The following is a 57,671-nucleotide window of genomic DNA, read 5'->3' on the forward strand; positions in this document are numbered from 1 at the left end:
GAGAGGTTGGCCGCTGGCCGCAAGAAACCCAGTACAACGATTCACTGAGTGAACGAGATCGACGTCGTGCTGAGGACACCTACTGGACGCGAACTGCCGATGAGCGTGACCTAAGAAGTGATCGATGGCGCCAGGATCGGCTCGCATCGAACGATCGGGCAACCGACGGTGGGCGTTATCCATCGCCAGACAGATACGATTCAAAGCAGAATGACTGGCCCCAATACGATCAAGAGGATCTGGCCAATCGTCGTAATGATGCACGCTTTGTGAGAACCGGCGACAGTCGTGCTGATCGCGGGGCCGCCTGGGAAGAAGGCCCCACGCTGGCCGACCCGAACTTCGATTCCCGTAACTTAGATGCACGCAGTTCCGAATCTTGGAACTCGGATAGCAAGGTGCCGGAACTTCGGAAAGGGATGGGCGATGTGTTCGCATCCAACGAGCAACAGCGCGATCCCTTTTCTGTGCCGCGAGAATTCGCGAATCAACCAGGAACCGACTACCGTTCAGGGAACGAGAACAATCGGCAGTACGATCTGAGCCGCCAAAATCCTCAACTGACGAACGTCACCAATCGGACCGAGTCTGAGAAGCAAGACATGGTTTCTGCAATTCTTGCTTGGGTGCTTTTCAGTGGCTCTTTAGCAGGAAACTTCTACCTCTGGTGGTCATACCTCGACGTAAGAAGTAAATACAGCCACATCGTCCGCGAGTCCCGCTCGCTAGGCCGAAACTATTCCCCGGTCTAGCAGCTACTTCGCGTGAACTGAAAACTGACAACTGAACACTCATAAACGCATGGAGGCGTCGATGTCACAACCGCCGCTCCGTTTTTTACACGCCAGTGATTTCCACCTCGAACGCCCGCTCGGCGGCGTGTCTGAGTTGCCCTCGCACCTCCGCGAAGTGTTTCTCGAAGCGCCTTACGTTGCCGCGGAACAAGTCTTCGAGACGGCACTCGCTGAGAGTGTCGACGCGTTGATCCTCTCAGGCGACATGGTCGATCTCGACTTCGCTGGTCCGCGAGCGATTGTCTTCTTGAACGAGCAGTTCGAGCGACTCGACGCACACGGAATCAAAGTCTATTGGGCGGGGGGCGATATCGATCCGCCCGACGCTTGGCCACCCAACGCGTCACTGCCTGGCAATGTTCACGTTTTTCCCGTTGGGCGAGTGGAGACCGTCGACCATCTTCGCGATGGCTCAGTCGTCGCGCGGGTGCAAGGCATCAGTCGCAGTCAGGGCAAGGCAGTCGACGACAGCGGCTTCCATCGCGACGCCCACGGACAGTTCACTATTGGAGTCAGCTACGGCACTGCCGCCGCTCCAGGGGAAGAGGGGGACCGTGTTCACTACATGGCTCTCGGCGGCCAGCATCGACGGCAAACCGTGGATCAGTCCCCCGGTATCGCCCACTACTGTGGTACGACCCAGGGGCGTTCGCCTGAAGAAACTGGCGCCCATGGCTGCACGCTCGTGAACGTGGACGAAGCGGGGCACGTGAAAACAACATTCGTACCAACTGACGCGATTCGGTGGGTCGCTGAGACGATCGAAATCACCGCCGGCACCGACGAAGCGGCAATGATGTCGCAGATTCGCGAACGAATCAGCAAACTCAAGACGAAACACTCGGGACACGATTTGCTCGTCACTTGGAACATCGAAGGCCGCGGCGAACTGGTGAATTATCTCCGTCGCGGTGGCCTTAGCGACGAACTGCTCGCACGACTCCGCAAACGCCACGGTGATGATTCGCCAGTCGTCTGGAGCGTTGCCATCGAGTGCCACGAGGAGATCGACGTCCCCGGCGAATGGTACGACCAAGAAACCATCATGGGCGACCTGCTTCGCCAGTTTCGTTCGCTTCGCGCCGAACCAGATACCGATTTGCAGCTCGAAGGCTTCCTCCCTGAAAGCATGAGAGAAGGAGCCGTAGCAACACTGGCCGAAGTCGAGCCCGAAGACCGCGACAAGTTGCTACTCGCAGCTTCGAAACTGGGCATCGAAATGCTCACGTGGGACGAAGAGGAAGAGGATGACGAGGAATAGAGTTTTCAGTTGTCAGTGTTCAGTTTTCAGTTGAACTCTGGTTTAGCTTAACTGACGAAAAACTGAACACTGATAACTAAGCCAGAGTTCACAATGCGTTTAGACATTCCGCAGCGGCAAGAGTTTTTGTTATGAAAATCACCGACCTGGAAATCGACGGCTTCGGCGTTTGGCACGATCTGAAGCTGAACAACCTGTCGCGCCGCGTCACGGCTTTCTATGGCCCCAATGAAGCGGGCAAGACGACCGTGATGCACTTTGTGCGCTCGGTCCTCTACGGCGTTTCACCAAAGCGACGCAGTCGCTATTTGCCACCGATTGATGGTGGTCGTGCCGGCGGAACGCTGGGCATCGCCGATACGGATACTCAGTTCAGAGCCTCACGCTACGCCGACCGTAGCGACGACGATATCGGCCGCGTCATCTGCAAAACACCAGACGGCCACGAAAGCGGCGATCGCCTGCTTCGCGAAGCACTCGCTGACATTGACGAGAAGACCTACAACAACGTCTTTGCGATTGGCCTGCGCGAGATTCAAGAACTCGGCACCTTAACCGATACGCATGCGGCTCAGTGGCTCTACCGACTCACCTCAGGGCTCGACCAAGTTAGTCTGTATGACGTGATCCAAGAACTCCGTCAGACACGCCGTAGCCTGCTCTGGGCAGGCAAAAGCAAGAACCCTTCCAAGATTGCCAAGCTAACCGCAAAACGCGATAAACTCCGCGCGGAGATCTCTCGCCTGACCCAGCAAAACCGTCAGTGGTCACAGCTCGCGGTGAAGATTGCCGAACTTGATGGTCAGATTGATACCGCCCAGGCCAATGTTCGCGACTGCGAGCGACGTGCCCGCACAATTGAGATTGCCGTCGGGTTGAAAGAAAATTGGCGTCGTCGTGAGAAACTCAACGATGAGCTTTCGGCATACGCAGGTCGAGTTTCCCTGGCGGACGATGCGCTCGATCGTCTCGACTCGCTCACCCGAAAAACCGAACAACACCAACGTCAAGCCGACGTACTCCAAGGCCAGCGGCACCAATTGCGTGACGAATCGGGGCGGCTGGGCATCAACGAGGCGTTAGTCCGTAACTGTTGCCGGATTGACGCGCTCGGCGAGCAACGTGACTGGCTCGAGTCGCTGGGTCGGCAGATGGACGACCTCGAAAAGCAGGCCCAGCAATTTGAAGGCCGCTACAAGGCAGAGCAACAGCGTCTTAGCGAAGCGCTCGGCATGACCCGCGGCACCACGTTACGTGAGATCAGCGAAGGTGATATCGAAAGTCTTGAGCCACATGTCGAGTCGGTTCGTGTCTCGCAGAAAAAGTACGATGCGGCCAAGCGTCATCTCGAAAACCTTACGGCCAACGAGCAGTCGCTAAAGACGCAAATCGAATCCGCCATTGTCGGCGGTGAATCGCACGGGTTGCCGATGGACCTCCAGGAAGCCAGCGACTTAGTCGCGAAGCTTCGCAATCGTCTGCAAGTCGAGCAGCGCATCGAACAGTCGCGTCAGCACGAGCTTGAGCTGGAACAACAGAGTCACGATTTGCTCGACGACCAAGTGATGCCACTCTCGACCTTCAGTTGGCTGCTGGCCGCGTTCGTGATTGGTGCCCTAATGATCGGCATCAATTTCATCGTGCCGGGGTCGCCGTTCGGGCAATTTGGTTGGCTGGTGACGATCTTGGGTGTGGGTGGCGGCCTGTTCAGCCTGGCCTTCAAGTTCTTCACCGAAGATGCTGCAGCCGACAAGCTCGACGCCTGCCAACGTCAGATGGAAGTCCTCGCTCGCCAAATCGGGGAGACAGAGCGTGAGAAGGAAATGCTCGATGCCGAACTGCCAATGACCGATGGTTCGGTCCTGATCAGAATGCAGGCCGCTGAACGCCACTTGGCGGAGTTAGAGGACGTACTTCCCGTCGAAGCCCAGCGGAAAATGGCCGGCAACGAAGTCGCCGAAGCAGAAACTCGCGTCCGCCAAGCGAAACGAGAGTTGGATAATACCCTTGCCAACTGGAAGACCACGATCGTTGCCCTCGGGCTGCCTGAGTCGCTCGATCCGCTGCGTCTGATGAAGGTCACCGATCGCTACGGTCAACTGAGCGAACTGGAAACCCGTGCCAAGTACCGTCGCGAAGATGCTGCCGCGCGAGCACGTGAACATGCGGCATTGCTTCGTCGGATCGATGACATCCATGAAGAAGTCGGTCTTGAAGTTCCTGCTGAGGATGCCGATCCCATCAATCGGCTGGATTCACTGCTCAGCGCGCGGCGGAAACAGCTTGCTGATGTCGAACGTCGTGAAGAGCTTCGCGAGCGTGCCAAGGAACTGAAGGCCGAAGAGGGCAAGCACCGCCGAGCGATCGTTGGCCTGAAGCGTCGGAAGAACGCCCTTTTTCAAGCGGTCGATTGTGCCGACGAGCAAGCTTTCCGCCGTCTGGCCGCTGATCAGGAAAAAGCCGCGGAGTTGGCGAAAAAGCGAGAAGCGATTGCGCGTGAAATCACTGCCGCGATCGGTCGCCACGAGTCGGAAGAGACCTTTGCCACATTGCTGGCGCCCGAGTCGATTGGCCGCCTCGACACCGCTTGGGAGGAGCTCACCAGCGAACTCGACGAGTTGCAAGAAGCTTTGAAAGTTCTCTCAGAAGAACGGGGCGCACTCAATCGCGAGCAAGATGAACTGGCAGAAGACCATTCACTGGCCGAGTGCCAGCTCGATCTGAGCCTCATCGAAAACAAACTCGCCGAAGCCCGCCAAGCTTGGCGAGAACACGCCACGGTTAATCGCGTTCTCGAAAGGATCCGCACCGAGTACGAAGCCGATCGCCAACCGGAGACGCTCGCCGAAGCCAGCAAGTACATGGCCAAGCTGACCGCAGGCCAGTACACACGGATCTGGACACCGCTGGCCAACGATATTTTGCTAGTTGAGACGAAAGAGGGCGAGTCGCTGCCAGTCGATGTCTTAAGCCGTGGTACCCGCGAGCAGTTGTTCTTGAGTGTTCGCATGGCTTTGGTCGCTACCTTCGCTCGTCGCGGCGTAAACCTGCCGATGGTGCTCGATGACGTGTTAGTGAACTTCGACGCCGTCCGTGCCCAACGTGCCGCGGAAGTACTCTGCGAATTCGCGGCCGGCGGGCATCAGCTGCTGATCTTTACTTGCCACGAGCACATGTGGGAAATGTTTAAGGGGCTCGACGCCGACTGCCGCCGCTTGCCTGTCCGACGAGGTCAGCCGGCAATTCCCGAACCTGTCATTGAAGTTGCCAAGAAGCCAGAAGTAAAACCGACGAAGCCCAAGAAGAAACGCAAGCCGAAGCCTAAACCGGAACCGGTCGTTGAAGTCGTCGAAGAAGTCGAAGAGATCGTAGAGGAAATCATCGAAGAGCCTGTGCCAGTCGAAGAGGATCTCTACGAGTATCCCTTCGTCGAGCGGCTCGTCGAAGAAGTTGTCGAAGTCACCCGGGAGGACATCGAGACGGAAGTACTCCCGGAGGCTTCGGAATTCCACGAGTACTCGTTCGACATCGAACCCGTGGAAGAGCCTCGGGAAGCCGACAACGCGTTGGCTTACATCATCAACGATGAGCCGACGCGGGAGCGACGAGACCGGCGGGCATGAGGATAACTCGGATCGTACTGTTCCCGCTGTGAGTTTGACTTTATGTCGAATGTGACATAGACTTGTTGAAGTGAACGAATCTGCCGACAAGCCGGAGAGTAAGCCGCTTGTCTGGTTGGAAGGTGAGATCAAGACGCCTCCGTTCACACCAGCGGCAAGAATTGAGGCGGGGACTTTGTTGCGTAGGCTTCAGCGTGGCGAAATTCTTGGAATGCCTCATTCTCGACCAATGCCCTCGGTCGGTAAACGTTGTCATGAGCTAAGAATTCGTGACGAGAATCACAATTGGCGAATCCTCTACCGCACGGATAGAGACGCAATCGTAATTCTCGAAGTATTCGCCAAGAAGTCAGGGGCGACGCCCAAGAGAGTCATTGAAGTTTGCCAGCGTCGACTTACGGCCTACGACCGTATCATGCGGGAATGAAATATGAAGAAAAACAAACTTGATCGGCTTGAGCAGGCCGGTTGGAAGGTTAGTGGTGCCCAACAGTTGTTGGACTTGTCTGACGAAGAAGCCGCCTTAATCGAAATGAAACTTTCATTGGCGGACAGTCTCAGAAAACGAAGAACCGACGAAGGTTTGACACAAGAGGCACTCGCAAAACTGCTCGGGTCGAGTCAATCGCGAGTCGCGAAGATGGAAACGGCCGACGCCAGCGTATCCTTGGAATTGCTGGTGCGATCGCTCTTGGTACTAGGAGCAAGCCGCCAGGAGGTTGGCCGCGCGATTGGCAAAAAGTCGCCTGTATCCGCGGCGTAGCTACTTCTTCCGCCGCTTCCGCTTCCCCTTCGCAACCTTTTTCACGGTAGTATCCGGCACGTCTTTCGATTCGTCTTGCTTGCTCTCGGGAGTGCCGATCGACGACATCAGATCATCCTTCTCATAGGCGGCGGCTTCGGCCTGGGTGGCGATCTCGGGGTGGGCGGCTAGATACTCTGATTCTTGCTTACTGGTTCCATTGCTCATCAGCCGTAGTTCTTTGTTGAGCATGTTCAGCAACGCTTGGACGAACGCAACCAGCATCGGGCCGACGAGAATACCGATTGGCCCGAGAACTTGGACGCCGCCTAGCACGCTCAGCAACGCCAGCAGCGGATGTAGGTTGGACTGACCGTGTAACACGTACGGTTTCACAAGGTTGTCTGACGAAGAGACGATCGCCGCTCCGTAGACACCTAAGGCGATTGCCGCTCCGAGACGTTCATCAATAAAGTAGATCCACAGGCAAGTCGGCACCCAAACAGCCGCGGCGCCGACGAAAGGTACGATCGCAAACGCCATCGTCGCCGCGGTAAGCAGAAAGATTGGCGATCCCTCGTTGAGGGCAAAGTAATAGCCGATCCCCGCGAGGATGCCTTGCACAATTGCTGAGAGTAGCGAAGCCACCACCACGGCTCTGCTGACGTTGGCGAATTTGTTGAGCAATTCCCGCTCGTACTCATCATCCAAAGGTGATAGCCGCATGAGCGTCTCGATCATTGCTTCGCCATCGACGAGGAAGTAATAAAGGGCGAGAATCATAATCGCCATTCCAAACAGCAAGCCAAGCGCCAAGGAGAATCCACTTCGGACTGCTCCAAACGCCCAGCCCGCCGACTGCTCGTACAGGCCAGCGATATCAAACGACTTGCCAAAAGATTCTTCGTACCACTCTAGCGATAACTCGGCCCGTTTCTCGATGCGCTCGAATAGCTCCTTGCGTTGGTTCTCGGCCTTGGGAGTTTCCTGTTCGTGAGGAATGAGGAACCCCCACTGTTTGTTGAATTCACGATAGCTATTCAGCCCCAACCAACTTGCAGGACCTAAGACGGTGACAAGGATCGCAATCGTCGTCGCCATTGCCGAAATCCGCGGGCGGCCAGGAATCCGCTTCTGCATCCACTGATGCAACGGCTTGAACACAACCACCAGCACCGACGCAAGAAACAGCGGCACCACGAATTGCAGCATCACCTTGAAAAACATCGAGCCAATCAACAGCAAGATGGCCACCAGGACGATGAACGAAACAACTCTAGGCACGATGAGAACCCTTGAACAACGTGTCAAACTGTAGGGAACGCCCTCGGTGGCGTTCCGCTGGTACTGGGGGCACGGAATGCCGCGGAGGGCGTTCCCTACAGTAGGCGGAATAGAATGCGAAACCTTGCGGGCATTGTAATCGTCATAAGCGCACCCTCGTAGCCGTATTTCTCGGTGTCTTTGCAATCGGAGGGCCTCATTTCTGCTACAATAAAGGTCTCGCCTGAAGCTCCGTTCAAGACCCAACGTCTTGGACCTTTCCCACCTCTGGAGCCCGACTGATGACTGACCGACCAGACAACGATTCGCCGATGACTGATGCATCAGAGATTAAGCCCGTGGTGACGCCGATGCTCAGTATTGTCATTCCCGTGATGAACGAAGCGCCGACGCTCGAGAAACTTCATCGCGAGATCGAAGAAGTCTCCGCCAAGAACGGCTATCTGCTGCAGGTCATCTACATTGATGATGGTTCCACAGACGACTCTTGGAAAAAGATTGAGTCCATCGCGACAGCGGATCGTCGCGTCCTGGGAATTCGATTCAGGCGGAACTTTGGCAAAGCGGCTGCGTTGAGTGCGGGCTTTGATGCTGCCGAAGGGGAGATCATCGTCACCATGGATGCCGATCTTCAGGACATTCCCGCGGAGATTCCTCGTTTGCTTTCAAAGCTCGAAGGCGATCGAAAGCTAGACGTTGTCAGCGGTTGGAAAGCTGAGCGACACGACCCATGGCACAAACGCTGGCCCTCGAAAGTATTCAACTCGCTCGTCGGACGTTTGACCGGGGTGAAACTTCACGATCACAACTGTGGTTTCAAGGCATTCCGTCGCGATCTGATTCATGAAATCCGACTCTACGGCGAGTTGCATCGCTTTGTCCCTGTGTTAGCCGCCGCTCGCGGATTTAAGGTTGGCGAAACCCCCGTCGAGCATCGTCCCCGCACACATGGCGTCTCAAAGTACGGCATCGAGCGGATCCCGAAGGGCTTGCTCGACTTACTAACAGTGCAGTTCATCACCCGCTTTGGGCAACGTCCCCAGCATTGGCTTGGTTCGGTGGCTTTGCTTTCGCTGACCCTCGGAATGCTGGGCATGCTTTACCTGGCAATCGCCTGGTGTGTCTCAAGGCTTCCCGGCTACGAGCCGATTCACCTTCACGAGACCGCTGCGATGTATTACTCGCTGGTCGCTGTGTTGCTAGGTGGGCAGCTTCTGGCGATTGGCTTCGTCGCCGAAATGATCGCCTCGCTCGTTTCCCGTCAGCGGGATAGCTTCTCGATTGCCGAGCATACGAATCCGAATCGTGATGGGCAGTCGGTTTCGCACCGCGAGAGCTCACGCGTTGGCGAAGGCAAAATGGGCGACAGCCCCGCCGCTGGTGGTGAGAACGAATGAGCGGCGGCCCTCTTCAGCAAGAGATCGACACGAAGGAAGACCCCAATCGCAACTTACGTTGGGGCGTCTATTGGTTGCTCATTGCATTGGCGGTCGGCAACATGACGGGCCGCTTGCTCGCCGTTGATGCGGTCCATCGTGGTGATCTTCAGCGGCGTTTCGTCAATCAGCGTATCGGCTCCCTGGAAAAGAAGCTGCGCGTTGAAGGACTGGATGAGGCTGCCGTGAAGCAGCGCATCTCGGCAGAACGTCCCAAGATCGAGCAGGAAGAGGCTCGGACCCTTCCGTTCCTCAGCAGTAATGATCGTAGCCGTTGGTTGGCCATTCGAGCGCTCGTTGATCATGGAACCTACGAAATCGACGAAGTGGTCGACCGCCGCCGCTGGAACACCATCGACATGGTTCAGCACCGCAATCGGGAAGGGGAACGCAGGCTCTATTCGAGCAAGCCGCCACTTCTCTACACGATGCTCGCTGGCGAGTACTGGCTTTTGCAGAAGCTCACCGGTTGGACGCTCGAAGAACATCCCTATCGAGTCGGTCGGACCATGCTCTTCACGGTAAATGTCTTACCGTTCGCTCTGATGCTGTTCCTTGTGGCCAAGCTGGTCGACCGATTAGGCACGACGGACTGGGGACGCGTGTTTGTTATGGCCGCTGCCTCCTTGGGAACGATGCTGACCACCTTTGCCGTGGTTCTCAACAACCATCTCGTGGGGGCCGTGAGCGCAGCGCTGGCACTCTATGCAGTCGTCAAAATCCTCCACGACGACGACCACCGATCGCGTTGGTACGCGCTAGCCGGTTTCGCCGCTGCGTTTACCGCGGCGAACGAGTTACCTGCACTTTCGTTTTTCGCCCTACTGGCTGCCGTCTTATTTTTCTGCAATCGGGGTGCCTGGTTGAAAGGTTTTGTGCCTGCGGCAGCGGTCGTGGTGATTGCTTTCTTTGCCACTAACTACCTAGCACACAACAGCCTACGACCTCCCTACATGCATCGCAGCGAAACCGACCCTGAGGACAACTGGTACGCCTACACCTACACCGTTGAGGGCGAGCAACGCGAAAGCTATTGGCAGAACCGCAAGGGGGTCGATATCGGCGAACCGTCGAAGGCTGTCTATGCGTTTCATGTGCTCGTTGGTCATCACGGCATCTTCAGTCTCACACCCGTTTGGCTCTTCAGCATGGCCGGGTTGCTGATCTGGCTCGCACGCGGAGAAAGGCCGCAGAAGCAACTGGCAGTCGGCATCGGCGTTCTCACGTTGACATGCTTGGTCTTCTATCTTGGGTTACGTCCGCAAGAGGATCGCAACTACGGCGGCATGACCAGTGGCTTCCGCTGGATGTTCTGGTTTGCTCCTCTATGGCTTGTCGCGATGGTGCCCGCCGCCGACTGGCTCTCCCGGAAGAAGTGGGGCAGGGCAGGGGCGTATCTGTTGTTGGCCCTATCAGTTCTTTCTGCCAGCTACCCGACTTGGAACCCGTGGACACGACCTTGGATTGAAGTTTGGCTCGACAGTTAGCTTGCAGCCAGACTGTAGACTGCGCACCGGACTCAATTCATGCCAGCAGCTCGTCGTTGGCGATCGCGGAGAGCATGGCCGATGCCTTCCTTTGGAGCCATCTGGACATAGACGGTTGATACCTCATGGCGATCGGCTTCCCGAAGAAACTCGTAGAACGCTTCCGCATAGGCATCGACGTTTTCGAACACAGCAGCCAAGGTAAGTGACTCGGCGGCTTCGATCGGTAGCAATCCGCAGTACGCAACTCTTCGTCCGTCCGAGAGATCGACCTCTGTCGGCGAATCGATCAATTGCACACGAGCTTGCGGCTGATAGTGCGGATGCAAGGTGCCAGGCGAGCGAACAGCGTCGGTTGCTTGTCCCGCCGCGGCAGTAGTCATTTCGGCGGTGGTCACTTCGGCATTTGGCAGCACGTTGCGAATCTGCTCGATGGTTACAGCACCTGGGCGGAGTACCCGAGCGACCGAGCCAGTACAGTCGACGACCGTTGACTCAACGCCTAGCGACGGCCCGTCTTCGCGATAGACGGCGTCAATCCGACCCTCAAAATCCTCGAGCACCGACCGCCATCGTGTCCCGCTAGGGCGTCCCGAACGATTGGCTGAAGGGGCGGCGATCGGTCGGTCGGCGAGGCGTAGAATCTCGGCAGCAACCGGATGGTTGGGCACCCGCACACCGACCGTCTCAAGTCCACCCGTCACCAGCGTTGAAATCGTATCTCGTTTCGGTAGCACAACAGTCAACGGACCTGGTGCGAACGCATCAAGCAAAGATTCGGCCGTTGGAGTTAGCTCAGCAGCCGCGTCCGACCAACGACTAGGCTCCGCAACGTGTACGATCAGTGGGTTGTCGCTTGGTCGCCCTTTGGCCGCGAACAGATTCCGCACCGCCGCGTCGGAAGTGGCATCCACCCCCAGCCCGAAGACGGTCTCGGTCGGAAATGCGACTAATCCCCCACCGCAAATCAGTTCCACCGCTTTACGCGGCGAGTCGATTAAGGCGGTGCGCATAGATTCCAGTAATGGCTAAAGGTCAGAAAAGGCAGGCGTGACAGAAACAGTAGCCGGATGATTGATTTACTTCGCCGTGCAACGATCTTTGCAAAGGAACTTGCAGCGGCCAACTGAAGCAGAACGTTCAAAATCGCGAAAGCTATCTTCGTCTCTCACGCCGCACAAAAATGAGGATGACGGTGCTCAGTCCCAACAAGCCAGCGCTCGTCGGTTCGGGTACGGCAAATGTGGCTGCCGCTGCCCCGTAGTTGGTCTGCCAAGCACCCAAGTCAGCGGCACTCAACGGATCCGGCGATTCCCCCCGTTGCCAAGCAAGGAAGTCTTCGCCATCAACATTGCCATCAGCGATGAAGTCGCCGGGGTCGTTCGTCGGGAGGTCGACGATCACGCCGATGTACGTCAGGTCAGGATCGAATCCGTTGCTGTTGTAGGTGCCTCCATTTCCCTGGGGTCCAGTCAGCGGTGAGAAGCCGCTACCTCCTCCAACGATCACATTGCCTTGACCAACGACATCGTCCACGCGGTCGGCAGGCCGCATATTGGAAGCGATGATGGCGTCAATTGTCGAGCCACTAGGAAGGCCAAAATCAGACAGATCGAAGCCGGTCGATAACACTTGGGCTATATTCGTTCCGGCAGTGGGGAGCACTTGCACGACGTCGTCTGCGAACTCGTAACGGAATCCCGTAAAGGTTGCTGTACCTGTTTCCCGGACGGCGATCATGAATGCTTCAGGGCCGTTCGGCGATCCGTTTTCGTAGACGACAAAGTCGTCGCCTTCGTTGTTCGTCACCCCAGCGGCTCCGCCCCAGTTCAACTCAACTCCTCCGCGAAAGGTCGTATCGCCTAACTCGACCGAGGTGCCACCATTGTTCTGCCCAGGCTCAGAACCAATTAACTGAATGCCGACCGTCTTGTTGATGTCAAAATCGTTCCCCTCCAGCGACACCGGAATGAACTGAGCGCTAAACGCGAACGCCACATAGTCCCCTACGGTAGTTGGAGGAACCGGCAACGCCTGGGTTGGCCCCAGGGTATCGTCAAAGGTGAAGCCAGCCACTGTGAACGTGTCCGCCCTGGCTACTGAAGTCGAAAACAAGCAGACCAGGATGCAAAACAATACGGATGAATAACGAAGCATCGCAATCCTCTCGGAAGGCAAGAAGTTTTGGAGGGCCAGAATCCAATGCCACCTGCGGCAGTTCTAACCCTCAACGTATGCAGAATCAAGAGATTTCCCAACCAATGCACGAGACTACCACGTATCCCGAAGCTCAGGTCCCTTGCTTAGTGGTCAGAATTGGCACGAATCTGAGCCAGACGCTCTTGCATCGCTTCGACCCGCTCAGGAAATCGCTGCGCCAGATTGACCTTTTGCTCGAGGTCCTTACTCAAGTCATACAATTCGGTTTTCTGGTTGTCATCCTCCGGGTAACTGTGCCGTTGTTCCCACTCAGTATTCTTTCCTTTCGAGTATCCGTCCTTGTGATCAATCAACAACCACTGCCCGTAGCGCAAAGCATATTTCTTGGCATACGTGTTATGGACGTGTTCGGAACGCGCGCTCGCAGCCTTTCCCGTGAGGACTGAGAGAAAACTCTGCGAGTCTTCCGCTTGACCGTTGGGAATCTCGAAGTCGAGCATTTCAGCCAAGGTCGCCATGATGTCAATTTGTGAGACCAATGCGCTGGAAACTGACTCCGGCTTGATAACACCGGGCCATCGCACCAGAAACGGGACGCGGTGACCACCTTCGTAGATATCACGTTTTAGTCCTCGGAGTGGGGCGCTCGACCAGTGTTGAAATTTGCGATCACGCTCGTACGCGTACCTTTCTGGGCCGTTGTCTGAGGTAAAGATGACCAGCGTGTTATCGCTTTTGCCTGTACTTTCAATCGCTTCGAGAATCTGCCTGCACGCGTCGTCAGTTTGCACTACGTAGTCGCCATAAGCTCCTGCCTCAGAGGTGTCATTGAATTCTTCCGCAGGGACGATCGGCGCATGCGGGCTAGGGAACGCGACGTAGAGGAAAAAGGGTTTCTTGGTTTCTTTCAGTTGACGGCAATACTCAGCAGCGCGCTCCGTAATGGTCGGCAGCCGCTTGTAAGGGTCCCAACCCTGTACCATCGGGCCGGGGCGAGTCTCCCAGTTGCCTTCGCGCAACGGTTTCCAGTTCTCGCTGTTCGCCATGACGGTTGGAGGTTCTGTCACACGGTCGTTCTCAATCCAGCAGAACGGTGGGAAGTTAATCACATCGTCGCCAAAGTAGTAGTCGAAGCCGTGAGCCAGCGGACCGTCCGGGATTGGCTTGCTCCAGTCGAAGTGATTCGGTCCGTAGCAGGGTTTTGTTTCGGCGTTCATGGGTTTCAGTTCGTGGTTTCGTACGGCATCCCAATCCCAGCCAAGATGCCACTTGCCGATAGCAGCGGTGTGATAACTGCGTTGTTGAAGCATTTCAGGCATGGTTAACCGATCAGCGGCGAATTTCGAGCCACCGAAGATCCCCACAATATTGTGGAACTCTCTCCAGTGATAACGCCCCGTTAGCAAAGCGTATCGGCTGGGTGTGCAAATCCCTGAAGAGCTATGCCCGTCGGTGAACCGAATCCCTTGGCTCGCAAGCTCGTCAAGCGTTGGCGTAGGAATCTTCGAGTTTGGGTTCTGGCAAGCCAAATCGCCATAGCCAAAGTCGTCGGCATAGAGAATGAGAATGTTCGGGTGCTGTTGAGTTTCAGCCCAAACTTCACTGAAGCTGATGAAGGAAGCGACGAGAGCAACCAGACTTCGAATAAGAGTTCTCAACTTTGTGTCCTTCGTGCTCTTTGTGTTTCAAAGTTTCGCATCGTTGAAAGATTCCGCGAGCTCGGCAAACTCAAACTGCCGCCAGGTTTCCGGCAGCGGTGCGGTTAGCTCCATCGTCTCATCCGTCATCGGATGACGAAATCCAAGTTCGCGGGCGTGGAGCGCAATTGGGCGGTCTCGAAGTTCAAGTTCTGGGGGACCGAATGCCACGACGCTGCCGTATTGAGAGTCGCCAACGACGGCATGTCCTCGCGAAGCAGCTTGGATGCGAATTTGATGGGTGCGACCCGTTTCGAGTTCGATTTCCAACCAAGTCCAATTGTCTGCTCGATGACGAACACGGTAATATAAAACCGCATATTTGGCGGCAGGATGATCTTCAGTGACCACTTCGGCTTGTGCCATGCCGTGGCGTTTGTGGAGGTAGTCCGTCCAAGTCCCTTCGTCCTCAGCGACGTTGCCCGCTACGCAAGCCCAATAGGTTTTGCTGACCGTTCGATCCTGGAACTGTTTGGCCAGTTTCCTGGCCGCACGCACGTGCCGCGTGAAAGCAATTGCACCAGATACAGGCCGATCGAGGCGATGTATCAGACCGACGTAAATCTTATCTTCCGCCGACTTGCCGTCGCGGCGACGATAGTGCTCGGCGATTTGGACTTCCAAGCTGTCAATTCCACGGGGCGCTTGGGTCAGTAGGCCGGCCTGCTTATTGACTACAAGTAGCGGACCGTCTTCGTACAGAACTTGAAGCTCATTCAAGAGGGGCCGTCCTTGCTCGTCGCGCTTTCTCCACTGGTGGTTTCGCTGCAGGGGCCGCTTGACTGCCGTACTTTTTCATCACTCGATCAACGAGGCCCGGGGCCAAACGATTTGCCGCTACCATCAGATGGCCACGCCAGTTGGGGAAGATTTCGCGTCGTCCCTTTTCAATACCCGCCACGATTTGTTGAGCAACCACTTCGGGGGTTATCCCTTTCCGCTCGCCCCAAGGTAGCTTGCCGTTCTTTTCGATTAAGGAATCGAAAAAGTTCGTTTCCGTTGTGCCCGGACTGACCAGCATGACGTTGATGCCGTCGCTAGCGAGCTCCGCACGCAGCGCTTCGCTCCATCCACGGAGGGCAAACTTGCTGGCCGAGTATTCACTATTCAGAGGTGCCCCGCGATGTCCTAAGATCGAGCTGACATTCACAACCGTTGGGTTCCGACCGTCACGTAACAACGGCACTGCCAACCTGGTAAGCTCTGCTGCTGCAAAGAGGTTGACCTCCATAATCTGGCGAAACGTCTCAGCGGAGTGTTCCTCGAACCTTCCATGCGCACTGACTCCCGCGTTGTTGACCAGAATGTCGAGCTCACCCCAACGCTCGCGAACCGTCTCGATAGCCCTCTCGCGAACTTCCAACTCGGTCACGTCACCCACCACGAGATCGATCTGAGCGGAGGACTCAGCAGAGAGTTGGTTTGCCAGTTGCTCCAACCGGTCGTGCCGGCGAGCTAAAAGAATGACGCGAGCTCGCTTTTCAACCAGCGTACGTGCCAAAGCGGCACCGATTCCACTGGAAGCACCCGTAATGAGAACCCGGCTATCAGCAATGAGACGACGCGACATAACCCACGCATCATACCTACGAAAAGAAAGACCCGGTAGTCTCGGCGAACTACGCAACTTCTCCTACAGGGTCTCGCTCCGCTTGCGGATTAGCCGCTGTCTGTGCCGCTGCTTGGCGCTCCCGAATGACAATCTCAGGGGTATCCCGCAGCGGTCCCAGGTACTTCTTCGCCAACCGGCAATGCACGGTCGTCGTCTCCTCGGTGAAGGTCTGGCTCTTCACGTCACCAAACTTCGCAAGAAATGCGGTTGTCCGTCCATCGCTAATCGGAACCTCGACCTCGAGATCGAGAAAATCAGAACTAAGTGCGGCGCTTACCGCCTGAGCAAACCCGTCGAGCCCTTCGCCACTCTTCGCACTGATCGTGACGGCGTTCGGGTAGCGATTTCTTAAAGCCTCAAGGGCCATCGAGCTCGAAAGTTGATCGACCTTATTGAGAACGAGCAGCGTATCCTTCTCCTCAATCTCCAACTCTTTGAGTACAGCGTAGACCGCTTCGATCTGTTCAATGACAGCCGGGTTACTTGCGTCGGCAACGTGAATCAGCAAGTCGGCTTGGCGAGCTTCCTCAAGCGTTGCCTTAAAGCTGGCGATCAGGCGGTGGGGGAGATTCTTGATGAATCCGACCGTGTCACTTAGCAGCACAGGCCCCCAGCCTGGCAATCTCCAACGTCGGGTGCGTGTGTCGAGTGTCGCAAACAGTTTGTCTTCGGCCAGAACGTCGCTCTCAGTGAGAGCATTCATCAGCGTGCTCTTACCGGCGTTCGTGTAGCCCACCAGCGAGACGGTCATGCGATCTTTGCGGGCTTCGACTTCTCGCTCTTTCCGTTTGAGAATCTGATCGAGATCACGCTTCAGATCGCGAATACGCTTCTCAACCAGCCGACGGTCAGTTTCCAGTTGCTTTTCACCGGGGCCACGCATGCCGACGCCCATCTTCATGCGCGAAAGGTGAGTCCACATGCGTTTCAGTCGCGGCAACGAGTACTCAAGCTGAGCCAACTCAACCGCTAGGCGAGCCTCAAGGGTTTGAGCGCGGCTGGAGAAGATATCAAGAATCACCTCGGTGCGGTCCAGCACCTTGACGCCGAGGGTTTGCTCCAGGTTGCGTACTTGAGCGGGTGAGAGGTCGTTGTCAAAGACCACCACATCTGCATCGGTCGCCTTCACAACGGTGTGTAGCTCTTCCACCTTGCCCTGACCGAGGTAGGTGGTCTTATCAGGAGCTTGGCGATTCTGCGTGAGCTTGCCGACAATCTCAGCTCCAGCGGTTTCGACAAGGCCCGAAAGCTCTTCCAGGGGCTGCTCGATAGAATCATGCTCAGGGAGCAAGACTCCGACTAGAATGGCCGACTCACTATCGACACTTTGGTTGCGATCAAGCGGTGTAGACACGTGTAAAGCTGGCTCTCCGTAATATTTAGAAGTCTGAAAGCAAGACCGGAAGCCTCTTGCCTTAGCAGACCTTATTATAGGCAGAATTGCGAACACGACCTAGGCTTTGGTGCGGCTGTCTCGTTTCGCCACTGCCAAATGCACAAAACCAGCCCTTTCGGGCTGGTCGTGCTATGAATCCGACCTGTCGAATGACGCCTTCTTCGTCAAACAGGTTCGCGCTACCAGATGTATTCCAGGCCAGCGTTGAATCCGTGGTACAGGGCGTCGCCCTGGGTGTTGACAGCATTGGTCACGAAATCGACGCCATCGATATTGTTGGCTACGTTGACCAAGCTATTCATGTAGAGAACTTGGTAGCCACCTTTGAGCGAAACACTTGGCCAGATGTCCGCTACCATCTGGGCGCCAAATTCGCCGATGTAAGCAATTTGATTGCCTTCGCTGGCGGCGCTTCCCGCTCCGAAGGTATTCGTGTTACTAAACTTAAAGCGGTTATTGTAGATGCCTGATTTGCCTTCGAGCCCAAAACGAAGTCCCTGACGTAGGCCGATCCACATGTCACCGCCGAACTGAGCACCGACGAGGTCGTTTTCGCTATTCCAATTGACGGCTCCTCCAGCGGTCCCGCCGGAAGCAGCGAACGTAAAGTCTTGGGTGTTACGCACGTAGCGAGCACCTAGCAAATAGGTTCCCGAGAAACGCGGGTTGTGGCCAACCCAGTAGCGACGGTAGGTCAGTTCACTGCTGTGCAGCTCGGACTGAAAGTTCAGGTCGTGTACTTCAGCAGCATCCAGAGCTGGGATGAGTACAGCACTCGCGTCCGCCGAAGCGGGAGTGAACAGGAAGTTGGGGGTTGAAACCCCCAACAGTTGCTCAGTGACCACGGAAGAGACAACGCGATTGTTGACATCAATATCGGTCAGTCCCATGTAGGTCGCTTCGAAGACCGACAACGGTCCCAAGTCGAGCCGACCTGAAATCCGCCACCCAGGCTCGTAATCCGTCGACATCGCGTCGAGGCTATTGATGCGCGGCGAGTTCACGCCGATTCCCACAGCAGTGATCGCGGGAGCCCCTTGAAGGAGCTCATCGGCACGAAGAAACACGGCATCGACACTGACGTCGAAATAGTGCGGGCCGATTTGGTCTTGGCCGTAGCCGCCAAAGTCGGCGTAGACGCCATCGCCCATCCCAGCACCAGCACCTGCAGGGCAAGCTCCGTAGCAATCACCGCCGTAACAATCCCCGCCGTAGAAGTCACCGCCATAACAATCACCAGTGGGGCAGCCTTGCGCGTAGTTGGTTTGCAACACGATCGGTTTACCGTGAGCATCCACGAACTCCGACCCGCGTGCAGCGCTAGGGCCACCAGCCAACGGGGCAGCCGCCATCATCGGCACACTGCCGTCTGTCGGCTGACCGGCTCCAAAGTATTGGGCCTGATTGATCTGAGCCACGGCAACGCTGCTCAAAGCGAAGCAGGCTAACGCCGGTAAGGCGAGAATCTGTTTGTATAACTTTTTCATCGAACCATCCCCCCTCATGTTTGTTTGCCGCCGGCCCGCTCGGCCCTGCACGGTACTTTTCTGCCATTGCACCCCACGAGCAAGAGAAGTGTCCAACACGCCTCGTTCAGCTAACCACAGCTGTCGAAGGTCGTCTCCCGACGCATCTCTAGCACGCTGCAGACCAGGATCTTGGCAGAGACCTGGCCGAGGAGCGGCGTCGGAGAGATTTATCGGACAGCTACAGGGCGAAAAATCAGGATTTCCGGCATAACAGTCACAATTTCACAACCAGTTATCTTCGAACGCGGTGCATCTGAGTGAGCTGAGGGGCCCTCGACGTGATGCGATGTGCCTTAATTTGGCGAGATCAAGCAGCTTGCGGCTCCTGACGCGAATTGAAGAGAACAAATCGGTGTTTATGAGCCAATGGTCGCAATTCAGCCAGAAACGGCAGGAATAAGCACGTGCCGGGAGGCTGCCGAGGCGACCTAGCCTCACGTAAGAATGTGTGACATTAGCTGCAAGAAGCGGCCACTTAAGAGTTCAGGCAGTCGTCCCACTTTTTGCCACCCCCTTGGGGCCAACTTTGCGGAGAATCTGCTTAGGATCGATGAGGCGATCCACCATAAATTTGACGGATTTCTACGTGCTGATTAGTATCAATGAATCAAATAGTAGCTAGAAGCAGCGATTTCTCGGTTCGGCTGACCGCAGGCGATGACTCATTTCGTTCTGCCTCGTCGATTCCGAGCGATCGTTATGTACGGACATCAAGGGAGCAACGGCGACACCTAATACTCTGATCTAATCCAAATCGAAGATAACGCTAGCTCGCTCGTGTCGTCGCTCATGGGCAATCGGAACAACTGCTAGCGTTTAGTTAAAGGCATTCATTTTCTCTCTGTTTTCTGAAGAGGCTCAGTGTGGATCGTTCTCATTTCAACAGCCAAAGTCGGCTCGCCCCCTCGCGTCGCAGCAGCAAGCGCCGACCAACGGGAATTAGCCGTAAGCAAAAGCAACGCCAGCTTGGGTTCGAGACGCTCGAAGAGCGGCGTGTTCTCTCGGCTAATCCACTGTTCGGCACGCAAGACGATTTCTCCGCGGATGCGATCGCAAAGATCAACGCCGAAGTTGCTGATTCGTTTCGGAATTCGGCAGATCTCAATCAGTACACCCAGCAGGAATTAGATTCCACGCAGAGCTGGGTTGTCATGGCGGCTGCTGGAACCTCGGTCAGTGACCTAAGCAACGCCACAGGCCTAGCTGTTGCGGAGACGAACTTAGGTATCCCCGGACTCTACTTAGTTGATGCCGGCGGGCAGTCGTTCGACCAAGTTGTCGACACTTTGGGTCAATCTCAATCGGTTGACCTCTTTTTCCCAGACCTACCTCGGGAGCAAGATTCAGTCACAACGCTTTCGGTTCCTGTCGATAGCACAGCGCTGCCCAACGATCCCTACCTGCAACATCAGTGGCACCTGATCAACTACAACCAGGAGATCGGTAACCCGGACTACCAGCCTGTTCGCGGAATCCCTGGCGTTGACGCGAATGTTCTTTCGGCATGGGAACAAGGTTACACAGGTAAAGGTGTTGTCGTTGGCATCAACGATGACGGCACCCAGTTCACGCACCCTGATCTTGCCGATAATTATCTGCCAGGGTTCGGATTAGACATTCTTGGCGGAGACTCAAACCCGTTCCCATCCTTTGCGTTCGGTGACTTTCACGGTACCGCGGTAGCGGGTATTGCTGTCGGCGATGGAAACAATGGCATTGGCACGACAGGCGTTGCTTACGATGCCCAGTTCACGGCAACGCGGATGATCGGCGGGCCGGCGACGGACTTCGATTTCGCGCAGGCACTTTTCCACGAAGCCCAGACGATCGATATCTATAATAACAGTTGGGGGCCGACTGCGTTGCGAGATGTAGCGGGCCCGAGTGCGCTTGAAGACTTGGCACTCAGGAACGCGGTTTTCTTCGGGCGTGGCGGCCTAGGTTCCATTCACGTCTTCGCCTCGGGAAATAGTAACGGGCAAGCAGACTCGCCAGCTTTCAACGGTTATGTTTCATCACGCTACACAATCGGTGTCGGTGGTATTGATCACGACGGGGTGCAAGCAAACATCGACGGCACTGCGACGGTCTACCCTGAGCTGTCAACCGGCGTTCTGGTCGTTGCGCCAACGGGTTCGCACTCGCACGAGATTGTGCGTGACGGTTCGATCGGTAGTGGCATCTGGACTACTGACATCACCGGAGACGTCGGCTACAACACCACGCCGGACGAAGACTTTACCGGGTTACCGCTCGACGGCGACTTCTTCGAGGACCTCGACTACACGGCCCGCTTCAACGGTACCTCTGCGGCAGCACCTGTCGTAACTGGTGTGATTGCCCTGATGTTGGAAGCGAACCCCAATCTAAGCTATCGCGACGTGCAAGAAATTCTTGTTCGGTCGTCGACGCAACTGAATCCGCTGGATGATAGCTGGCAGGTAAATGAGATCAACAACTTTATTGATCCTGTCATCGGCGACACTTGGCCGTTTGACCCCGTTTACGACTCCGCTGATCGTCCCGAGCCGATTCCGTTTCCTAACGATCCCTTATTCACCAACGGGGCCGGATACACGGTCAGTCACAACCGTTCGGGCCAGGGCGAATTCGGTTACGGTCATGGTCTCGTCAACGCAGGCCTCGCGGTTGAACTTGCGGAGAACTGGACCACTTTAGGAACGCAAGAGAGCGAGCGAAGTTACACCCAGGGCTTCCGGGGATTCTTGCAAAGCGGAACTTTGGCGATCCACGAAAATACGTTCATTATGATTCCAGGTGGATTTCTCAATCGAGAAATCGACCCTGATTTTTACTTGGGTAACTTTCCCGAAGATATCGGGATTCCTGAGGATGACCGAATTGATCCCGATGATATCCCGCCATCACCATTCCGCGGAAACTCTATCATCGACTTAGGGGTAGCTCCTGAGAATGTTGTTGCGACTGAATGGGTTGAAGTGCAGATTTCTACCGAAGGAACTTTGTTTGGGTCGGCCCTCAACAACCTGCGACTCTCGCTACAGTCGCCTGACGGAACTCAATCAGAGCTGAGCCCATTCTTTGTAGAAGCGCCTAATTTCCATTATCCCAACGATGTCGATTTCTCAGTTCCCATTGGTCAGCCAAGTACAAGCCCAGACCCATTCGGCTACAACAATTGGACGTTTGCAACGAATCACCACTGGGGCGAACGCTCTGATGTTGACGCCAACATCATTGATCCGCTAACGCAAGCTCCCCGTACTTGGAAACTGGTCGTTGAAAACTATGCTCTCGCGGCTGCGGGATTTGTTGATATCGAGGTGGCATTCCACGGCAAGTCCATTGAGGGTACCGGTCGCATCGCTGGAGTGATCGGAGTTGACGATAACCGTGATGGCACCTTCGAGGGACGCACGGTTGAGGTGATAGATCCAGATACCGGCGAATCTTCGGTCGAGTTAAACATGTTGCAGGAAAGCTATGGCGCTGGCGTCATGGTCTACCTGGAGCAAGTGGGTGGCCCAGGCGACAACGACGTGCGTGACTCCTTTGAGCCGACCTTCCAAACGGGCTATGACGGCAACTTCTACTTCGACGTGGCACCCGGCGAATGGGAAGTACGGATTGACACTTCTTTCTTGCCGGACAACCACACCATTATGACGAGCCCCGTCGGCACGTTCACTATTGCCGAAGTGGGTGAGCGTATGTATGGGGCAGACTTCGTGCTCGACCCAGGGGTCGATCTCCCCGCTCCAGGCTTCACGGTCAGCGGTAACGTCTATTTAGATTCCGATGCCAATGGGGCCAAAGACGGAACCGATGTTGGCCTCGCTGAGCAGATCGTCTTTTTTGATACCAATCAAAACGGAAACTACGACGCTGGGCTTGATCCGGTCACGATCACCGACGCAAACGGCGATTACTCCATTACCCTGGCAGATCGTCCTGACGGCTTTTACGATGTCGTCCTCACGATTGATGGTCCGTGGGAATACTTCTCGCCGGTTAGCGGTGTGAACTCAGTCTTCCTGACGCAAAGTGAGATTGAAACAGGAGTCGACTTTGGCGTTGTCGTCCCCGGGACACCCGGCGGCAGTGGTGATCCTAATGGAGGTGGTGGACCAGGTGGAGGAGGAGGCCCAGGAGGGGGCGGTGATCCGGGCGGAGGCGGCGACCCAGGCGGCGGGGGCGGTGATCCCAACGCGCCGGGAGCAATCTCGGGTTCCGTTTTCCAGGATACCAATGGTGATGGCGTCCAGACACTTGGTGAAAACGGCATCGCCGGGATTACGGTCTACATTGACGCTGACGGCAGCAATACCCTCACTGCTGGCGAGGCACAGTTTACGACGACCGCTGGTGGTGGATACCTGTTCGCCGGCCTGGCACCGGGCAGCTATGTCGTTCGTGCGGTTGCACCTGCAGGGTTCGACCAAACGACTCCCCTAGGGGACGAACACAGCATCACGCTGGCCGCGGGATCAGTCGCTGACAATCGGCAGTTTGGCTTCCGCAATCAAGCTTTCCTCGATTGGGGCGACTTGCCTAGCGATCGTTACCCAACGCTCGCCAGCCAGAATGGTGCCCGTCACGTTCTCAGTTCGACTTTTTTCCTGGGGGCGAACAATGATGGCGAACTTGATGGTCTGCCGACGGTGAATGCCGACGGGGACGACAACATGACTAGCGACGACGATGATGGACTCGTCTTCGGGACTATCGATGCTGGAGGGACGACAGCCGTTACAGCAACCGCCAGTTTCGACGGTGGTTTCCTCCAGGGCTGGGTCGATTTCAACGGTGATGGCGACTTCAACGATATCGTTGATGGAGTGAGCGAAAGAGTCTTCACGAATCGCCCACTTAACGCAGGTCCGAACACTCTCGCGATGGATATTCCATCCGGTGCCGTCGAGGTGTTGTACGCTCGCTTCCGCTATGGTGAGTTCGGCATCAACAGCGTAACCGGCTTTGCCGCCACCGGCGAGGTCGAGGATTATCGGCTTCTCCGCGCGTCGGCTGCTCTACCTCTGGCAACAGAAATGAGCTCCGACTTCGACGAAGACAACGACATCGATGGTTTTGACTTCCTCGCATGGCAGCGGGGCAAGGGAGTTACTCCGGCCACTCATGCCCAGGGTGACGCGGATGGCGACGCAGATGTCGACCGTACGGACCTCGCTCTCTGGCACCAGGATTACACTTTTATCAATTCCGACCTGCCGAATCCGCAGTCCTCGCAGCAGGGCAATTCCTCGTCAAGTGCCGTCGCGGCGGCTACGAGTAGCCCCTCGAGTAGCCCCTCAACGAGCGGCTTGGCGGTGCAAGCGTTCGGCTCGCGTGGCGTTGCTTCAACCTCCACGACTGATTCGCCTGCGGTAGCGGATGAGCCAACTAGCGATTCAGGATCCTCAAGCGACCGAGCTGCTCGCTTCGACAAACTTGTCGATCTGGCCCGTCGCGTCGCTACGCGTGCTGGGGTTCAAGAATCCGTGCTTGATCGGATTGAAGACCGCATTGATTCGACGGTCTCGTTCGATTCTTCCGGACGGATTTCGATCGACCTAGACGATTACGATTTCGCGCAACGTGACTCGGTCTTTGATCGCCTCGCGACTCGCCTGCGAAGTCGGATCGATCACGACCTGTTCGATCGCGACGATCAAAGCAAGGAAGACGACCGCGAGCGACTCTTCGCCCGCCTCGCCGACGGCTTCAATTGGCGACAGATTTAGCCTGACGGTCATCCTGTGATTCTTCAGAGCCGTGAGAGGAAAGCTCCTCTCACGGCTTTTTTCGTAGCTTGGTGCCAGTCCTAGCCCGCGAGCACCACGCTGTTGAGTTGGCTCGCCCGGTGCGCGACTACTACAGCAAAGAAAAAAATCCTCTATACTCTTCGGTTGAACCTGCAGCATTCACGCAAGGACTATCGATGAGCACTCTGATCACCGGCGGCCGTATTATCACGGCAACAGACGACTTCGTTGGCGATGTTCTCCTCGAAGGTGAAACGGTTGTCGCGGTCGGACCGGTGGTCGAAGCACCTGAAGACGCCACCCGTATTGATGCCTCAGGCAAGTACGTGTTTCCTGGCTTCATCGATCCGCACGTGCATGTCTATCTTCCTTTCATGGGCACCCAGGCTGCGGACACGCATGCGACTGCCAGTCGAGCGGCATTAGTTGGCGGAACGACCACCTTCATCGAGATGTGCTGCCCTGCGAACAACGAGCAGCCGCTCGAAGCGTTCGAGCTTTGGCAAGAGAAGGCGAAGGATTCTTCCTGCGACTATACCTTCCACATGGGGGTTTCTCGTTTCGACAAAGAGACTCGCCCCCAATTGGAGGAAATCGTCAATCGGGGGATTGCCTCGCTCAAAGTGTTTTTGGCCTACAAAGGGGCCTTCTCACTTCCGGACGAAGATCTCTACCAGACGCTGAAATTCGCCAAAGAGCGCGGTCTGATCGTCACGGCCCACTGTGAGAACGCGGACCTCGTTCTTCAAAAGCAGCAGGAATTGATTGCCGCCGGCAAAACGGGCCCAGAGTGGCACGAACCTTCACGCCCAACGACCGTCGAAGCCGAAGGCGTCCACCACTTGATGACCTTCGCTGAATTGACCGGTGCACATGTCTATTGCGTTCATACGTCTTGTCGCGAAGCGTTAGAGGCCGTTCAATCTGCTCAACTGCGTGGCGTTGCCGCTTGGGTTGAAGTCGTGCTGCCGCACTTGGTCTTCGACAAGTCCTACGCCGAAAAGGAAGATTTCGAAGGCGCCAAGTATGTCATGTCTCCGCCTCTACGTGACGCAAGTCACCAACAGCCGCTCTGGAATGGCTTGCGTTCGGGCCTTATCAGCACCGTGGCGACCGATCATGCTCCATTCAACTTTGCCGATCAAAAGGTGATGGGGCGGGACGACTTCACAAAGATCCCCAACGGAATCCCCTCGATTGAGCACCGCGTCGAGTTGCTTTACGAACACGGAGTGAACACCGGTAAGATCGACTTGCAGACGTTCGTCGACACGGCCAGTACCCAAGCCGCTAAGCTCTTCGGGCTCTACCCGCAGAAGGGAACGATTGCCGTGGGCAGCGACGCCGACGTGGTGATTTTCGATCCCGAGGCAAATCGCTCGATCACTCAATCAAACCACAATATGAACGTCGACTATAGCGGGTTCGAAGGTTGGACCCACAAGGGCAGCGTTGAGCAAGTATTTCTCCGCGGCAAGCAGCAGGTGAAGGACGGCCAGTTCGTCGGCAGCGAGGGCGACGGCAAGTACCTCAGCCGCGCACCAACGCACTTCTGAATCAGGTTCCTTTTGGGAGTCCCCAATTAGCCGCGGAGCTACGCCTCCGCCGGGCACACCAGAAGAGACACCACTTTTCGCCTAATCGCTAAGTCTTTCGCCTCAACAAGTCGGGCGTCTGAATTCATCTGCTAGTTTTTTTGCATTCAGGCTCGAGGAAGATTCTCATTCGCTCACCAAGCTGCTTATAATGCCACTTCGCTCGTGGCGTTGCGCGAGCCCAATTATCTTCTCTACAGGCATTCACCGAGGCATTCATGGCGGACGAAACCTACTCAAAGCGGCTTTTCTGGGGATGTTTTCTGGCGCTGATTACCACAGCGTTTGGGTTTATTACGCGGATGTTTCTGCTTGGGGAGTGGGGAGAAGAGTTCAATCTCACCGAAGCCGCTAAGGGAGAGCTCCTGGGAATCGGCATCTGGCCATTCGCTATCAGCATCATCGGCTTTAGCCTGTTTATCGACCGTATCGGTTATAAGACCGCGATGGTTCTCTCGTTTCTCGGATATGTCATCTGGTCCATCATGGGCGTCAGCGCATTCTTTGTGTCGAAAGGCGGAGAAGGCGACCCCGAACTTGGCTACAACCTCCTCTACTGGGGAAGCCTCATTCTCGGCCTCTCCAATGGTGCCGTTGAAGCGTACATCAATCCCGTTGTTGCCACGATGTTCAATAAGGACAAGACCAAGTGGCTCAACATTCTCCATGCAGGTTGGCCCGGCGGACTGGTCATCGCTGGTTTGATTACCATTCTCCTCAACTCGATGCAGGTCGAGTGGTGGATTCGCATCGCCATTATCGCGCCGCCCGCGGTGATCTTCTTTTTGATGCTGATCGGGGAGCGCTTCCCTGAGCAAGAGCGAGTCGCCTCAGGAGTGAGCTATCGTGAAATGCTCGCCGAATTCGGGGTGCTTGGTACCGCTATCGCCGGACTGCTAATTGCGTTGCAACTCAATCAAGCCTTTCCAACGGTCAATCAATGGGTATTTCCCGCGCTGTCACTTGCAGCGGTCATTGCCGTAGGGGTTTACACACAGTCTTTGGGCAATCCGCTACTTTTTGTTCTGGCACTTCTGATGATGCCACTGGCGACGACCGAAATTGGTACCGATGCGTGGATTGAAGACATCATGAAGGGAGTGGCAAAAGATAAATTCGATCCCGGGCTGGTCCTCGTTTATACTTCTGCCATCATGATGGTGCTGCGCTTCTTCGCCGGACCGATTGTTCATAAGCTGAGTCCGATCGGATTACTTATCGCTTCAGCAGCACTAGCAATCGCGGGCCTCTACACTCTTTCATTCGCACAGGGAATGGCCATCTTTGCAGCTGCCACACTCTACGGGGTAGGCAAGACTTTCTTCTGGCCAACGATGCTCGGCATCGCCGGCGAGCAAACCCCGAAAGGCGGTGCGCTCACGCTCAACGCGTTGGGTGGCATCGGTATGCTGGCCGTTGGAACCTTAGGTGGCGTTTACATTGGCGCCCTGCAAGACGGTCGTATGACCGAAGCCGTTGCCGCGAGCGACGACCTTGCTGATCAAGCACCCGAATTATACGACGAGGATGGCAAGCTGTCTGTTCAGGGAGAAAGCGTCAAGTACGGTTTCATCAAATCGCCGATCGTTGATGACGAGAAGGTCGGCGAAGCGTTAAGCCAGCGGAGTGAAACCGATCAAAAGTCAATCCGGGAAATGATCAAAGAGATTAGCGAATCGCAAAAACAAGGCGCTCTTGCAGACGTCGCTATCTTCCCGGTGATCATGCTTGTTGGATTTATAGGTCTTGGTCTCTATTTCAAGAGCAAAGGCGGCTACCAAGCCCAGCAGATCGACGAAGCGCACTAGAGGCTGCAGGCGATTGCGCTAGCAGTCCGTACCGGTCGCTGCCGCGGCCTGTAGTTGTGGCGGATTTCGAGAATGTCCTCCACAATCATAAGAAATGCGCCGACGATATCCGGATCCCACTGCGTGCCCGCTCCTTCACGAAGGATTGCAACGGCCTTTTCGTGCGCCATGCCTTGGCGGTAAGCACGGTTGCTTGTCATGGCGTCGTAGGCATCCGCCACGGCCATGATCCGTGCGTCCAGTGGGATGTCTTTCCCGCTTAAACCATCGGGATAGCCCTTGCCGTCAAATCGCTCATGATGATGCAACACGCCTGGCAAGACGTAGGCCAGTTGGCGAAGTTCGCAAAGGATCGACCACCCATGGTCAGGATGTTCCTTAATCTCAGCAAACTCTTCATCCGTCAGTTTGCCAGCTTTGTTTAACGTTGCGTCGCTGATACCGATTTTTCCAACGTCATGGAGCAGGCCTGTCAGATAGACTCGCTCCGCTGCTTCTTCATCGTAACTCAGGTGCTGAGCCAGTCGTTTCGTGTAGAGCGCCACGCGTTCACTATGGCCGCAAGTGTAGGCATCCTTGGCTTCAACAGCGGAAACCATTGACCGAACCACGTTTACAAGGAGCTTCCCTTTTTCTCGCAAGTGTTCCAAATTCGAGGCATGTGAAGCAATCACCGAAGCAGCCGTACTCAGGAGCGAAGCCTCCCAGGTGCCAAACTCATGGACGCTAGCACACAATAGCGGCGCTTTTCCGTGCTGCGTGAATCCAGGGCCACGATTGATGGCCATGAACCAGCCAAAATGTCGCACGCTCGTTTGCACAGGCACAATCAGAAGCTGTTCTGCGCCATTCAATGAAGGCTTATCCAATTCGCTAGTAAGATCGTTCCGCACAAGCGGACCCGAGTCGACGAGCGAGCAATACCGTTTCGCGAGCTCAGTACAAGACTCCAATGAACTGCAGGCGACGGTGTTTTTCGTATTCCGCCGAATCGTGCACCGTTCCTTACCAGATGTGTCTTTCTCAACGAAGCACAGTACTTCGGCCCCAAGAATGCCGTAAAGCATCTCGAAGGAACGCTTAACAACTTCCTTGATGCCTAGCGAGGTATCACTGACGGCTAGATTCTCGGCCATCGTGCGGAGAAATGTCATTTCCTCAAAGTCATCACCGACTTGCTGTGCAAACTGGGCGTTCTCTGATTCAAGCTGCTCTACCCGGAATCGATCCCTCTGATGCAGCAGGTGCATCTCAGCGAGTTTCTTCACATAGCCGTTTTTTTGACCATCGACGACAGCGGCGAAGACATCATCAGTCTTGGTGAAGGCCTCAACGCGAGGCGAAGCAATCCACCACTGATCGGGTGCTGATTGAGTAACGACTACATCTTGCCGGCCATAGGCTTCTTCAAGATGGCCTTGCCAGGCCGGATGGAAATTCAAACCAACAAAATCGCTTCCTTCCTCTTTTTCGGAAGGTAAGGTCCATTCGCCCGCAGCATCTCGTGTCCAGAGTACCCATTCAACCTCAGTTGAGACACGCAGGTCGCGCAGCGCCTTGCTGTGGGAAGTTTGCTCTGAAAGCTCGCCTCGCTCTTGTTGTGTCTGTGGTTCGTCGTTCGCTACGGGGGATTGCATCGGTCTGCTTTCAATACGATTGCGAAGGGGCGTTTCTTTCTCTGTAGGACCCTGAGAAGTCACTGGACTGTCACGGACACCCTCCCCGCCAAGAAAGTGGTGCAACAGGCATAGTGACTCTACTTAAAAACTAGCTTACGAGTTGATTGTCAGTCGGTTTCTCGTTCTGCAATCTTGTTTGCGGAGTAATTCCGGCAGAACTGAGGTGCTCGCCGATTCTCGATCGGTAACGACTGTAGCGATGCTGCGAGTTATATCGCGGAATCTGAGCAGTCAAATCACGTTGCCACTAGGAATTGCGGGAAATAACCGGGGCAGAAGCCCAGCACGAGCCTAAACCTGAGCTACATTTGCGAGAACGGCGTAAAACTGCCGTGAAAACGAAACACATTTCCCCTTTGGAAGTCGGCTTGCGGGCTGATTTCCAAGACCTACTCAGAAGATTATCGGAGGCAGTAAAGTGAGCAAGCGACGCGGATTTACACTGATCGAACTAGTAGTCGTTATCCTGATCTTGGGCATTCTCGCGGGCGTAGCAGCCCCGCGATTGTTCCAAGCCTCGGAAGAAGCAGCTGATAATGGGTTGAGGCAAACTCTCACGGTCGTGCGAGATGCACTTGAGTTGTTCGCTGCTCGTAATGGTGGTGCGACGCCTCGAACGGACACTGTCGCTAACTTTCACACAGATCTGCAACCTTTTTTGAGGGGTGATTTTCCGATCTGCCCTGTCGGACCTCCAGCTGCCCAGAATAATGGCGTCGAGTTTGTGAGCGGGTCAAGCACCACAGGCAATGCTTCGCCAACAACTGGATGGAAATATAACTCGACCTTGAACGAGTTTATCTGCAATAACTCGAACGCGACGGCTAGTGACAACACCATCACCTACGATCAACTGTAGGAAGTCGGGGACGTCCAAGCGAGGGCAGGAAAGCGATGAGTACGAAACTCGAACAACTTGAAACCGCTGGAAACCAGTCGACTATGTCACGGCTGCTGATTGTCGACGACAACGTCGCCCTAGCTCGAGTTACGCAGTTCGCTTTTGATAAGGCAGGTTTCGATACCAAAACCGCATGTAATGGTGCGGTCGCTCTCGAGCTTGCTCGCAATGAATCGTTCGACATGGTCATCACCGACCAACAGATGCCTGTGATGAGCGGCACCGAATTGTGCCGCGAATTACGTGTCATTGAAGAGTACGCCCAAACCCCCATCGTCATGCTCACGGCGAAGGGCTTGGAGCTAGAGCTCGACCAGCTTCGGGAAGAATTGGACATCCAGGCGATTTTCCCGAAGCCGTTTAGCCCTTCTTCGATTGTTGAAGCCGTTCAGAAGATGCTCGCTGTCGCTGTTTAGTCCCTTGCATCCTTCGTGAGGTTTTACCTGCAGAAAGCCGACTGAAACCATTTTCCCCCTCCCCACCAAGTCTCTCACGCGGGTATTGCCGTGATCAGTCGAAAGCAAAATCTCGGACTACCTCGGCAAGTCGTCGCGTGGTACCTCTTTTTTTGTTTGGCAGCCGTCTGTTGGCTCGCCATGGGCCTTCTCGACGCTTCGCACGAAGTCGTTACGAAACGGCAGGCGGAATCCTCCGTTTCTCGGCTAGCACGAGCCGTTTCCAGCATGGAGAGCAGCTACAGACAGCACCAGTGGCAAGGGCTTGATCTCGTCCTGACCCAACTCCGATCGCAAGGTCAGTTTACTTATTGCTCGCTCTTGGATTTGGACGAAGTCGCCGTTGCCGATACCCGCGAAAACATGGTCGGCGTGGTCGCGATCGAACCAGAAGGCACCGTCATTGAGGAGGCCGGTGTTTGGGGGACTCGTGTCAGACAAGACTCTGGGTTGGTACTCACTGAGTACCGTGTTCCACTGTTCTCCGCGGGAGAAAACTTTGGCACGTTGGTCGCAGCAAATGCCCAGGCAAACTCCTTCGCCTCGTTTGCGGAAACGATCAACGCGGCACCCAGCGCAGTGGCGATTCCTGTGCTCCTCATCCTCGGGGGCGGGATCCTCCTTGCCAGACTTACGCGAGCAGCCGCAACCGTCGAATCGCAACTTCAGGAGATTGCTGCAACCGTGCCTGGAGAACCAGTCCAAATTACGGAAGTTTCTGCCGATGACCTTACCACGATAGGGTGGAACCGACTCGTTGAGACGGTCAACTCTTTGAACAGCAGTTCCGGATCGATTCCACTAGCAGAACGTATTGCAGCATTGGCCTCAGACAATACGAATGATCAGTTGGCTGAAGCACTCAACGCCCTAAGTGAAGGAATCGCGTTGACCGATGCGAATGGGCGTTTGCAATTTGCCAACGGAGCGCTGAAAGGATTGCTTGACTGTGAGGACGCCTTCAACTCTGAGGCTCCGTTTCACGAACATTTGCAGAATCTTGTCGAAGAGCTCAAAGATGAAGACGCCTTCGAAGAACAAACTCGGGGACGCCATGTCGCCACCGAAGCAACCCGGACCGTCAATGGCATGCCTCACGTGATTCGCATCGTACGCGAGCCGAATGTATCGGGTGAGGCTCCCGAGGAGTCACCGGGTCACGTCTGGTTAGTCCGCGATGTAACACAGCAAAAACTAGCTGAGAAGTCCCGCGATCGATTCCTGGATGCTGCCACACACGAGTTGAGAACTCCGCTCGCCAATATTAAGGCTTACGCAGAAACCCTCGCCGGGGCTGACTCTCTCGAGATTGAGCAACAGAAAGAGTTTTGCAACACGATCAACAGTGAAGTAACGCGGCTTTCGCGATTCGTCGACGACCTGCTCAGCATCAGCAGCCTAGAAGTCGGTTCGTTGACGGTCGATTTGCGTCCAACAGATATGAAACGCGTGTTTGACGAAGTGCTCGATAAGATCCGACCCTTACTCGGCCAGAAAGGGCACACGTTGGACGTACGGCTGCCCGAGAAGCTCGGCGAAATGCGGGTCGACAAAGACAAAGTCATCGCCGTGCTCGTCAATCTGCTCGGTAATGCCGCCAAGTACACACCGAAGGGAGGCCACATTGGCCTGAAAGTCAAACGTCTTGAGAACGGCCTGCAGATCGCCGTCGAAGATTCAGGCGTGGGAATTGCCCCGGAAGAAAAGGAAAAAGTCTTCGAGAAGTTCTTCCGTAGTGAAGACCCCCGGGTTCAAGGCGAAACAGGCTCCGGCTTAGGGCTCTCGCTCGCGCGTGAAGTCGCACGCATGCATGGTGGCGAGATCACCTGTGACAGCGTGATCAACGAAGGCACCACCTTTACGTTTGATCTGCCCAACGCTGAGGAGGTTTCTCATGCTCGCCGTTGAGACCCAAGGCGCGGTCGAAGTGGTGAGCCTGAATGCACCGCTAGACTCTCAGAATGCCGATGAATTGGCCGAAAGCATCAGTCAGCGATGTGCGCATGGTCAGCCAGCGATCGTCATCGATCTTAAGAATACCCCGCTGATCGATAGTGCAGGTTTAGAATCGCTCGTCGACGTCCAGCAAATGGCCGCGAAACGAGGTGGCAGTGTCAAGCTAAGCGGGCCGAATCCGCTTTGTGCAGATATTCTTCACGTCAGTGGAATGAATCGCCGGTTTGAAGTCTTTGAAACGGCCAAAGCAGCCGTTGGGAGCTTTGCCGGATGACTCTCACCATTGATCAAGGCAACACCGACGAACAGCACCTAGCGGGACTTCTGCACGAAGCTCCTGAGGAGCAGCCTCTGCATAAGGGACCTCTCGGTCAACGCCTTATCCGGGCTAACTTGCTCGGCCAAGAAGAACTCGATACCGCGCTGAGCCAGCAGGCGGAAAGCGGCAAGAAGCTTGGCGAAACCTTGCTTGAGCTGGGCTTCGTCAGCGAAGACCAGTTGCTCCCTTTTATCGAGCAACAATTGGAAGTTCCAGCAGTCAGACTTCGTGATGGCTTGCTCGACCCGGTTGCCGTGCGGACTTTGCCGCGCTACTTGGCTGAAGAGTTCAACGTGCTGGCATTATTTCGCATTCACAACGAGCTGGTCCTTGCGACTGACGACCCGCACAACCTCCTAGCAATCGACGCCGTCGAGCAGGCGACAGGACTAACTGTCCGTCCCGTTTTTGCTTTCGGTGCTGCCATCGAGCGTTTCGTCGGACGTGCTTACGAAGAAGACTTTCAAGTCGATGCCGTTACGGCCGACCTCGATGATGCGGCTCTCGAACTTCGGGCGGACGCTGCAGACCTTGATATCGCTTCGGTCAACGAGCTGGTTGATGGCAGCCCCATCATCAATCTCGTCAACTACTTAATGCTACAAGCTGTTCGCAAAGGGGCCAGCGATATTCACATTGAGCCTGGCCGAAAATCAGCGTCGGTTCGGTTCCGCATCGATGGCCAACTTGTCGAAATGCTGAAGCCACGGCGCGACATCTACCCGGCGATCGTTTCCCGTATCAAAGTGATGGCGAAGCTCGACATTGCCGAGCATCGACAGCCCCAAGATGGCCGTTGTCAGGTGGTTGCCGAGGGCAAAGAAGTCGACCTTCGTATCTCGACTCTTCCAACTGTGATGGGCGAAAAGGTGGTCATGCGTGTTCTCGACAAGGGCCGTCTCACCTTCGATCTTGATGAGTTGGGAATCAACTTAGAGACACTGACCACGCTCAAAAAACTTCTGAAAAAACCACACGGCTTGCTGCTCGTGACAGGCCCCACCGGTAGCGGTAAGACGACGACACTCTATTCAGCATTGGAACTGATCAAATCGGTCACGCTCAACGCTGTCACTGTTGAAGACCCTGTCGAATATCAGGTTGAGCAGGTTAACCAGGTGCAAGTCGATTCGGCCCGAGGGGTTAGCTTCGCGGCAGCCCTTCGTTCGATCCTCCGACAAGACCCCGACGTCATCATGGTCGGTGAAATCCGTGATGCCGAAACGGCCCAAGTCGCCGTGCAAGCAGCACTGACCGGTCACTTGGTGTTGAGCACCCTACATACCAACGACAGCGCCGGTGCAATCACACGAATGCTGGATATGGGCGTCGAGAGCTATAAACTCGCCGCTTCTTTAGTGGGCGTGATGGCCCAGCGGCTCGTGAGAACGATTTGCCCGCATTGTAGAACAACGCACTACGCGTCCGCTGAATACCTGGAGTCGCTCAATTTCAAGGGCGACTCCCGTCGCAGTTTCGCCCGCGGTGAGGGATGCCACGAGTGTTTCGACACCGGCTACCAAGGCCGGACAGGCATCTATGAAGTGCTCCCCGTTACCTCCGAATTCCGAGCAATGATCGCCTCTGAAGAAGATGTCGATACGATCCGTCGGTGGCGCGACGATCAAGGTTTCGAATCGCTTCTGGCCGGAGGACTGAATCTAGCGGAGATGGAACAGACCAGTTTGGAAGAAGTAGCGCGTGTCGCCTTCTTCGATTAGTACAGGACAAGACGAACAGGACCCATGTCAACCACTTCCACCGTCCCTGATTGGATGAGCGCCGACTTTGCACCGGTAATGCAACCTGCGAAATCGCGGGGCTCGTCGTGGCGCGCGCGTAGTCGAGTGACGAAGAGCCAGTTGGCTGACTTTCTGGCACAACTGTCGATTATGTCTCGCTCAGGCGTCGACTTGGCATCAGCGATTCAGTCACTCGCAATGCAGTGCGAACAGCCTCAACTTGCCGAAATCCTACGAGAGGTCAACGAAGCGGTTGTCAGTGGTCACACGCTTTCTGAGGCGCTCAAAAAACACCCTGCGACTTTCGACCCCGCCTTTGTAGCGACCGTGTCTGCGGGTGAGGCGAGTGGTCGAATGTCGGAAGTACTGACGCATCTGGCAGATGTTTATCGTGGCGAAGTCCGGCTCCGCCGCACCATCAAGACGATGCTAACCTATCCCGTCTTACTGACGATGGTCTCTGGTGGGGTAGTTGTCGCACTCGTACTTTTCGTCTTGCCACGGTTCGCAGGCATCTTCGAACAATATGATATGGTTCTGCCAGCACTGACGCAGTGGCTGATTAACTTTGCTTCAGAACTCCGCGGACGCTGGTGGCTGTGGCTGCCGCTGTTCGGGGCGGTCGTCGGTGGTGCGGCCGCTTGGTTCCTCACCGAAACCGGCCAAAGCTGGTGGAACAGAGTATGCGTAAGCTTGCCGCTACTGCGGGGCATTACGAAACCACTTTGCACGGGCCGCATCTGCCGGATGCTGTCACTTATGCTCACTAGCGGCGTGCCGTTGGTCGAAGGACTGCGACTCACTGAGCAGTCCGTAGGCAATCGAGAATTCAAGAATGTCCTTCGCAAGATGACCGACGCGGTTGTCAATGGCCGCTCGCTCACAAGCGTGATGAGCAACGCAGAGATCTTCCCCCAATCAGCCCGCGAAATGATCGCCACCTCAGAAGGAGCGGGCAAGCTCGATGAAGTCGCTTCGCTGCTCGGTGCCTACTACGAAGAGGAAGCGGAATCAAAAATGAGACAAGCGCTCCGCATGTTCGAGCCAGCCATCACCGTCATCATGGGGGCGATCATCGCCTGCATTGTGCTGGCGGTCATGTTGCCTGTGTTCGATCTCTCAAGCATGAAGGGAGCACGGTAGAGGCAAGCCCCACTGTCGGGCAAGCAAGCTTTCCACCATCGCATCATGACATTCCTGCAGAAAAAACCGGGCTGGATCGGCGTTGACCTTGGCGTTTCAAGCGTCAAGATTGCGCAATTGGTCTGGCGCGAGGGGCGTCTGGTGATCGGCAGCACGGCACAAGCTTCACGACGCAAATCGTGGCTGACCGACGGAAAGTGTCGCCAAGCCAGCCTGCTTCCCGCAAGTTCCAAATCGGAACTGAGCGAAGCGGTTCTGATAGGAAAGAAGTGGCAAGGCAACACGGCAGCCGCTTCACTCTCCCTCGCAGTGGCTGATGTGTATCAGGCACCACTTCCAAACGAGGGATTCGAGGATCCCACACGTTGCGAGACGTTCCGGAAGGCAGCGCTGTATCCACTTGAACTCCGCCAGCTCGATTGGTGGCCCGCGGCTGCAAACGCCAAAAATCCGCCGCACGCGATGGTCGCCAGCTTGCCTCAGGCGTGGTCAGAATTGGTTTGCAAAGAACTCGCCCAACAGAAATGGAACTGCCGGGCCATCGACCTGCTTTCCTGGAGCTTGGCCCGTGCGATTGGGCTTGCGGACTCAGGCGGACAACCTTCGCAGGCCCGCCCCGGCATCTACGCAGCGATTGACTGGGGATGCAGCAAAGCTACCTGTATCCTCTATAGAGATGGCGTTCCCATTCTCATGCGTTCGCTGAAAGACGGTGGCTTTGCAAACATCGTTGGTGCACTCAAGGAGCAGTTGGGAGCGAACGAACTCGAAACTCGGGAGCTTATCCAATCGGCGGGAGCAGAGCATTCAGGTTCTGCCGCCTCGCGGGTCGTCTCGAAACTCATTGCACGGCACTGGAGAAAGTTCGAGAGCGAACTATTGCGAACCTTGGACTACTGGGAATCCCAGACTCGGGGCGAGAAACTGGAACAGATCTACCTGTTCGGCGGAGGAGCTGGCCTAGGGGATGCCCAGCAACGCATCTCAGGGATCACTTCTGTAAAGACGACACGCTGGAGTTTTCCGCAAGCACCGCAGTCGAATAACCAGCAGCCGATTCCTTCCTTTTTGCTGGGCTCAGCCGTTGGGCTCTCAGCCATGGCATGGGAGAAATCATGAATCGACATGTCAACCTCATGACTGATCGGGCTCTACGCTCAGCAACTATCCGGCAACATCGCCGCGTGTGGCTGATTGCGTTGCCCCTACTGTTAGGCGTCATGGCAGTGCCGGTCACCGCCCGTTGGCAGGCTGTTCAGCCTCTTGCGAATCGTCGCACGACACTGGAACGCCGCTACGAACCGGCCCGCAAAACGCAGGAAGAGAATCTTGAACTCAGCAGCAAAATTGATCGCATCCTTACAGAAGACAAGTTGGCAATCCTCCTCGCAGAGCAGCGCCCAATTGACGCCCTACTCGGTGTCGTTAGCCAGGCGGCCTTGGGAGAGGGTATGCAACTGCGAGTTGAAAACTTCCAACTTAGCGAACGCAACCCTGAGGATACCTTGCAGACGGGACGGTACGGAACGCTCACGTTACGAGGACTTGCTGCGGGAAGCGAAGACATTGGCCGATTCGTCCAAGCGCTCCGCCGTCCTCCGTTTCATTCCATCGAACTTCAAACCACCGAGAAGGTCAAACTCCCTTCAACCGATTTAGAATCTTTCACGATTCGCTGCGAGTACTAGCAATCGGCAAACTGCGGCCTTCAATCGAACCATGAAACGACAACCCCAATCACTCATTTGGACCATCCACATCACGGGCGCGGTGACCGCCATCGTGCTGGTGCTTGTCGTTTGGTTCGGAGTTTATCAGCCACTCAACGAGCAGGCCGTTGCCGATGAGATTCGCATCGGAAAGCTAGAATCGCTCATTGCCCAGCCAAAGACATGGCAGAACGTCAATGTGTTGCTGCTCGATCAGCACTTCACGCTGTCTGAGGCGGTTGCCTTCGCGAATCGCCATAGTGCTGGCGGATCGCAGGACGACCTTTTTATCCGCGAGGCGGACAAGCTGGCCGAAGATCACCAGTTAGAAGTGCTGGACTGGCATTTGGAGGCCGATCGCGATGTCGAGCGGTTCACCGAGAGCCGTGTGCGAGGGAGCTTCCGTGGTAGCTATGAAAGCATCAGCCGATTCCTTGCCAGTGTTAGCCAAATGCCCCGTATTGCCAAAGTCTTGGAACTGTCCCTCGATAAGGGTGACAAATCTGGTGAGTATCCCGTGCGAATCACATTTGCGTTGTACTCCTCCGGCGAAGCCAACGATACAAGAATGAAGGGGAGGGCTCTGTGAACCAGACTCGTCCAAAAGAAATCGGAGCCACCCCCGGCAAGCTAGCAATTGTTGGCGTGTTGAGCCTCGTGCTCGCTTACGTACTTTTCGGTGATGCTATTTTCGGATCAAGCAAGACGGCAGCCAAGTTGAAGCCCCGTGCTGCCAAGGTTGTCCAGCAAGGCCAAACAAATAAGAACCCAGGCGTGCAGTCCCTGAAACGGATCGAGGAATCAATCGTCCGCAAAGACTGGCCTGAGCTAGAGATCAAGGAAACCGTTAAATTCGATCCCTTTGGAGCGAAACTCCCAGGCGATCGAGAGCGGGCTGCAATCGCAGCAACCAATAGTGAGGAAGAGGTCGACGACGTGAGCCTGAAGGAGATCCAAGAAGCCAACGAAGCGATCGTAATTGTCTCTGGCGGCGAAAAGATCGCACGTTACGGGACCATGGAGCTTCGAGTCGGAGACCAAGTAGGCGACTATCGGGTGACGGATATCAACAACCAGGGAGTGGTGCTCTCCGAGCGATAAGCTTGGGGATGCTCGAGCGAAGCAGCCGAACACGGAATGTTCATGCGAAGCAGAAGATTGACAAGGAAGAAAGCTCAGAAGGCCGCTCCGCGCCTGCTTTCGCTGCTGCTTGTTCTGCTAGTATTTTTCCCTGCACATTTGGCGCAGTCTCAGCAAACATCAACGGACACAGCTCAGCCAACCTTTTCGCTCGAAGCTATTGAACGCGAATCAACTGAACTTCTCAATCAGTTGCAAAAAGCAGCCCTAGGAAAAAGTACCGCCCCGGCAAGGAATCAGGCTCGAACGAACCCGAGTCGCGCTCAGGAAGAAAACGCAGCAGGGCCGCGTTTGAATCCTCTTACGACTGAGTCGCTACCAGAAGCAGTCGTGGTTCCACTGCAGCCCCGTCCCGCGGCTGAGAAGATCGCCATTCACGAAGATGCCGGCCTCGTTTCGCTAATGGTCCGCGACGGATCGCTTCGCCAAGTCGTGGCGATGATCGCCGAGACGCAGCGCCTGAATCTCGTGTTCGCCGGTTCGACGGACGTGCAGATCACAGCAACGTTCGAGAAGATGCCTTGGCAGCAGGTGCTCGACGCGGTACTCAGTGCTTCGGGGCATACCAGCAACGTCGCTGGCAATGTGATCTTCGTCTCCGCCGTCGATGCGGCAGACTTCGTTCCTCCCGGTGTCGGAGGGCGTGAGGTTCGTGTCTTCGAACTCGACTTCGCCGCCGCCGTCGACATGGAGCAAAGCATCGCTGGGATGCTCTCCGCAGGTGGAAAGTCGTGGGTCTTAGAAAGCAGTGCCGCCGATAATCGCCGCACGCGCGAGGCAGTGGTCGTGATGGACTATCCGGCCTATCTGGAACGCATCAATCAGTTCATCTGCCAAAGCGATCAGGCACCACGGCAGGTTCTGATCGAAACGCACATTCTGCAAGTCGAACTTTCGGACTCTTGCCGTAATGGAATCAACTTCGAGAACGTCGTCGGGCTCGGTTCAGGAAATCTTTCTCTGAGAAACACGGGCTTCGCGAACGCTGCTGCGGCCCCCTCCTTCTTTGTCGAATCAACCGGCAAAGCTCTGACGGGACTCGTTGAGCTTCTCAAAACGACCACCGACGCAAAAACGCTCGCTTCCCCTCGAATCCACGCGATCAATGGTCAGGAGTCGCGTATTCAGATCGGCGAGCAACTCGGTTTTCGCGTGACCACGACCACCCAAACTAGTACGCTTGAAAGCATCCAGTTCCTCGACGTAGGTGTGGTGCTAAGGGTGACGCCTCGCATCACGCGCGATGGTCGTGTCCTCATGCGAATCAAGCCGGAAGTTTCGACAGGAAACGTCAATCCCGACACGGGCCTACCTGCGGAAGAAACCACCGAAGTAGAAACGGACGTCATGCTATCCGACGGGCAAGGCATGGTCATCGGCGGGCTGATCCAAGAGAAGGATTCCAACATTCAGAACAGGGTTCCGGTGCTTGGTAGCATCCCCTACTTGGGCGTTCTCTTTCAGAAACGTGCCGTGGAACGCTCCCGCTCAGAAATCATCGTCACGCTCGTTCCCCGAATCTTGCCTTACGACCCGATCCGTCAGGCACGCAACGATTTCGACGTGCAGCGGACGATCGACCCTCTGACGGTCGGGGCTATCCATTCCGCACCGCGACCGTACGAACCAAAGATGTACGATCCGCTCGATTACGTTCATTACAGCCCCTCTTTGGTGAGGCAATGCAACGCCGAGCAGTGCGATCCAGAGCAAGGTTTGCCAGCCACCACCGGCGGCGAATACCTGGAACCACTTCCGCCCGTCGAGAGCACCGAGTTGGTGCCCCAAAACGGACAACTGGCATATCCGGCCGAACATTTGCCGCCCGCAGTGCCAGCTCAGTAAGTCGGTGTTCGGGGCATGGGCTAGTCTTTATTAGAAGACCAACCCGTTTAGCCACGGTGCTTGCACCGCGCTCAAGATATTGCTCGCGAGGTCCCTATGCCCAACCGACTTGAACTACCCGATGAGTTGCAAACGCTCATCGAAAAGCGTGAAGAAGAGCGTCGCCAGGATCCCAGTACTGAAGAAGCAGCCGTCGACCCAGCCGATCGCCGCACCGGCGAAGACCGCCGCTCGTCAGAAGGTTAGCCGTCGACCTTGGTCGCCGCGAATTGTCTGCATGTCAGGATTTACAACCCGTGAGCTAACGCTTCACGGCTCAGAAGCAATCAGCGATCCGCTGATGCTCAAGGCCAAGCCAACCATAGCCCGTCAGTGCGTGAGGTATGCTTCCGCCCAATCACTCCGGGCAACTCACGCGGCACATAGCGATCACCCACCGCATGTTGCCTACGGTCGCGATACCGATCGTAAGGGCGTAAACAAACCGGCACACTCGCTGCAAAGTTGCCGTGACCATAGGCTGAGTACCTCAAAGTCAGCTCCGCCTCAGGCAGCAGGTCAAACTCTTCCTGCGGCTCCAAATGGCGGAACCTAAGCCGAGCGGTGAAGACGCCATCGACAAAATCGCTTGGCTGAATTCGCTGAGTCCAGCTTTCTTCGCGTCGGAATCGCTCCCGCTCGCTCTGGCGCGCAGCCCGCCAGGGTCGTCGTTCTGTCCATAATTGGGCCGACAGATTTCCGCGCGCCTCAACAGGTTGGCCCTGCTCGTCAAACAGAACGAAACTCACAAGAAAACCATCAGCGGCCGCATCACGATCAAGATTCGCCAGCCGCACATCAACGATCTCGAGCGCAACAGCTCGCGATTGATTTACCTGTACTAGCCGCGGCTCTACGAACCGCAGGTCGCCCCCAATCTCAAACTCGCCCAGCGTGTCCTGACCGGTCACAAGTTCAGCAAAGTTCTCACGAAGCGTGTCAACTTCACGAGCTTCTCCATCGACCGTTGCCTCAAGAATCGAATCCCAAGGGACAGCCGTCGTGAGTGATATCCCATCGCTCTCGACACGCAGCCAAGCAGATCGCTCATCGGTCCGCTCATCAAGCACGCCAAGAAACTCACGCCCGTCCCGAGTCGTGACGGCAACTTCTGTAGCAAGAACTTCCTCCGCGCAGAGCATGCAGAGGACACAGGAGAACAGAGCCGTAAACAATCGCATGGCACACCTCAGGATGTAGGTCGGGCGACGCAACTCGTCGCTTCCTCCATCCTGATTAGGCGTCAGCGGCATTGCCAGTTGGTGATGCACAAAAGCAACGCGAGCCTCAAATAACCGACATATTCGCTACACAGAACGTTCATGGGTCACAGCGAGCCCAAGCGAACTCCAGCAGACAGAGTGTTTAGAACACTCGACGGCCACCCCACGTCTGCGCTTGAAGTGCCGCTCATGTGTGCCAAAAACGTCCGTTTTTGGTACACGCCAAGGTGTCTCAGGCGATGAAGCCGAACGCAATGACAGAATCTCTATAGAGCACATCGGTCTGTTACACCGAAGTGGAAATACGAACGACTTCAATTGACTATCGTCCGCCCTCTTGCAGATCCGTGATAAAATGACATGGACATGGCGTCTTAGCACTGGAACCGTTGGCACCTAGGTTTGCGTCAGAATTCGTCAAACACTACTATTGTATCCGACGGGTAAATGCCACCCGTATCCTGTAGTCCACCTTAGACGTGTTGCGAAGCACTATGACCACTCCGCAAGAGATGCGCGACGCGAACATTGCGTTCTTGAATGAACATGGATTTAGACCAGCCACATGGATGCCACTACCTTGCGCTATTGGCGTTACGTCTGACGACATTGGTTTCGCGGGAGGAACGCTCAGACCAGAATTAGAGGTCGCTAACCGGCTGCTATGTCATTGCGCTGTCTTTGCGTGGGGCTCCGCGCCACCAGACTTCGAGCAACGCGTTACGGACTTTATCGCAACCAATGGACTTCGCGATTTGATGACCGAGGACGAAACGGAAATCATCGACCTGTCCAAGGACGATGCTAGTGCGCAGTTTTCTCATGCGGTTGGATGGCGCCTTGAGAACATGTGGTCACTCGCTTGGATACTGGGCGCTACTGATGAACCATCTGCTACAACGGGCCAGCTTCCTCAGGAAATAAGCGGGGCATTGATGTCGCTCTTTCTGCCGGACTTCACCGTCACAGCAGAGTCGTTGGTAACTCAAGGCCAAACACAGCCGATTGAGAACATCGTTCAAATGGAAGATCTCTTCTATCTCGCCCACAACGCGGTTCGCGCTGGGCAGACTGGCCATCCTGAGCAAGTGCCTGACCACTTTGACCCAATTGGTGACGGTGGTGCGATCCATGAACGACGGCACAGTCTCACATGGTCGTTGGCTCCTGGAGCTGCATGGAATGAAACAGATTTGAGCACCTAGTTTGCCTTACCCAAGAGATGGATAGTAGTGAGTTGCACACGGCGTCGCGTGCCGCGTAATTTCTGAGATCAGTATCGGTCGCCGCAGCCATGTGAACGGTGACAGCATCCTTCCTAATCCTGACTCGGTCTAGCAGGCCGAGGCACTTTTCTACGCTTTTCCATCTGCCCAAGCGTGAAACACCGAGGCAAGTTGGCGTCAGCGTGCCTTTTCTTCACGAATAGGGACGCTACCCTCACTTCCAAACACCGACCTGCTCGCCGCCGTTCCCCAAGTTTCGCGATTGTGCCGGGCGCTCCCTCCGGGCTCGACCGTTAGCCACTTCCACTCGCTTTGATGCACCATGCGAGCGATCAGTGCGATCTGTCCGGCGTGATAGGCGACATGCGTGACAGCTCGCAGTAGGGCCTGAGCCACGGTATGAGCCTCGCCGCGGATCAGGACCTCTCTCTCGAGATCTTCTTCTCCAAGCGACTCAAGCGTGTTCGTCAGGGTCTTCCAACCCTCGTTGAAATAAGCGACGAGCGACTCCCGATCCCCCTCCCAGTCGGCGAACTCCAACTCGCGATCGCGGTCCGCTTTTTCACCATCGGTAGTAAGAAAGTCAGAGAAACGGCTCTTTAGATTGCCACCCAGGTGCCTGAGGAGTGTCGCCACGGAATTCATTTCCTCAATCGGTCGCGCGGTGAGTTCCTGATCTGAGAGTTGCTCAACACAACCATCGATCATCCGCTTGTAAGAAGCGAACGCGTCGATTGTCTTCGTATACCAATCCGGTTGGTGGTGATTCATGAAAACTCCTTCCTGAGTTCGTAGAGATGACGCGAGCCGTTGCCAGTCGACAGGATACCGCAGTGGCCAAGAAGTAGTGGCCAAGAAACCAACGAGCGATAGCAAACAAGATTCGATGAAATCCTGTGCCGGGTGGTTTCTATGCCTAGCTTCGGCATTGAAATCTTACGGCTCTCTGTGAGCATGACGTGACCAGGGCAGCACGATTGAAAAGCAAAAGTGCGACCATCAGGCGTGACGCAAAATGGCTAAAGTGATTCAAGTTAAGCACTTAGGGCATTTCGCACCAGCACGACGTCCGGACTTTTGCACGCGCATACGTGATTTCGTGCAAAAAGCAAAACCCTCTCAGACGGCGAGAGACTCAGTTCATTGCAATCGAAACTTCACCTTGGCATAATACTGAACAAACGTACCGTTCTGCCGTGGCGAAAGTATTCGTGAGATGCGTGCAATTCGTTGACAGAAATCCACACTGAATGACAACGATCCTCCACAAGCAAGAGAGCTACCAAATCCTCGGAGCCGCCTTCGAGGTCTACAACCAAATGGGCAGCGGCTTCTTGGAAGCTGTCTATCAAGAATGTCTAGAGATCGAGTTCCGCGAGCGCAATCTTCCTTTTCTTTCACAGAAGCCTTTGGAGCTGAACTACAAATCAAAGCCACTGGAAGCAAAGTACATTCCTGATTTCATCTGCTACGAAAAAATCATTGTAGAAATCAAAGCGGTCACCGAACTGAACAGCAATCATCGTGCTCAGGTACTCAACTATCTCAAAGCGACAGGTTACCAGTTGGGCCTGCTCATCAACTTTGGGAAACATGGCGGGTTGGAATCGGAGCGAATTCTGTGGAACTAGCTCTTTGTTGACTCTCCTAAACTGTCAACGAATAGCACGAATTTCACGAATGATTGTTGGACACCCAAGCAGTAGAAATGAACCTCCATAGATACTTAAGAAATGTCAGAGGATTCTATTTTCGAGAACAAAGCGAAGGATTATTCGTGAGATTCGTGTAATTCGTTGACAAAAAAGAAGTGACCTATGCTAGCCAAACTTCACACCTATTCCCTCCTCGGCATCGACGCTCTTCCCGTGGAAGTTGAGGTCGATGTCTCGCCCGCGGCAATGCCCAAGACGGTACTCGTCGGCTTGCCGGAGGCTGCCGTGAAGGAAAGCGTTCACCGTGTCGAGCGAGCATTGGTGAACAGCGGTTTTGTTCGTCCCGATAACCGTGTCGTTGTGAACCTTGCGCCGGCTGATCTTCCCAAGCAGGCAGCTTCGTTTGATCTGCCGGTGGCCTTGGGAATGCTCGCTGCTAGTGGGCAATTTGAGTCAGACATCCTCAGCCGCTATGCCGTGGTAGGGGAGCTGGCGCTTGATGGAAATACTCGCCCAGTGAAGGGTGCCCTATCCATGGCAATGGCTGCCGCGAAGCAGCCAGGCATCGAGACTATTCTTGTCCCTTACGACAACGCGCCCGAGGCAGCGGTCGTGGAAGGTGTCGAAGTGATCGCCGTGGAGAGTCTTAGCCAAGCCGCGGCATTTCTATCCGGCCGTCTGCCGCTCGAACCGACCCCCTCGAAGGTCGAGAAGATGTTCGAAGAACTCGACTGGTACGAGGAAAACTTCGCCGACGTCCGTGGCCAAGAACTCGCCAAACGAGCTGTGATGTTGGCCGCAGCTGGCGCGCATAATTTGCTAATGGTTGGGCCACCAGGTGCCGGCAAAACGATGCTGGCCAAACGAGTGCCAACGATCCTCCCGCGGCTCACTGCTGACGAGTCGATCGAAACCACTCGTATTTATAGCGCGATGGGGAAGCTCCCTGCAAGCCGCCCGTTGATGGTCCGCCGTCCTTACCGAGCCCCGCATCACACGATCAGTAACGCCGGACTCGTCGGCGGTGGATCGATTCCTTCACCCGGTGAAATCAGCCTTGCACATAACGGCGTCCTGTTCTTAGACGAGTTGCCAGAGTTCAACCGTCAAACCTTAGAGGTACTCAGGCAACCTCTCGAAGACGGGCACGTTTCGATCAGCCGCGCGTTGCGATCAACCGAGTTCCCCGCAGACTTCATGCTCCTCGCGTCGTTGAATCCGTGCCCGTGCGGTTATCGGAATGATCCACGACGGGAATGCCATTGCAGTAGCCCTCAGATTGAAAGGTACATGAGTAAAATTTCAGGGCCCCTACTAGACCGTATCGATTTGCATCTCGAAGTCGCCGCAGTACCGTTCAACGAACTCGCCAGTGGGCCACCTGGAACCACAAGCGAGCAGATGCGCGAGCAAGTCGAATCCGCCCGCGAGGTCCAGGCGAAACGCTTCGCCGGCACGAACATCCGCAGCAACGCCCAGATCACCAGTCGTCAGTTGCGCGAACTGTGCCAACTCGACGACGCAGGTAAACAGCTACTTCAGGCCAGCGTCAACGAAATGGGCCTCTCCGCAAGAGCCCACGACAAAGTCCTCCGCGTCGCCCGCACAATTGCCGACGTCGAAGGAGCCACCGACATCAAAAGCGAACACGTCGCTGAGGCGGTCAACTACCGCATGCTTGATCGGCAATTCTGGACGTGACCGATGTGGTTAGCCTGAATTCTGGCCACGGATTGCACGGATAACACGGATAAATGCTGATGAAAAAACTACTTCATGAGTCGATCACAGAAGACATTATTGGGTCTGCGTTCGAGGTCCATAACTACTTGGGCTATGGATTCTTGGAGAAGGTTTATCAACGGGCAATGCAGGTCGAACTGCTTTCTCGCAATCGTGCTTGTGAATTGGAAAGAAAACTGGTTGTGAAGTACAAGAATGTGATTGTAGGAGACTATTCGGCAGACCTATTTGTCGAAGATGTTGTGATTGTCGAGCTGAAGGTCGCCAAGCAGTTAAATGTATTAGACGACTCTCAACTTCTAAATGAACTACAAGCAACAGGAGAAAAAGTAGGCCTCTTAATCAATTTCGGAAAGGAAAAGGTAGAGTTCACGAGAATGGTCAACTAGCAATAAACATCCGTGAACATCAGTGCCATCCGTGGCCAAAAAACTAGCGCTTCCCCCGCCGTGCGGTCGTCCTCTGCTTACCCTTCGGTCCCTTAGGTTTATGAGCATTCTCGGCTTGCCCCGTCATTTCGTAGAGGAACCGGCTAGGAGTCGTTTCCCGAGGTTTGCCCCATTTTCGTCGTGTTAGTGCAAAGCTAAGCGTTAGTTTTTCTTGAGCACGTGTCACACCGACGTAGCACAAGCGTCGCTCTTCATCGATGGCACTTGCTTCGATTGCTTCGAGTGAGCGCTTATGCGGCAAGATGCCTTCCTCCATCCCTACCATGTACACGAAAGGATATTCCAGACCCTTCGCGGAGTGCATCGTGAGTAGCGCGACTGCATTACGGGCGAGCTCCTTTTCCTTGTCGTCGCCCAGGTCATCACCACCGACGGCGACGTCGTCGAGAAACTCGCGTAGCGTTGCTTCGTCTTTCCCGGAGGCGTAGTTTCCTGCCGCATTGATGAGCTCTTCGACCGAGGCACGTCGCGCTTCGCGATCGTTCGGGTCGGGGTAGATGCGGTCTAACTCGCGGTGGTACTGCGAACGATCAACAACGGAATCGACCAGCTTGTCGAGCGGCAGCCGCTCTGCCAGCTCACGAAGATCGCACACCAGTTTGACGAGCTTTTCGACCGACTCGGATGCCGCTCTGGGAAGTTTACCAGCGGCTATCGCAGCAGGAATCGTTTCCCAAAGGCTTTTTCCCGTGGAGACAGCCTCAGCGACTAAGGCTTTCACGGTCGAAGCTCCGATGCCACGCGGCGGAGTATTGATGATTCGCAGCAAGGAAGTTTCGTCGTTCGGGTTGTCCACAACCTTGAGATAAGCAACTAAGTCACGAACTTCTTTCCGATCGAAAAAACTCATGCCTCCCAGCAGAACGTATGGCAGATTCATTCGCCTCAATTCCGTCTCGAACACACGCGGCTGTTCGTTGGTCCGACAAAGAATGGCGAAGTCACCGGCTTTCACCCCTGGTTGTTGGAGTGCGTGGTGGATATCGGCGACCACCGTTTCCGCTTCCTGCGTTTCATCTTGCAATTGTAGAATCTGAGGACGCCCGCCGTCCCCGCGTGCTGGTCGAAGGATTTTGTCGTGTCGTTGCTTGTTGAACGCAATAAGGGTGTTCGCATAGTTCAGAATGGCTCCGGTCGAGCGATAGTTCTCCTCTAATCGGACGACCTTCGCCTCGGGCCAGTCTTTCGTGAACCGTAAGATGTGTTGGACCTCAGCACCCCGCCAGCCGTAGATCGATTGATCGTCGTCCCCCACGACGCACAGGTTGCGATGCCCCATCGCCAGCGCTTTGACGATGCGGTACTGGCTGCCGTTGGTGTCCTGGTATTCGTCGACCAGGATCTGATCGAACAGCCCCGCCTCCTCTCGCCGAATAGCCGGATGCTTGGTCATGAGCTTTTCAGTGAGGAGCAGGAGATCATCAAAGTCCACAGCCCCGCGAAGTTCTAACTGTTTCTGATAACGCCGGTAAGCTGCTGCGGCCAAGTGCTCTCGGTCTGACTCGGCAAGCGAAGCGGCAGCGGTCGCCTCGATCGACTTGTTTTTCCAGTTGCTAATAATCGCCAGCAGATCGCCCGGGCGGAGGGTTTCATCGGGGACGCGAATCTCGCGTAGGGCGGCACGCGCGATCGATTCCTGATCCCCCCGATCACAGATCGTGAATCGTTCGGGATAGCCCAACTGCTGAATATGCCGCCGCAGGATCTTCACGCACAGACTGTGAAACGTCGAGATCTGCGGTCGCGCGACAGACTTCTTCCCTTTGGGCTTTTTGCTTTTGCCCCGAGAGAGTAGAGCCATCGCCCGTTCTTGCATTTCTCCCGCGGCTTTGCGAGTGAACGTGACGGCCAAAATGCGATCTGCGGCGGTACCTCGGCGGATGAGTTCGGCGATGCGAGTTGTCACCACGCGTGTCTTCCCCGTCCCCGCTCCGGCCAGCACAAGCATCGGACCAGATAGGGTTTGAACGGCATCGCGTTGTGCGGGGTTGAGTCCGGCCATTAAACAGGGGTATTCGGGGAAGCAGAGGTCGAGCCAATCAGTGCAGTCCGGCAGTGTAGCCTTGTTCCTCGGGGGAGCGTAAGGCGTGAATCGGCACCTCCACGGATTCGCTTCGGCTTGACGCAACTTGTTGTTAGGACATACACTTCGGTCTTGCCGACGAGACACTAGCTTCGGCAGAAACCACGAGACGAACCAGGCAAGACAAGAATTAGGCAAGTATCGATGAAGACCGAACACCGTCACGAGCTGGAAACCAACGATCTGGCGAAGAAGCTCGCTGTGTGGATTGAAGGCGTCAAGCCGTATACCACTTACATTCTGCTTGGAATTGGGCTTCTCTTTGGGGGCTACCTCGCAGGTAGCTACTGGTCCGCCAAGCAAGCTCAGCAAGAGCAGGAGTTCTGGCAAGCTTACCAAACGGCCCTCACGACGAGCGATTCGACCCCCGCGTTTCAAGACTATTCAGAAGTACGTAAGACGGCTGCAAGCGAGGACTATACCGCCGCGGGGCAGCAGTGGGCGTATCTTACCTGGGCGGATCGTCAGCTATTAGTCGCTTCAACGAATTATCTGTCACAACGTGAGAAGTCGATGGAGCTGCTGAACTCGATCGTGGGCGTCTACGATCAGCTTTCAACGACTGCCAGCCAGCAGAGCGTCAGAAACAGGGCACAACTCGGCTTGGCCCGCGTGTACGAGATGCAAAACGAGCCTGAAAAAGCGAAGAAGGCCTACGCCGCGGTTCGTGGAATTTTCGAGACCGTTGCTCAGCAGCGACTCGAAGTTTTGGAGTCCGAACCGAACCAGAAAGCCATGGACTGGCTAGCGACCGCCGACTTGCCAGAACCCGCTTCGCTTAGTGGCGGTCTCCCGGGTGTAAGGCCCGATTTCGCCGCGGACCTACCTGAGACGGACGCCCAGCAGCAGCCAGCGATCACGAAGGGCTCGATTGAAGAACTACTAGGTAAACTAGGTGAAGCGGACGAGGACGAAAAGCGGTACGATGAGACAGAGGAAGGCGAGTCGTCGGAGGGAGAGCCTGAGACCTCTGAAGAAGATGCCAGCGAGGAGGTTCCCAGCGAAGAAGAGACCGCAGCCGAAACTGAAGAAGCGGAGTAATGTCTGCTCAGCCCCAGCCCGAAGAGGCCAAGAGCCTGTTTAAGGTTGAAGCCGAGCAGGCCGGGCAGCGGCTTGATGCTTTCCTCTCGAAGCAAATCTCCGCAGTCAGCCGTGTTCAGATTAAGCGAAGCATTGATGCAGGTCAGTGTTCCGTCAACGGCAAGTCACAGAAGGCTTCCTTCAAGCTCGCCGTTGATGATCAGGTCGAGCTGACTCTGCTCGCAGCCCAGCCCACAGGGCCCAAGCCTGAGCCAATCGCACTCGAAGTTCTTTTCGAAGACGAGTCGATCGCCGTCGTGAACAAACCAGCGGGCATGGTGGTCCATCCGGCGAAGGGGCATTGGGAAGGAACTTTGGCGAGTGCTTTAGCTCACCGATTTCAGAGCCTCAGCAAAGTTGGTGGCGAAACTCGGCCAGGAATCGTTCACCGTCTCGATCGCGATACGACCGGGGTGATCGTCGTCGCGAAAACCGACGCCGCGCATCGTCATCTTTCGCAACAGTTTCAGGATCGCACGGTCAAGAAGCAATATCTGGCAATCGTTCTCGGACGGCCCGACCGAGATCGGGATCGGATAGAGTTTCCTATCGGCCCTCACCCGTCGAGTCGCGAAAAGATGGCACTGCGTGCCGATCATGCGGACAGCCGAGTAGCCGAAACTTTCTACGAAGTGCTCCAGCGCTATCCGGGGTTCTCGCTAGTGCGGGCTGAACCGAAGACGGGTCGTACGCATCAAATTCGGCTTCACATGGTTCACGCGGGGCATCCCATCCTGTGCGATAAGCTCTACGGGGGCCGTTCGCGCTTGACTCTCGGAGAACTGCGGGCGTTAGTCCGAGTGAAGCATTTCCGTGACGAGTTGGACTCTGATACGGTCGTGCTTGATCGTCAGGCTCTTCACGCTCACCGTCTAAGCCTGACTCACCCGAAGAGCGGTGAGTCAATGGACTTCGAAGCTCCTCTTCCTGCCGATATGGCCCAACTGCAATCCATGTTGCAGGAAATCGCCCAATCGCGTTAAAACACGCGTGCTGGCAACCCGTTGGGGGGCTTGATGCAGTATCGAGAGGCTCGGAGCGGCGACCATTCAGGCGGCGCGGATTGACTATTCAACTTGGAGGAATCGCGATGGGAATGATCAAGGAGTTCAAAGAATTTGCCATGAAGGGCAACGTGGTGGACATGGCTGTCGGCGTGGTGATTGGCGGTGCGTTCGGCAAGATCATTAGCTCGTTGGTCGGCGATGTCATTATGCCGGCAGTCGGATTGGTGACCGGAGGCGTCGACTTTTCCGCAATGAAATACAAACTTCAGGAAGCTGTGCCCGCGGTGAAGGATGCGGAAGGCAATGTCACTACGCCTGCCGTTGAGGAGGTCGCCATCAACTATGGAACTTTCATTAACACAGCGATTGACTTCCTGATTATCGCCTTCGCCATTTTTATGGCCATCAAAGCGATGAACTCGATGAAGAAGAAGGAAGAGGAAGCCCCCAAGGCGCCACCTGAAGATGTTCAGCTTCTCCGCGAGATTCGCGATAGCTTGGCGAAGTAGAAGCGCACAGAATTCTGTTAAGTGACCCTCTAGCCCCCAGCGCGAGTTGGGGGTTCTTTTTTTAGGCGCGTAACTGAAACTGCGGAACCCAAGGCTTGCGCCATGGGCTAGGGATTTGATGCAAGGGAGTCTTCGATGCATCTAAAGATTCGTCTCGCTAGGTGGCGACACAACAACGTCGCCGAACACGGCGCCCATGAGGTTCTTAGTACCTAGCGTTCGAGGGCTAACAAATAACTCACCCGCTTCGAAACCAGCCGTTTGTCCGAGCATTCGCGCCCAAGACTCGACGCGCGGGAAGATGTTCTGTTTTTCTGGAGGAAACTGCGTTTCGTAGCAACGCACGGCGTTGAGTTTCGTTTCCAGCGTTTCGCTCACGTCGCAAACGATCTGCCCTGGACCGTCCATCGGTTTGGCGGAGTAGAAGGCGAGCGTGTAGTAGAGCTGGGCGTCGATACGATGCGTCGGCAGGCCTTCAAGGTGTTCGTCCCACTTCGTAAGCCGCGAATAGAAGATTGCCGCGTCGGTGATCTGCATCGCCTGCCAGTGATCGGGCGAGGCGAGGGGCGTTTTCTCACCGAAACCAAGCACTAGCTTTGGCCGATACTTGCGAAACTCAATCGCCAGTTCGACGCGTGCCTCAAAACTATCGAACAATCTTCGATTCGGCAGATCAAGCGTGATGCGTTCGTGAACGCCAAGCACCTCTGCCGCTCTGCGCGCTTCTTCCAAACGCACCTCGGGTCCTGGAGAACCGGGAGTCGGCTCGCCATCGGTGAGATCGATAATCCCAACGCGATAGCCTTGCTGTACGAGCGAGGCGAGCGTGCCGCCACAAGCGATTTCCACGTCGTCAGGGTGAGCGCCCACCGCGATGACATCAAGTTGCTGGTAGTCTTCAGTGCCCATGCTCACTCATTATTCGTAGGAGTAGAGTTGCTTCCTCAATGCCACCAACTCGGGTAGCTTGCCTGCCGGGATCGTCGGGATTTCGCCAAGCTGTCTAGCCAAATAAATCGTGCGACAATGAGCTTCGAGCATTTCCATCAGGTGATAGGCATGCTCGAGGCTGTTGCCGTAGGTCACGCCTCCGTGGTGTGCCAACAGGCAGGCGTTGCTGTCTGAAAGAAAGGGTAAGACCGTCTCCGCGAAAGCTTTTGTACCGGGCGTTTCGTAATGCGCAATCGCCACCTTACCAAAAAAGACTTCCGACTCCGGCGTCACCGCACGGGGTAAAGGCTGTTTGAGAACGGCCAGTGTCGTTGCGTACGGTGGGTGTGCGTGAACAACTGCTTGGATGTCGCTTCTGGCGTGCAGAATTTCCAAATGAAGTTTGATTTCGCTGGAGGGTGAGCGATCTCCTGCAAGTGGGTCGCCTTCTGGGGTCACGAGACAAAGATCGCTAGGCGAAAGCCGTCCTTTGCAAAGTCCTGTGGGGGTGCAGAGGATTTCGTTGTCCTTGCTTCGCAGACTGAGATTACCTTCGCTACCAGCAACCAGTTGCCGCTGATACATCCGCTCACCGATGTCGCACATCAGGCGTTTGGCGTCGTCGAGAGCTTGCGAAGCGTTCATGAAAGAGTGCGGCAGAGCAGGGCACCGGCGAACTGTTAGCTCGCGGCTACTTGGTAATAGTTACTTTGCGACCTTCGAGTTTCACTCTACCGGCGGCCAGCAACTTGAGGACATGGGGATAGGCATCTTTCTCAGTTTCGAACACACGAGCCGCCAGAGTGTCAGCCGTGTCATTGTCGAACACCGGCACGGGTTGCTGCCAGATGATCGGCCCGTTGTCGTACTCGTTATCCACGAAATGGACTGTGACGCCTGTGACCTTTGCACCGTAATCAAGCACCGCTTGATGAACGCGATTCCCATACATGCCGTGGCCGCAGAAGGCAGGAATAAGTGACGGATGAATATTGACAACCCGCCCCGCGAAGTCCTTGGGCACTGGAGCGAGCTTCAAGAAGCCCGCCATCACGACGTAGTCGACTTCCGCTTCGCGGCAGGCGGCAAAGATTGCTTCGCCATAGGAGAGGTCGGAGTCGTACTCGGAACGGTCGAAGACTGAGGTCGGGATTCCTGCCTCCTCGGCGATGTTCAATCCGCCCGCTTTCGCGGTGCTGGAAATGACGAGTCGGACATCCACTGGCAACTGCTCTGCCTTGGTATGTTCTAGAATGTTCGCAAGCGTCCGTCCGCCACCAGACAGCAGGACGGCAATCGTCATTTTTTGTGAGGTGGCTGGCATGGTGAGCGGAAAAGCGATTCTATTGCTTGCAAGTAACGGCGACGAAGAGTTTGGCAGTGTGGTCCCCGATTTTAATTTCGACAGGATCGACGTCGGAAAGTCCTTCAGCGCTCACTGTTTCGCTAAGGGTTTCGCTAGCCAAATACTCGTTGAATTGTTCGACGGCTTGCTTGAGCAACTCAGAATCGGTAACGACACCGACTTCGATTCGATCAGTGAATTCACATCCGAGTTCCTTACGTCGATCCTGAATCACACGCACAAGGTCACGTGCTAAACCTTCGGCGATGAGGTCCTCGGTAAGATCAGTGGCAAGCACGACAACAACGCCACGGTCATTCGCTGCCGCCCAGCCCTCTTTGGCGGTGAGTCGGACTTCGATTTCCTCATCGGTCAGCTCAACTGAATCGCCTTCGATGTCGAGAGTGACTTTGTCGTTCGCCTTCATTTCGGCAAGCAACGCGGCGCCGTCGGCCTTGCCGAGTGCTTGTTTCACTTTCGGAATTAGCTTGCCGAGTTTCTTGCCCAGCAGTTTGAAGTTTGGCAGCACCTGATAGTCAACGTACTTCTCCGGTTGATCGCTGAATTCAACCGCTTTGACGTTGAGCTCTTCTTCAATGACAGCGGCGTGTTCGGCGAGCCATTCTTGGTGCGCCGGATCGGCGAGGATGACCTCGACCTTGGCCAGTGGTTGGCGGACTTTTAGCTCCGCACTGGTGCGAGCGTTGCGTCCGAGCGACGAGATCAGCCGGACGAGGTCCATGCGCTCGGAAAGCGTTTCATCGATCGCCTCAGCGTTGCTTTCAGGATAGCTGCAAAGGTGCACGCTCTCTTCAGAGTCCAGCGAGAGCTGCTGCCAGAGACTCTCCGCCAAGAAAGGCACAAACGGTGCGATCATCTTCGTGGTCGTTAGCAGGCACTCGTAAAGCGTCCAGTAGGCGTCAAGCTTCCCGGGATCTTGCTTATCCTTTGCCCAGAACCGGTCGCGGCTGCGGCGGACGTACCAGTTCGATAGCGCGTCAACGAAAGCAATGATTGCCTGGCAGGCGTTGTAGTTATCGTACTCGTCCATCCGATCGACGACGGTGGAGATTGTGCGATTCAGTTCGCTGAGAATCCAACGGTCGAGCTCGCCACGCTCAGAAGCTACCCGGTAAGTCTTGCTCTCGCCGAACTGTTCTACAAATGAATCCCCTAGCCCCTGGCCCCTGGCCCCTAGCCCGTCCGGAGCGAATTCGTCAATGTTGGCGTAGATTGTGAAGAAGCTGTAGACGTTCCAGAGCCGTAGTAGAAACTCGGGCACGCTATCTTTGATTGCCTGTTCGCTATAACGAATCGAAGTCCATGGCGGCTGGTTAGCGAAGAAGTACCAACGAAGCGCGTCCGCACCGTAGAGGTCGAAGATCTCGTTCGGAGCGCGGTAGTTCCGCTTGCTCTTACTCATCTTCTGCCCGTCCTCGCCGAGCATCAGGCCGAGGACGATGCAGTTCTTGAAGGGATGAGGTGGCGATTGCGGATTTGGCATTGCGGATTGCGGATTGACGTTAGCTGAACCTTGGCCAAACAGCATCGTGCTAATGGCAACCTGCGAATAGAACCAACCCCGCGTTTGGTCGAGGGCCTCGCTAATAAAGTCCGCCGGGAATTGGTTCTCGAAGCGGTCGCGTTCGGGTCCGACTTCTTGGCCCCGGAAACCCCACTGTGCAAACGGCATCGCACCGCTGTCGTACCAGCAGTCGATCACTTCGGGGACGCGGTGCATGCGACCGCTGAAGCACTCTTCACATTCAAAGGTTACGGCATCGATGTATGGCTTATGAACGCGTAGATCGTCTGGTAGCTCTGGGTTCGCCTTTTTGGCTTCTTCCCAAACTTCATTTCCTCTAGCTAGCGGTTTCGAAAGCAACTCTTCGTAGCTCCCAACAGCCTGCTGTTTGTCGCACCGATTGCATTGCCATACGGGCAAAGGGGTACCCCAGAATCGCTCGCGGCTGAGTGCCCAGTCGACGTTCGATTCGAGGAACTTCCCGAAACGGCCATCCTTGATGTGCTCGGGTAGCCAATTGATATGGGAGTTGTTCTCCAGCATCGCGTCTTTGAAAGCGGTGGTCTTGATAAACCAACTTTCCCGCGGGTACTGGATCAGCGGGTCTTCCTCAGCCCGCCAGCAGAACGGGTAATCGTGCAGGTACTGTTCTTGGTGGAACAGCAGGCCGCGTTCTTTGAGATTGCGATTGATGTCCTTATCGCAATCCTTCACCCAACGACCGCGGACGAACTCAGGGGCCTCGTCAGTGAACTTGCCATCGGACCCGACGCAGTTGATGAGCGTCGGCCCTTCGCCCGTGTCGAAGCGAGCTTGCTCAGCGACCAGGACCTCATAGTCGACTTCGCCAAAAGCCGGCGCTTGATGAACCACGCCCGAGCCACTGTCGGTGGTCACGAAATCGGCGGCTACGACTCGCCACGCCAAGTAGTCTTCCGAGCCGTCTTTCAGTTTCCCACGCTGAGCACCGCCGAGCTTGAAGGGGACTTCTTCACTACAAAGCGATTGCCGATGCTGCGCCCCGGCGAGTGTGTAGTAAGTCTCGAACGGTGGAACGTAGCGTCGTCCGACGAGTTCTTGGCCCTGGCAAGTAGCGATTGTCTTCAGCTCTCGCTTCGACTTTGTTGCAATCGCTTCCACAAGGTCGCTGGCGAGGATCAGCAGTTCGCCCGTTTCGGTATCTTCAACGGTGGCATACTCAATTTCGGGATGAACTGCCGCGAACTGGTTCGAGGGCAAGGTCCAAGGAGTGGTCGTCCAAACGACGAGTGATGTTTTTGAAACCTGACCATCTTCAAGGAGAGGAAACTTTACGAACACACTCGGGTCAGCCACCTCGCGATAGCCTTGACCGACTTCGCCTGCCGATAGTGCCGTTCCGCCTTGGGCCCACCACCAAACAATTTTGTGGCCCTGATAAAGTAAGCCGCGCTCGTGAAGTTGCTTGAGGCTCCACCAGACGCTTTCGACATAGCTTTGGTGATAAGTGACGTAAGCGTCTTCGAGATTTACCCAGAAGCCGAGCCGCTCCGTGAGGCGTTCCCACTCCTGCATGTATCGCCAGACGCTTTTCTGGCAGAGCTGTATGAAGGGCTCGATGCCGTAGTTTTCGATTTCTTCTTTACTGTGGATGCCCAGTTCTTTGCAAACCTCAACCTCGACGGGCAGGCCGTGGGTGTCCCAGCCTGCTTTACGTTCGCATCGGAATCCCCGCATTGTTTTGTAACGCGGGAACAAGTCCTTGATCGCCCGAGTTAGGCAGTGCCCAGGGTGGGGCATGCCGTTGGCTGTCGGCGGGCC

45 protein-coding genes (2 of these 45 cut by a window edge) are annotated in these 57,671 nt (G+C 55.6%); 29 read left to right on the forward strand and 16 right to left on the reverse strand.

The window, feature by feature from the left end; all coding sequences use genetic code 11:
- From RIB44_05435 to RIB44_05455, 5 genes are all read left to right on the forward strand, one after another.
- Positions 1–752, forward strand: partial view of a hypothetical protein gene (locus tag RIB44_05435; GenBank protein ID MEQ8616016.1) — the end only. The gene continues 1,066 nt to the left of window position 1, outside the view; only the last 752 of its 1,818 coding nucleotides appear in the window; its start codon lies off the left edge, out of view; its stop codon occupies positions 750–752.
- Between the two features lie 61 nt (positions 753–813).
- A complete protein-coding gene (locus tag RIB44_05440; protein MEQ8616017.1) occupies positions 814–2,055 on the forward strand; it encodes a DNA repair exonuclease in 1,242 nt (413 codons plus the stop codon).
- Positions 2,056–2,186: 131 nt separating this feature from the next.
- Positions 2,187–5,678 (forward strand): AAA family ATPase, encoded by a 3,492-nt coding sequence (locus RIB44_05445; protein MEQ8616018.1) that lies wholly within the window; start codon positions 2,187–2,189, stop codon positions 5,676–5,678.
- A gap of 70 nt (positions 5,679–5,748) precedes the next feature.
- Entirely contained in the window at positions 5,749–6,105 is a 357-nt protein-coding gene (locus tag RIB44_05450) for a type II toxin-antitoxin system RelE/ParE family toxin (protein MEQ8616019.1), read from the forward strand.
- A gap of 3 nt (positions 6,106–6,108) precedes the next feature.
- A complete protein-coding gene (locus RIB44_05455; GenBank protein ID MEQ8616020.1) occupies positions 6,109–6,441 on the forward strand; it encodes a helix-turn-helix transcriptional regulator in 333 nt (110 codons plus the stop codon).
- On the opposite strand, the gene RIB44_05460 is transcribed toward RIB44_05455, so the two are convergent.
- The gene (locus RIB44_05460; protein ID MEQ8616021.1) at positions 6,442–7,704 is read right to left on the reverse strand and encodes an AI-2E family transporter; all 1,263 of its coding nucleotides are present in this window, start codon (positions 7,702–7,704) and stop codon (positions 6,442–6,444) included.
- A gap of 281 nt (positions 7,705–7,985) precedes the next feature.
- Here RIB44_05460 and RIB44_05465 point away from each other — a divergent pair, with 281 nt between their 5' ends.
- Together RIB44_05465 and RIB44_05470 are read left to right on the forward strand one after the other, a co-directional pair.
- A complete protein-coding gene (locus RIB44_05465; protein ID MEQ8616022.1) occupies positions 7,986–9,101 on the forward strand; it encodes a glycosyltransferase family 2 protein in 1,116 nt (371 codons plus the stop codon).
- On the forward strand, positions 9,098–10,627 hold the full coding sequence (locus RIB44_05470; GenBank protein ID MEQ8616023.1) for a hypothetical protein: 1,530 nt from the start codon (positions 9,098–9,100) through the stop codon (positions 10,625–10,627). Before RIB44_05465 ends, RIB44_05470 begins: the two co-directional genes overlap by 4 nt.
- A gap of 32 nt (positions 10,628–10,659) precedes the next feature.
- Here the strand turns inward: RIB44_05470 and RIB44_05475 are convergent, their stop codons facing one another.
- The 7 genes from RIB44_05475 to RIB44_05505 all read right to left on the reverse strand — a co-directional run bounded on the left by RIB44_05475 (position 10,660) and on the right by RIB44_05505 (position 18,979).
- Complete coding sequence (locus RIB44_05475; GenBank protein MEQ8616024.1) at positions 10,660–11,640, reverse strand: L-threonylcarbamoyladenylate synthase; 981 nt, start codon at positions 11,638–11,640, stop codon at positions 10,660–10,662.
- Positions 11,641–11,782: 142 nt separating this feature from the next.
- Positions 11,783–12,784, reverse strand: coding sequence for a PEP-CTERM sorting domain-containing protein (locus RIB44_05480; GenBank protein ID MEQ8616025.1), 1,002 nt, complete (start codon positions 12,782–12,784; stop codon positions 11,783–11,785).
- Positions 12,785–12,930: 146 nt separating this feature from the next.
- The gene (locus RIB44_05485) at positions 12,931–14,445 is read right to left on the reverse strand and encodes an arylsulfatase (protein ID MEQ8616026.1); all 1,515 of its coding nucleotides are present in this window, start codon (positions 14,443–14,445) and stop codon (positions 12,931–12,933) included.
- 27 nt (positions 14,446–14,472) lie between these two features.
- Complete coding sequence (locus tag RIB44_05490) at positions 14,473–15,204, reverse strand: RluA family pseudouridine synthase (protein MEQ8616027.1); 732 nt, start codon at positions 15,202–15,204, stop codon at positions 14,473–14,475.
- Positions 15,197–16,054, reverse strand: coding sequence for an SDR family NAD(P)-dependent oxidoreductase (locus RIB44_05495; GenBank protein ID MEQ8616028.1), 858 nt, complete (start codon positions 16,052–16,054; stop codon positions 15,197–15,199). Before RIB44_05495 ends, RIB44_05490 begins: the two co-directional genes overlap by 8 nt.
- Positions 16,055–16,103: 49 nt before the next feature.
- Positions 16,104–17,450, reverse strand: coding sequence for a GTPase HflX (hflX, locus tag RIB44_05500; protein MEQ8616029.1), 1,347 nt, complete (start codon positions 17,448–17,450; stop codon positions 16,104–16,106).
- 221 nt (positions 17,451–17,671) lie between these two features.
- Positions 17,672–18,979 (reverse strand): hypothetical protein, encoded by a 1,308-nt coding sequence (locus tag RIB44_05505; protein MEQ8616030.1) that lies wholly within the window; start codon positions 18,977–18,979, stop codon positions 17,672–17,674.
- Between the two features lie 905 nt (positions 18,980–19,884).
- On the opposite strand from RIB44_05505, the gene RIB44_05510 reads away from it, so the two are divergent.
- The 3 genes from RIB44_05510 (at position 19,885) to RIB44_05520 (ending at position 28,168) form a co-directional block, all read left to right on the forward strand.
- Positions 19,885–24,744, forward strand: a complete 4,860-nt coding sequence (locus RIB44_05510; protein ID MEQ8616031.1) for a S8 family serine peptidase — start codon at positions 19,885–19,887, stop codon at positions 24,742–24,744.
- A 197-nt stretch (positions 24,745–24,941) separates the two neighbouring features.
- Complete coding sequence (gene hydA, locus RIB44_05515; protein MEQ8616032.1) at positions 24,942–26,321, forward strand: dihydropyrimidinase; 1,380 nt, start codon at positions 24,942–24,944, stop codon at positions 26,319–26,321.
- 257 nt (positions 26,322–26,578) lie between these two features.
- On the forward strand, positions 26,579–28,168 hold the full coding sequence (locus RIB44_05520) for an MFS transporter (GenBank protein MEQ8616033.1): 1,590 nt from the start codon (positions 26,579–26,581) through the stop codon (positions 28,166–28,168).
- On the opposite strand, the gene RIB44_05525 is transcribed toward RIB44_05520, so the two are convergent.
- Positions 28,165–29,805, reverse strand: a complete 1,641-nt coding sequence (locus tag RIB44_05525) for an HD-GYP domain-containing protein (protein MEQ8616034.1) — start codon at positions 29,803–29,805, stop codon at positions 28,165–28,167. The two genes, RIB44_05520 and RIB44_05525, sit on opposite strands and share 4 nt — an antisense overlap.
- A gap of 460 nt (positions 29,806–30,265) precedes the next feature.
- On the opposite strand from RIB44_05525, the gene RIB44_05530 reads away from it, so the two are divergent.
- From RIB44_05530 to RIB44_05585, 12 genes are all read left to right on the forward strand, one after another.
- On the forward strand, positions 30,266–30,706 hold the full coding sequence (locus tag RIB44_05530) for a type II secretion system protein (protein ID MEQ8616035.1): 441 nt from the start codon (positions 30,266–30,268) through the stop codon (positions 30,704–30,706).
- Positions 30,707–30,741: 35 nt separating this feature from the next.
- Complete coding sequence (locus tag RIB44_05535; GenBank protein MEQ8616036.1) at positions 30,742–31,164, forward strand: response regulator; 423 nt, start codon at positions 30,742–30,744, stop codon at positions 31,162–31,164.
- Between the two features lie 90 nt (positions 31,165–31,254).
- Positions 31,255–33,111, forward strand: coding sequence for an ATP-binding protein (locus RIB44_05540; GenBank protein MEQ8616037.1), 1,857 nt, complete (start codon positions 31,255–31,257; stop codon positions 33,109–33,111).
- The gene (locus RIB44_05545; protein MEQ8616038.1) at positions 33,098–33,433 is read left to right on the forward strand and encodes an STAS domain-containing protein; all 336 of its coding nucleotides are present in this window, start codon (positions 33,098–33,100) and stop codon (positions 33,431–33,433) included. Before RIB44_05540 ends, RIB44_05545 begins: the two co-directional genes overlap by 14 nt.
- Complete coding sequence (locus tag RIB44_05550) at positions 33,430–35,199, forward strand: ATPase, T2SS/T4P/T4SS family (protein MEQ8616039.1); 1,770 nt, start codon at positions 33,430–33,432, stop codon at positions 35,197–35,199. Before RIB44_05545 ends, RIB44_05550 begins: the two co-directional genes overlap by 4 nt.
- Before the next feature lie 24 nt (positions 35,200–35,223).
- The gene (locus RIB44_05555; protein ID MEQ8616040.1) at positions 35,224–36,363 is read left to right on the forward strand and encodes a type II secretion system F family protein; all 1,140 of its coding nucleotides are present in this window, start codon (positions 35,224–35,226) and stop codon (positions 36,361–36,363) included.
- Between the two features lie 45 nt (positions 36,364–36,408).
- The gene (gene pilM, locus RIB44_05560; protein MEQ8616041.1) at positions 36,409–37,482 is read left to right on the forward strand and encodes a pilus assembly protein PilM; all 1,074 of its coding nucleotides are present in this window, start codon (positions 36,409–36,411) and stop codon (positions 37,480–37,482) included.
- The gene (locus tag RIB44_05565) at positions 37,479–38,051 is read left to right on the forward strand and encodes a hypothetical protein (protein ID MEQ8616042.1); all 573 of its coding nucleotides are present in this window, start codon (positions 37,479–37,481) and stop codon (positions 38,049–38,051) included. Before pilM ends, RIB44_05565 begins: the two co-directional genes overlap by 4 nt.
- Before the next feature lie 31 nt (positions 38,052–38,082).
- Positions 38,083–38,661, forward strand: coding sequence for a type 4a pilus biogenesis protein PilO (pilO, locus tag RIB44_05570; GenBank protein MEQ8616043.1), 579 nt, complete (start codon positions 38,083–38,085; stop codon positions 38,659–38,661).
- Positions 38,658–39,173, forward strand: coding sequence for a hypothetical protein (locus RIB44_05575; protein MEQ8616044.1), 516 nt, complete (start codon positions 38,658–38,660; stop codon positions 39,171–39,173). The genes pilO and RIB44_05575 overlap by 4 nt, the downstream gene beginning before the upstream one ends.
- Before the next feature lie 57 nt (positions 39,174–39,230).
- Positions 39,231–41,057 carry a hypothetical protein gene (locus RIB44_05580; protein ID MEQ8616045.1) on the forward strand — a complete coding sequence of 609 codons (1,827 nt, stop codon included), beginning with the start codon at positions 39,231–39,233 and terminating at the stop codon, positions 41,055–41,057.
- A gap of 96 nt (positions 41,058–41,153) precedes the next feature.
- Positions 41,154–41,303 carry a hypothetical protein gene (locus RIB44_05585; protein MEQ8616046.1) on the forward strand — a complete coding sequence of 50 codons (150 nt, stop codon included), beginning with the start codon at positions 41,154–41,156 and terminating at the stop codon, positions 41,301–41,303.
- A 98-nt stretch (positions 41,304–41,401) separates the two neighbouring features.
- Here RIB44_05585 and RIB44_05590 read toward each other — a convergent pair whose 3' ends face one another.
- On the reverse strand, positions 41,402–42,277 hold the full coding sequence (locus tag RIB44_05590; GenBank protein ID MEQ8616047.1) for a hypothetical protein: 876 nt from the start codon (positions 42,275–42,277) through the stop codon (positions 41,402–41,404).
- A gap of 536 nt (positions 42,278–42,813) precedes the next feature.
- Here RIB44_05590 and RIB44_05595 point away from each other — a divergent pair.
- Positions 42,814–43,524 carry a DUF4272 domain-containing protein gene (locus RIB44_05595; protein MEQ8616048.1) on the forward strand — a complete coding sequence of 237 codons (711 nt, stop codon included), beginning with the start codon at positions 42,814–42,816 and terminating at the stop codon, positions 43,522–43,524.
- Between the two features lie 198 nt (positions 43,525–43,722).
- Here RIB44_05595 and RIB44_05600 read toward each other — a convergent pair whose 3' ends face one another.
- The gene (locus RIB44_05600; protein ID MEQ8616049.1) at positions 43,723–44,316 is read right to left on the reverse strand and encodes a DinB family protein; all 594 of its coding nucleotides are present in this window, start codon (positions 44,314–44,316) and stop codon (positions 43,723–43,725) included.
- 479 nt (positions 44,317–44,795) lie between these two features.
- On the opposite strand from RIB44_05600, the gene RIB44_05605 reads away from it, so the two are divergent.
- The 3 genes from RIB44_05605 (at position 44,796) to RIB44_05615 (ending at position 47,332) form a co-directional block, all read left to right on the forward strand.
- Complete coding sequence (locus RIB44_05605; GenBank protein MEQ8616050.1) at positions 44,796–45,176, forward strand: GxxExxY protein; 381 nt, start codon at positions 44,796–44,798, stop codon at positions 45,174–45,176.
- Between the two features lie 186 nt (positions 45,177–45,362).
- Positions 45,363–46,901 carry a YifB family Mg chelatase-like AAA ATPase gene (locus RIB44_05610; GenBank protein ID MEQ8616051.1) on the forward strand — a complete coding sequence of 513 codons (1,539 nt, stop codon included), beginning with the start codon at positions 45,363–45,365 and terminating at the stop codon, positions 46,899–46,901.
- Positions 46,902–46,960: 59 nt separating this feature from the next.
- The gene (locus RIB44_05615) at positions 46,961–47,332 is read left to right on the forward strand and encodes a GxxExxY protein (protein MEQ8616052.1); all 372 of its coding nucleotides are present in this window, start codon (positions 46,961–46,963) and stop codon (positions 47,330–47,332) included.
- A 43-nt stretch (positions 47,333–47,375) separates the two neighbouring features.
- Here the strand turns inward: RIB44_05615 and RIB44_05620 are convergent, their stop codons facing one another.
- A complete protein-coding gene (locus RIB44_05620) occupies positions 47,376–49,394 on the reverse strand; it encodes a UvrD-helicase domain-containing protein (GenBank protein MEQ8616053.1) in 2,019 nt (672 codons plus the stop codon).
- Positions 49,395–49,619: 225 nt separating this feature from the next.
- On the opposite strand from RIB44_05620, the gene RIB44_05625 reads away from it, so the two are divergent.
- The 3 genes from RIB44_05625 (at position 49,620) to mscL (ending at position 52,071) form a co-directional block, all read left to right on the forward strand.
- On the forward strand, positions 49,620–50,516 hold the full coding sequence (locus RIB44_05625; protein MEQ8616054.1) for a hypothetical protein: 897 nt from the start codon (positions 49,620–49,622) through the stop codon (positions 50,514–50,516).
- Positions 50,516–51,538 (forward strand): RluA family pseudouridine synthase, encoded by a 1,023-nt coding sequence (locus tag RIB44_05630; protein MEQ8616055.1) that lies wholly within the window; start codon positions 50,516–50,518, stop codon positions 51,536–51,538. The genes RIB44_05625 and RIB44_05630 overlap by 1 nt, the downstream gene beginning before the upstream one ends.
- Before the next feature lie 107 nt (positions 51,539–51,645).
- Positions 51,646–52,071, forward strand: a complete 426-nt coding sequence (mscL, locus tag RIB44_05635; GenBank protein MEQ8616056.1) for a large-conductance mechanosensitive channel protein MscL — start codon at positions 51,646–51,648, stop codon at positions 52,069–52,071.
- Positions 52,072–52,212: 141 nt separating this feature from the next.
- Here mscL and RIB44_05640 read toward each other — a convergent pair whose 3' ends face one another.
- The 4 genes in view from RIB44_05640 to ileS are tightly spaced (at most 46 nt apart) and all read right to left on the reverse strand, a layout consistent with a single transcriptional unit that may run on beyond the window.
- Positions 52,213–52,980: a PIG-L family deacetylase gene (locus tag RIB44_05640; protein ID MEQ8616057.1), complete on the reverse strand. Its 768-nt coding sequence runs from the start codon at positions 52,978–52,980 to the stop codon at positions 52,213–52,215.
- Positions 52,981–52,989: 9 nt separating this feature from the next.
- Positions 52,990–53,646: a class II aldolase/adducin family protein gene (locus tag RIB44_05645; GenBank protein MEQ8616058.1), complete on the reverse strand. Its 657-nt coding sequence runs from the start codon at positions 53,644–53,646 to the stop codon at positions 52,990–52,992.
- Positions 53,647–53,692: 46 nt separating this feature from the next.
- On the reverse strand, positions 53,693–54,325 hold the full coding sequence (gene purN, locus RIB44_05650; protein ID MEQ8616059.1) for a phosphoribosylglycinamide formyltransferase: 633 nt from the start codon (positions 54,323–54,325) through the stop codon (positions 53,693–53,695).
- 19 nt (positions 54,326–54,344) lie between these two features.
- Positions 54,345–57,671: the 3' portion of an isoleucine--tRNA ligase gene (gene ileS / locus RIB44_05655; GenBank protein MEQ8616060.1), read on the reverse strand. It continues 135 nt past the right edge of the window; the window shows 3,327 of its 3,462 coding nt (coding positions 136–3,462); its start codon lies off the right edge, out of view; the stop codon is at positions 54,345–54,347.

The organism is Lacipirellulaceae bacterium (genome assembly GCA_040218535.1).
Taxonomy (GTDB): domain Bacteria; phylum Planctomycetota; class Planctomycetia; order Pirellulales; family Lacipirellulaceae; genus Adhaeretor.

Coding starts and splice junctions, on each gene's coding strand:
- RIB44_05640 (MEQ8616057.1), bottom strand. CDS start 52,980: ATGGGCACTGAAGACTACCAGCAACTTGATGTCATCGCGGTGGGCGCT.
- RIB44_05600 (MEQ8616049.1), bottom strand. CDS start 44,316: ATGAATCACCACCAACCGGATTGGTATACGAAGACAATCGACGCGTTC.
- RIB44_05480 (MEQ8616025.1), bottom strand. CDS start 12,784: ATGCTTCGTTATTCATCCGTATTGTTTTGCATCCTGGTCTGCTTGTTT.
- RIB44_05440 (MEQ8616017.1), top strand. CDS start 814: ATGTCACAACCGCCGCTCCGTTTTTTACACGCCAGTGATTTCCACCTC.
- RIB44_05595 (MEQ8616048.1), top strand. CDS start 42,814: ATGACCACTCCGCAAGAGATGCGCGACGCGAACATTGCGTTCTTGAAT.
- RIB44_05505 (MEQ8616030.1), bottom strand. CDS start 18,979: ATGAAAAAGTTATACAAACAGATTCTCGCCTTACCGGCGTTAGCCTGC.
- RIB44_05555 (MEQ8616040.1), top strand. CDS start 35,224: ATGTCAACCACTTCCACCGTCCCTGATTGGATGAGCGCCGACTTTGCA.
- RIB44_05475 (MEQ8616024.1), bottom strand. CDS start 11,640: ATGCGCACCGCCTTAATCGACTCGCCGCGTAAAGCGGTGGAACTGATT.
- RIB44_05605 (MEQ8616050.1), top strand. CDS start 44,796: ATGACAACGATCCTCCACAAGCAAGAGAGCTACCAAATCCTCGGAGCC.
- RIB44_05495 (MEQ8616028.1), bottom strand. CDS start 16,054: ATGTCGCGTCGTCTCATTGCTGATAGCCGGGTTCTCATTACGGGTGCT.
- RIB44_05645 (MEQ8616058.1), bottom strand. CDS start 53,646: ATGAACGCTTCGCAAGCTCTCGACGACGCCAAACGCCTGATGTGCGAC.
- RIB44_05585 (MEQ8616046.1), top strand. CDS start 41,154: ATGCCCAACCGACTTGAACTACCCGATGAGTTGCAAACGCTCATCGAA.
- RIB44_05620 (MEQ8616053.1), bottom strand. CDS start 49,394: ATGGCCGGACTCAACCCCGCACAACGCGATGCCGTTCAAACCCTATCT.
- RIB44_05525 (MEQ8616034.1), bottom strand. CDS start 29,805: ATGCAATCCCCCGTAGCGAACGACGAACCACAGACACAACAAGAGCGA.
- RIB44_05610 (MEQ8616051.1), top strand. CDS start 45,363: ATGCTAGCCAAACTTCACACCTATTCCCTCCTCGGCATCGACGCTCTT.
- RIB44_05470 (MEQ8616023.1), top strand. CDS start 9,098: ATGAGCGGCGGCCCTCTTCAGCAAGAGATCGACACGAAGGAAGACCCC.
- pilO (MEQ8616043.1), top strand. CDS start 38,083: ATGAAACGACAACCCCAATCACTCATTTGGACCATCCACATCACGGGC.
- RIB44_05625 (MEQ8616054.1), top strand. CDS start 49,620: ATGAAGACCGAACACCGTCACGAGCTGGAAACCAACGATCTGGCGAAG.
- RIB44_05535 (MEQ8616036.1), top strand. CDS start 30,742: ATGAGTACGAAACTCGAACAACTTGAAACCGCTGGAAACCAGTCGACT.
- RIB44_05550 (MEQ8616039.1), top strand. CDS start 33,430: ATGACTCTCACCATTGATCAAGGCAACACCGACGAACAGCACCTAGCG.
- RIB44_05455 (MEQ8616020.1), top strand. CDS start 6,109: ATGAAGAAAAACAAACTTGATCGGCTTGAGCAGGCCGGTTGGAAGGTT.
- RIB44_05545 (MEQ8616038.1), top strand. CDS start 33,098: ATGCTCGCCGTTGAGACCCAAGGCGCGGTCGAAGTGGTGAGCCTGAAT.
- mscL (MEQ8616056.1), top strand. CDS start 51,646: ATGGGAATGATCAAGGAGTTCAAAGAATTTGCCATGAAGGGCAACGTG.
- RIB44_05520 (MEQ8616033.1), top strand. CDS start 26,579: ATGGCGGACGAAACCTACTCAAAGCGGCTTTTCTGGGGATGTTTTCTG.
- RIB44_05565 (MEQ8616042.1), top strand. CDS start 37,479: ATGAATCGACATGTCAACCTCATGACTGATCGGGCTCTACGCTCAGCA.
- RIB44_05445 (MEQ8616018.1), top strand. CDS start 2,187: ATGAAAATCACCGACCTGGAAATCGACGGCTTCGGCGTTTGGCACGAT.
- RIB44_05615 (MEQ8616052.1), top strand. CDS start 46,961: ATGAAAAAACTACTTCATGAGTCGATCACAGAAGACATTATTGGGTCT.
- RIB44_05630 (MEQ8616055.1), top strand. CDS start 50,516: ATGTCTGCTCAGCCCCAGCCCGAAGAGGCCAAGAGCCTGTTTAAGGTT.
- RIB44_05590 (MEQ8616047.1), bottom strand. CDS start 42,277: ATGCGATTGTTTACGGCTCTGTTCTCCTGTGTCCTCTGCATGCTCTGC.
- purN (MEQ8616059.1), bottom strand. CDS start 54,325: ATGCCAGCCACCTCACAAAAAATGACGATTGCCGTCCTGCTGTCTGGT.
- hydA (MEQ8616032.1), top strand. CDS start 24,942: ATGAGCACTCTGATCACCGGCGGCCGTATTATCACGGCAACAGACGAC.
- RIB44_05465 (MEQ8616022.1), top strand. CDS start 7,986: ATGACTGACCGACCAGACAACGATTCGCCGATGACTGATGCATCAGAG.
- pilM (MEQ8616041.1), top strand. CDS start 36,409: ATGACATTCCTGCAGAAAAAACCGGGCTGGATCGGCGTTGACCTTGGC.